This window comes from Streptomyces sp. NPDC005820, from assembly GCF_040630255.1.
Classification (GTDB): Bacteria; Actinomycetota; Actinomycetes; order Streptomycetales; family Streptomycetaceae; genus Streptomyces.
In genome coordinates this window covers 114,886-172,556 of record NZ_JBEXXE010000006.1, presented here as the reverse complement: position 1 = coordinate 172,556, position 57,671 = coordinate 114,886, and the positions used below count along the sequence as shown (strand labels likewise).

Below are 57,671 nucleotides of genomic sequence, written 5' to 3'. Positions count from 1 at the left end.
ACCGCCGCGGTACGGCGTCTGCGACCCGACGCCGATCTCGTGCTCTCCCTCGACCCCGACGGCATGCCCTGGGGCCCGCGCACCCCCCAGGACCTCACCGCCCGCGCGGTGGCCGTCGCCGAGGCCGCCGCGGCCCACCGGCCCGACGCCCTGATCGTCGGCTGCAACACCGCGACCGTGCACGCCCTGCCCGCCCTGCGCGCCCGCCTGGAACCGGGCATCCCGGTCATCGGCACTGTCCCCGCGATCAAGCCGGCCGCGGCCGGCGGCGGACCCGTCGCGATCTGGGCCACCCCCGCCACCACCGGCAGCCCCTACCAGCGCGGTCTGATCGAGGACTTCGCGGGCGGGGTCACCGTCGCCGAGGTCCCCTGCTGGGGTCTCGCCGAGGCCGTCGAACACGCGGACGAGACGGCGATCGCCTCCGCCGTCGCCGCGGCGGCCGCCCTCACTCCCGAGGAGGTGACGACCGTCGTCCTGGGCTGCACCCATTACGAACTGGTCGCCGACCGCATCCGCGCCGCCGTGCAGCGCCCCGACCGGCCGCCCCTCGTCCTGCACGGCTCGGCCGGTGCCGTCGCCGCACAGGCCCTGCGCCGCATCGGCGCCCGGCCCGAGCCCGAGGCGACCGGCCTCGGCTCCGTGACCGTCCTGCTCAGCGGCCGCGAGGGCGGCATCCCGCAGCCCGCCCTCGCCTATGCGGAAGGCCGGCTGCTCCAGACCGTCAGCCCCGCCCCGTGACCACCGGTCACCGGCGGTAGCCCCCCGGCCCGGTGCAGCGCCCACTCGGCCCAGTCACCCTGTGCGACGCCCTACCCGCGCAGCGAAACCTGAGTAACCTCATGTATATGAGGGACCACTCCCACGTTCACCCCCCGGGCGAGGACACCCCGCATCCCGACGTCTGGACCGGCCGCGCCACCAACCGGTTCCAGTGGCTGCTCGCGCTGGTCGGCGCCGCCTGCATGGCCCTCGGCATCGAGCTGGCCGTCGACTCCGCCTGGACGTCCGGCACCCTTCCCCTCGTCATGTCCGTCGTCGGCTGCATCGCCGCCGGACTGCTGGTTCTCTTCGGCACCCTCGCCTTCGTCCACGTCGACCTCAAGCTCGACCAGGACGTGCTGGAAGTGCGCTGCGGCCACATCGGCGTGCCGCGCCGCCGGATCCCGCTCGCGCATGTCGCCGGCGCCGAGTTCGACCCCTGCGTCACCCCGCGCCACTGGGGCGGCTGGGGCTACCGCTGGCGTCCGGAGAAGGGCACCGCCGTCGTCGTACGCCGTGGTGAGGGCGTGGTGCTGCGGCTGTGGGACGGCCATACGTTCACGATCACCGTGGACGAGGCCGAGTCCGCCGTGGCGGCGATCAGGGCCCGTCTGCGGTCGCGGACGCCCGGCCCGGCGCTCTGAACATCGGACGCGCTGCCGCGTTTCTCTTTTGGCGGGTGGGGCTGGTGAGGTGCGTGGGATGCCGCGGACCTCAGACGGCCGGCCGGTCGTGCTCCCTGCTCGATCCCGTGGGCAGCCCGGACACCGGCTCGTCGGTGAGCGGGCGGGCCGTCGCCAGGCCGGCCAGGAGGCCCGCGCCGACCGACACCGTCGTGAAGCTCAGCGCGTTGCCGAGGGCGGCGAGGGCCGCGAGGGCCGTGAGCGCGGCGCCCGCCGTGAGAACGACCGGCGTGGGACGGGGCGCCCGCCACAGGGCGAACAGCACCCAGCAGTACGCCGCCGCGAGAAGCAGCATCCCCACGACACCCTGTTCCGCCGCCAGCTGCAGCGGCGCCGAGTGCGGCTTGCCGTCGGAGAACGTCGACTGCGCCGCCGTGGCGCTCAGCTCCCCGAAGCGGCCGGGCCCCACGCCGAGCCCCGCGTTGCCGTGGGCCAGGTGCAGGGCGTCCCGCCAGAGCGCGACCCGGCGCGGTGTGAGCTGGTCCTCCAGCGACGCGGCGAGGTCGCCGGGCAGCGCGTTCCCGGCGACCGCCCAGGTCAGACCGGTCACCGCGGCCGTGGCGAGGGCCAGGCCGGCGAGGGCCGGACCACGGTGGTGCATCCGCCCCGCCGCCAGTGAGCACAGCAGCACCGCGCAGCACGTCACGACCGCCGCGACCGAGCCCAGGGCGGCCCCCGCCACCACGACACCGCAGGCCAGCAACCGCAGGGCGAGCCGCAGCAGCGGCACGGACGTCGCCCAGGCGGCGCAGCACGCGGCTCCGGCCGACAGCGAGAGCACGGCCGCGGTGGCCCCCGCGTGCCCCAGTGGCGCGGCGATCTCCGGACCCGGCGCGAGGCGCGGCAGTGCCACGGTCAGGGTGAGCCCGGTCAGCGCCGCGGCACACGGCGCGGCCACCGGCAGCAGCACTCCGCAGATCCGCCCCGTGGCGTAGCCGGCCGCGACGGCCAGCACCGCGAGCAGGACGCCCTCGGGCCGTCCGCCGTGCACGGCCGCGCTGACCAGCGACCACGCGGCGCAGGCCCCCAGCACGGCCACTCCGGCCGCGTCGGAGACGTTGCGTCTGTCCCCGTCGGCGTCCCCGGCCGTCGCCGACGTCATCCCCGTGGAACCCACCAGACCCCCCGAACCCGGTCGCCCCCCGGCCAATGCCGCCCCGGACGTCTGTGCGAACGGGGCTCTGGCACACCGTAACGGCTGATGGGCGGTTTGTGGATGAGCCGTGCCGGGGTTGAGCGCGACAGCGGTCCACAGGGTGCCCCCGCGGACCGCGCTGTCGGCCAAAAGGTGACCCGCCGTACACTCCCGGAGTGACCGTCACCGCAACTTCCGTGGGCCAGCCCGACCGGCTCGAGCCCCAGGCCACGCCGGTTTCCCGCCGCGCGCGTCTGCTGCGCCTCCTGCCCGCCGCCGCGGCGGCACTCGCCGGAGTGCTGCTCTACGTCAGCTTCCCGCCCCGGACCGTGTGGTGGCTGGCCCTGCCGGCCTTCGCGGTCTTCGGCTGGGTGCTGCGCGGCCGCACCTGGAAGGCGGCGCTCGGCCTCGGCTACCTGTTCGGCCTGGGCTTCCTGCTGCCGCTCCTGGTGTGGACGGGGGTCGAGGTCGGCCCCGGTCCCTGGCTCGCCCTGGTCGCCATCGAGGCGGTCTTCATCGCCCTGGTCGGTGTCGGCGTCGCCAAGGTCTCGAAGCTGCCGGCCTGGCCGGTGTGGGCGGCGGCGCTCTGGACGGCGGGCGAGGCCGCACGCGCGCGTGCGCCCTTCCACGGCTTCCCCTGGGGCAAGGTCGCCTTCGGACAGGCGGACGGCGTCTTCCTGCCGCTCGCCGCGCTGGGCGGCACCCCGGTCCTCGGTTTCGCCGTCGTCCTGTGCGGTTTCGGTCTCTACGAGACGGTCCGGCTGATCCTGGACCGCCGGCGTACGGGTGAGGTGCGCAAGTCGGCCGCCGCCGTGGCCCTGCTCAGCCTGGCCGTCCCCGTCGGCGCCGCCCTGGCCTCACGCTCCCTGGTGAGCGACAAGGCGGAGGACGGCACCGCCACGGTCGCCGTCATCCAGGGCAACGTCCCCCGCCTCGGTCTGGACTTCAACTCCCAGCGTCGGGCCGTTCTCGACTACCACGCGCGCGAGACGGAACGGCTGGCCGCCGAGGTCAAGGCGGGCAAGAAGCCGCAGCCCGACTTCGTGCTGTGGCCCGAGAACTCCTCCGACATCGACCCGTTCGCCTACGCGGACGCGGCCGCCGTCATCGACAAGGCCGCCAAGGCCGTCGGTGTGCCCATCTCGGTCGGCGGAGTCGTCGAGCGCGACGGCAAGCTCTACAACGAGCAGATCCTCTGGGACCCGGAGAAGGGACCCACCCAGACCTACGACAAGCGACAGATCCAGCCGTTCGGCGAGTACCTCCCGCTGCGCTCGCTGATCGGCGCGATCAACAGCGACTGGACGTCGATGGTCCGCCAGGACTTCAGCCGGGGCACCAAGCCGGGCGTGTTCAGCATGGACGGCGCGAAGGTGGGCCTGGTCACCTGCTACGAGGCCGCCTTCGACTGGGCGGTGCGCTCCGAGGTCACGGACGGCGCCCAGCTGATCTCCGTGCCCAGCAACAACGCCACCTTCGACCGCAGCGAGATGACCTACCAGCAGCTCGCCATGTCCCGTGTCCGTGCCGTCGAGCACAGCCGCACCGTGACCGTGCCCGTCACCAGCGGGGTCAGCGCGATCATCATGCCGGACGGCAGGATCACCCAGAAGACCGGCATGTTCGTCGCGGACAACCTGGTGCAGAAGGTGCCGCTGCGGTCCTCCGAGACGCCCGCGACCCGGCTCGGGATCCTCCCGGAGATCGCCCTGGTGCTCGTCGCCGCAGGCGGTCTGGGCTGGGCGGTCGCCGCGGGCGTACGCGCCCGGCGCGGTACGGCTGCCTGAGGCGTCGTCGAGGCGGGGGGCCGGTCCGGTTAGGGTCGGTCCCATGCCGACTCCTGAGTTCATCACCGAGATCCGGGCCTCCGCGGGCCACCAGCTCCTGTGGCTCCCCGGCGTCAGCGCCGTCGTCTTCGACGACCGGGGACGCGTCCTGCTGGGACAGCGTGCGGACAACGGCCAGTGGACCGTGATCACCGGCATCCCGGACCCGGGCGAGCAGCCCGCGGACTGCGCCGTGCGGGAGGTGGAGGAGGAGACGGGCGTGCACTGCGTACCCGAACGCATCGTCCTGATCCGTTCCGGTCGGGAGGTCGAGTACCCCAACGGCGACCGGTGCCGGTTCATGGACGTCACCTTCCGCTGCCGGGCGGTCGGCGGCGAGGCGCGGGTCAACGACGACGAGTCCCTCCAGGTGGGCTGGTTCGAGGTGGACGCCCTGCCGCCGATGCACGAGAAGCAGGTGTTCCGCATCAAGCAGGCGCTCTCCGACGAACCGACGTGGTTCGAGACCACCCCGTCCGAGTGAGGCGCGGGAGCTGACCCCATGGGGTACGGGCCCGCGCGGTGTCGCGGGCACCGGCGTCGCGCCGGGCGCCGGGGTTCAGCCGACCCCGGCCCCCCGCGCCGTGACCACACCGTCGGCCTTCGCGCGCGGCGCCCCGCCCGAGCGCGCCTGCTTCTCGGCCACCACCTCGGCGGTGAGGTCCTGGATCTGCGCGCCCGTCTCGACGGCTGCCCGCCTGACTTCGAGGGCCAGGCCGACCGACGTCATGACGACGCCTCGTACCAGCGGTTTCACCACTCGCTTGAGCACAGGGGCGGTGATCAGGCCGATCAGGAAGGGAGGAACTACAGGGGGCATCCGTGAACCCTCTCGTGTGTGCACGGCACGGCTGCCGCCGCCGCACGGGCCGACACCGCCCGGCCGACCGTGCCGAGCAGGACTTCACCCCCACCGAAACACACCGTAAGCGGGCCTCGGCCGATGCGCCCGTGGACGCCGACGCCTTTCATTCGTTCGGGTCCGGCGCGCCCTGTTCGCCCTCGTCCAGCAGCGAGCACACCACCTCCACGACGAACTCGGGCACGCGGTCCGGGAAGTCGTGGCCGGTTCCCTCCGGGGTGTACACCCTCCGGCCCCTGCTGGAGGCCGCGAGGGACCGTTCTCTCACGGTGAGGAAGAAGTGCCGTACCCGGGCCCTCTCCTCCGGATCGCCCACCGCGTCGAAGATCGCTTGACCGCCCGTCAGATCGCGTGGGGCCACGAGGAGGAGGGGGAGCGAGCCGAGCTCGCCGTCGTGTACGACGGTCTGCCACCCGACTCTGGTGATGCCGGCGGGCGACAGCTCTCGCAGGATCGATGCCGCGGCGCAGTTCGCCCTGGTCCTGGTCTCGATCATGGTGAGGACCAGCGCCGGGTCCTCCGGGGAACGTGTCCCGTTCCTGCGCAGGAGGGCGTGGAGGCCGAAGAGGCGGCGCAGCGCGAGGGCGGTCTGGTCCCTGGTGGCATACCGCAGGGCCGGGAGCGACGGGCCGAATGCGACGACCTCGGGCGGGGTCGGATCGAGCAGCACCAGACCGGCCACCAGGTCGGGGCGGCGCCTGGCGGCGTTGGCCATGAGCAGTCCCCCGAAAGAGTGCCCCACGAGGACGTAGGGCCCCTGTTCACCCGCCCGCTCCAGCGCCGTGAGCAGTTCGACGGCCTCGGCTGCAGTCGTCCGCGGAAAGGGGCCCGCGTCGCTCCAGCCGGTACCCGGACGGTCGACCAGGACCGAACGCGCCCGTTCCCGCGCCAGCGCGTGCAGCCGGTACAGGGCGTACCCCCCGGTGTGGCCGCCCGGCATCCAGACCACGGTGGGCCTCGCACCGGAGTCCCCCTCGGCGAGGACGTGCATGCGGTGGCCGCCCACGTCGACCATGCGTCCGGGCGGCGGATACCTCACCCGTACCCGGGCCACATGCACCAGATGGCGGAGGGACCCGAGCGCGAGGGCGAGGGCCACGGCGCAGAGCACGCCGCCGAGAACGCGCCGGCCGGATCCCAGGGCGAGGCACCACGCGCCCACGGCCGCCGGCACCAGGGCGAGGGCCAGCCCGGCCCAGTCCCGGCCGAGCAGCCGGAGCAGCGCGTCGGCGACACGTGCACCCGGTCGCATGCTTCCCTCCCGTCCGAGCCGTCGTGGCCGCTGTCAGGGACACACCGCGCGCGCCCCCGCGCCCGGCACCAGCATGGTCCCCTGGGAACCCCACGGCCGCCACGCGCGGTGTCGGGCCGGGATCAGCCGCCTTCCTCGGGGGACCACGAGTGCCTCCGCGGTCGCCCGTGCACCCCGTGCCGTTCTCTCGCCACCCGTCGGCGCAGGGCGCAGAACGGCAGCTCACCGCCGGCCAGCACGGCCTCGTGAAAGACCCGCACGTCGAACGCGGCGCCGGCGTCGCGTTCCCACGCCGCCCGCAGGGCCGTGAACTCCACATACCCCGCCCGGTACGTCAGCGCCTGCCCGGGCATGTCGGTCGCGTAGCGCAGCAGCTCGGTCGTGATCTGTCCCTCGGACTCGGCCGCCGCGTGGCCGCGCATGAAGGCGCGCGCCTGCTCCAGGGTCATCGTCCCGAGGTTGAGGCCGGTGTCGACGACGAGGCGCTGCGCGGTGAACCGTTCATGGGCGAGGCGTCCGTACGCGTCCCACGGGTCGTCGTACAGCCCCATCTCCCAGCCGAGCCCCGCCGCGTACTCCGCCCAGCCCTCCTGGAAGCCGCTGAAGGCCGCGAGTTCGCGGCGCAGGTCGGGCAGCGCGGTGTTCTCGGCCTGACGGGCGAGGTGGAAGTGATGTCCGGGCGCCAGTTCGTGGTAGATCAGCGCGGCCGCGCCGAGCAGGGACCGATGAGCCAGGTCCGAGGCGTTGTAGCGGTAGCGCCCCACCGGTTGTGCGGCGGTCGGCGGTTCGTAGTAGCCGAACGTCATCGACGCCTCCAGCGCCGGGTCGAGGCGGGCCACGTCGTACGGAGCGCGGGGCAGCACCGCGAACCAGCGCGGCAGCAGCGGCACCAGGCGGTCGAGGTGTCCGCGGTAGCGGGCCTCGACCTCCTCCGGGGCGCCGGCGTACAGGCGCGGCTCCCTCGTGAGCCGTTCATGGAACTCCGCCTCCGTCCCCGTGAAGCCGAGCGTGCCGCGCATCTCCCGCATCCGCTCGCCGAGTTCCCGGCACTGCTCCCGGCCCAGATCGTGGAGGCGCTCCGGCGGGGTGTCGCCGGAGGTGTACGTCCTGACGAAGGACCGGTACGCCGCATCGCCGTCCGGACAGTGGGCCCATCCGACGGCCTGCGGCGCCCGCCCGAGGTAGTCCGGGTCGTTCACCAGGGCGAGGAGGCGGTCGAACGCCGGCTCCAGCTCGGCGGCCACGAGCCCCGCCACCGTGTCGCGCACACGCCCCCGGGCTGCCGCGTCGAGCCGCGCGAGCCGCTCGGCGTCCGCCCGGACGAACCCTGCCGCCGACGCCCGCAGCCGGGTGAGGGTGGTGCGGACCCCGGCCAGCGCCGGGGCCGGAATGCACAAGCCCCGGGCCGCCTGCCCGGTGGCCTTGTCGCCGATCGTCGCGACGCAGCGGGCCAGATCCCGTACGAGGGACACGTACCGGTTCGCGTCGGCCCGGCCCTCGAAGCGGAACTGACGGAAGACCGTGTCGCCGTACTGCTGGAGGCGGAAGAGCTGGTACGGCGTGGCGGTGGGGGTGAGCCAGTGGAACCGTCCCGACTCCGTCTCCTGTTCGGCCAGCGCCCGGAGGAAGCCCGCGGTGTCGGCGGCGGGACCGGACAGCTCCGCGGCCCGCAGCGCACCCAGCCGGTCCAGCATCCCGGTCGCGAACCGGGCGCGCTCGTCGGCCTCCGCGGCGGACACCCCCGGCAGCGACTCGACGGGCAGCCCGCGGCGTGTCCGCAGCAAGGGCTCACGGGCGAGCAGGAAGTCCCAGTACAGGGCCGCGAGTCGGTCGACCTCGCGCGTCGCCGAGCCGGCCGGGGAGTCCGAGGGGTGGTGCGCCATGGTGCCAGTGTCCGCCGAGATGGCGCCACGTCAGGAAACGACGTCAACCGCGAGTCGGGCTGCCTCACACGGACGGGGGAATCGTCCGGCCCGTTCGTGTCCGGCCCGGGAGAGCCGGTCCGGCACCCGCTGACCCGGTGGCACGATTCCCCCATGCACCGCCGAACCGTGTCGTTTCCCGGGTCCCGGTCGGTCGCGGTGGTGTCCGCCGCTGTCGTGTCGGCCGTGCTGGCCGGTTGTGGCGGCGGCGACGTGTCGTCGACACGCACCCCTGTCGTCGTGGGCGGCACCGTGACGATCGCCAGCGCAGCCGAGACCCCGAGTTTCCATCCGTACCAGCAGTTCGGCTCCGCCCTGGCTCCTTATGCCTACGACTCGTTGGTCAGTGTGGCGCCGGACGGGCGTGTCGTGTCGGGCCTGGCCGAGAAGTGGCGGGCCGGGGCCACGACGGCGCGTTTCACCCTGCGCCGGGGAGTGACCTGCTCCGACGGAACGCTCCTCACGGCCTCCGCAGTGGCCCGGTCACTGAGCCATGCGAGCGATCCCCGCAACCGGCTCATCGGCGCCAGAGCGGCACTGCCCGGGGTGCCGTTCACGGTGTCGGCCGACGACGCGACACGGACCGTGTCGGTGCGGATGGCGTCGCCGTACAGCTTCGTCGTGCGGACGATCGGGCTGCTGCCCGTCGTCTGCCCCGCCGGGCTGGCGGATCCCGGCGCGCTGGACAGGACCACGCAGGGCACCGGGCCGTACGTGCTGAGCCGCTACACCTCGGGCGGTCCGTACGTCTTCACCCGGCGCAAGGGGTACGCGTGGGGGCCGGGCGGAGCGACCAACGCGGCTGCGGGCCAGCCCCGGCGGATCGTGGTGTCGGTGCTGCCGCAGGAGTCGACGGCGGCGAATCTGCTGCTCACGGGCGGCGTGAACATCGCGGCGGTGACCGGCCCGGACCGCGCCCGGCTGACCGGTCACGGCCTGGCCACCGTCGAGGTGCCGACCGTGGTGGGGCTGACCTTCTTCAACGAACGGTCCGGCCGCCCCTTGAGCGATCCCGTGCTGCGGCGGGCACTGGTGGGCGCCCTGGACCGCGAGGGCCTCGCCAACGTGGCGATCGGCGGCGACGGAACACCCGCGAGCCATCTGACCGCCGCCGACTCCGTCTGCCACGCCGACCTGACCACCGCGAACCTGCCCTCGCGCAGCGCCGTTCGGGCCCTGCGCGCCGCGGGCTGGACGAAGGACGCACGCGGCAGGCTGGCCCGGCAGGGCCGGCCGCTGCGTCTGCGTCTGCTCAGCAGCGCCGACTTCGGCTCCACCCTTCCGTCGGTCGCCGAACTCATGGCCGTGACATGGCAGGCGCTGGGCGTGGACGTCGATCTCGTCAGCGAGAGCCGCAACGCGGTGGTCCAGGCCATGTACGGAAGCGGCGACTTCGACGTGGTGGTCGGCAGCTCCCCGGGCCCGCCGCTGCCCGCGCAACTCGTCCCGTACTTCTCCGGCCCGCCGCCCTCCGGGGGACTGAACTTCGCGTACGTCGTCAACCCCGCCTACGACCGCTTCGTCGCCCGCGCCCTGCGCGCACCGGGCACGGCCGGCTGCGCGGACTGGAACAGGGCCGCCGCGGCGCTGCTCCGCTCGGCCGACGCGCTGCCCGTCGCCGACGGCACGAGCACGGTGTACGGCTACCGGACGACGTTCGCCGTCGCGCCCGGCGGCCGGATCGTACCGACCAGCATCCGCCTGCACCGCTAGCGGCGGCACTCGCCCACCACCAGTCGAGGAGGTCTCCCGTGACGACCGTGTCCGCGCGGCCCGGTGTCCTGGCCCGGCGCCACCCGTGGGTGGTGTTCTGCTGCCGGCGTGCGGTGCGGCTGCTGGTGTCCCTCTTCCTGGTCGTCACCGCTTCCTTCGCGATGATCCGGCTGGTCCCCGGCGACCCCGTCCGGGCCGCGCTGGGCGTGGACGCCCCGCCGGACCTCGTGGCGGCGAAACGCCACGAACTCGGCCTGGACCAAGGCCTGTCGGCACAGTATCGGCAGTATCTGCGGCAGCTGGCCCACGGGGACCTGGGGGTGTCGCTGGTGACCGGCGAGCCGGTGGCCGACCTGATCAGGGCACGTCTGCCGGCCACCTTGCTGCTGGCCGTCCTGGCGTTCGGCTGCGTACTCGTCGTCGCCCTGCCCGGGGGGCTGCTGGCCGCGGTGTGGACCCGTGGCGGGCGGCGGCCCCGGGCGGAGCTGGCGTTCACCGCCACCACCGCCGTCGTGGCGGGCGTGCCGGACTTCGTGCTGGCGGCCGGTCTCACCGCGGGACTGGCGGTCGCCCTGCGCCTCTTTCCGGTGGCCGGGGACGTCGGACCCCAGTCCTATGTCCTGCCCGTGCTCGCGCTGGCGCTCGCTCCGACCGCCGTTCTCCTGCGGATCGTACGGGTGGAGACGCTCGACGTTCTCGCCGCGGACCATGTGCGGGCCGCCCGGGCGAAACGGCTGCCCTCCCTCCCGCTCTATCTGCGCCACGTGGTGCCGAACACGCTGACCGCGTCGCTGACGCTCGCCGGGAACCTCCTGCCGGCGCTGATCGCGGGGACCGTACTGGTCGAGAAGGTGTTCGCCTGGCCGGGCATCGGCTCGGCGATGGCCCAGTCCGTGGCCGCGCAGGACTACGCGGTCGTCGAGGCGTCGGTTCTGGTGCTGGGCTCGGCCGTCCTCGTGGTGAACTTCCTGGTCGATCTGGCCCTCGCGCTGCTCGACCCCCGATCGGTCATCCGGAAGACGTGATCCGATGGTGCTGTCGTCCCCTTCCCCTTCCCCTTCCCCTTCCCTGTCTCCTTCCCGGTCTCGTGCGTTCCGGGCGGCCTGGCGCTCGCCCCTGGGCGTGATCACCCTGGCGATGCTCGGCTCACTCGCCGTACTGGCCGCCGTAGGGGCCGTGCTGTACGGGCCGGCGGCCGGCGGTCCGGACCCGTCGGCGGTCCTGCTCGGGCCCACGGCGGATCACCCGCTCGGCACGGACCGGCTGGGGCGCGACCTGCTCGCCCGGCTGCTCGCGGCGACCTGGCCCTCCCTGCTGTCGGCCGTCGTGGCCACACTCCTCGGGGCGGCGGCCGGGATCACCCTCGGCGCGCTCACCGCCGTCGTGGGCGAGCGGGCCCGCCGACTGCTGGGAGCCCTGATCAACCTCCTGCTGGCCTTTCCCGCACTGCTCGTCGCGATGTTCCTCGCCGCCCTCCTCGGCGCGGGTGCGGGCGCTGCGGTGTTCGCCATGGCCGTCGCCTCCGCACCGGGCTTCGCACGGCTCACCCAGACCCTCGCGGCCAAAGTCGCCGGGACCGACTTCATGGCGGCGGCGCGCGTGCTGGGACTGCGCCGCCATCGGCTCCTCCTGCGCCATGTCCTGCCCCACATCGCCGAACCGCTGCTGCTCAACACCACGGTCGCCGCGGGCTCGGCACTCGTGGCCCTGTCGGGACTCAGCTTCCTGGGACTGGGGGTGCAGCCCCCCTCGTACGACTGGGGACTCCTGCTGAGCCAGGGGCTGGACCGCATCTACACCGAACCACTGCCCGCCGTGGCACCCGGCATCGCCATCGTCTACGCCGCCGTGGCCTTCCAACTGCTCGGCGAGGTGCTGGCCGGAGCCGCCGCGCGACGGCCCCGCCCCCGCCGGAGGGAAGAGCCCGCGGCGCACCCGGCGCACCCGGCGCAGCCGGCACACGCCGATCGCCCGGGAGCGGCGGCCCCCGTGCTGGAGGTGGAGGATCTGCGGGTCGCCCTTCCCACGGCGGACCGGGTGGTCCGGCCCGTCCGCGGTGTCACGCTCGCCCTGCGGCGCGGCGAGATGGTCGGGCTGGTCGGCGAGTCCGGCTCCGGCAAGTCACTGACGGCGCTCGCCCTCGCCGACCTGCTGCCGGACGGCGCCGACGCGACCTGGCGCACCCACCGGTTCCTCGGCAGGGACGCCGCGTCGTCGACCCGCACGGAGCGACGCAGGCTGCTGGCGACGGGAATGGCGATGATCTTCCAGAACCCGGCCTCGGCCTTCAACCCGTCCCTGCGCATCGGAACGCAGCTGACGGAGGCCGTGCGTGCGCACCACGGCGTCTCTCGCGCCGAGGCCGTCGAGCGGGCGCTGGCCCAGCTGCAACGGGTCGCGCTGCCCGGCGGGCGTCGGCTGCTGCGCTCCCGCCCCTTCCAGCTTTCCGGCGGTCAGCGCCAGCGCGTGGCGATCGCCGCCGCGTCGATGATGCGGCCCGCCCTCATCGTCGCGGACGAGCCGACGACAGCCCTGGACGTCACCGTGCAGCGGCAGATCATGGACCTGCTCCGCCGGGTCCGGCGCGAGGACGCCACCGCGATCCTCCTCATCAGCCACGACCTCGCCCTGGTGGCCGACACCTGCGACCGGGTCCTGGTCATGTACGGAGGAACGATCGTGGAGAACCTCCCCGCCCGCGAGCTGGCGACCGGCGCACGGCATCCCTACACCCGGATGCTCGTCGCCTCGGTCCCGGACCTGGCCGCGGAGCCGGACCGGCCCCTGCGCACGATCGAGGGGGGACCGCCCGATCTGTACGGCGCGATCCCGGGCTGCGCGTTCCACGACCGCTGCGCTCATCGAGTGGACCGGTGCGCCGAGGAGAGCCCCGTGCCGGCCTCGCTCGGCCCCCGGCACGAGGTCGCCTGCTGGCGACCGCTGCCCCCGGCCGTGTTCAGCGGACCGCGTGAGACCGAGGAGGCGGAGCAGTGACGGACAGGGGAGGGCTGACGCTGTACGACGTCACGGTTCGCCACCAGGGGCCGTTCGGGCCGGTCACGGCGGTGGACGGAGTGTCACTGGAGGTTCCCCCGGGCACGACGGTCGGCCTCGTCGGCGAGTCGGGTTCGGGAAAGTCCACGCTGGCCCGTGCGGTCGTCGGGCTGGACAGCCCGTACGCCGGGCGGATCACGGTCGGTGGGCGGGAGTACCGCGGGCGTCGCGCGGCCGAGCGGCGTCGGCTGGGGCGGCAGGTCCAACTGGTGTTCCAGGACCCGGACACGGCACTGGACCCTCGTATGACGGTCCGTCAGTCGATCGCGGAATCGGCGGGCGCCTTCGTCCCGCTGGACCGCCGGAGCCGCGAACAGCGCATCCGCCAACTGCTGGAACTGGTCGGCCTCGACGCCGCCTGCGCCGACCGGGTGCCGGGGGAGCTCTCGGGCGGCCAGCGTCAACGGGTGGCCGTCGCCCGCGCGCTGGCCGTCGATCCGACGGTTCTCCTCGCGGACGAGGTCACCTCGGCGCTCGACGTGTCGGTCCGGGCGGCGCTGCTCACCATGATCCGGGATCTGCAGCGACGCATGGGTTTCGCCATGCTGTTCATCAGCCATGACCTCGCCGCCGTCCGCCATGTGTCGGACGTCGTCGCCGTGATGTACCTCGGCCGGATCGTCGAGACCGCCCCCACCGAGGACCTGCTGCGTGGCCCCCGGCACCCCTACACCCGGTCGCTGCTGTCCGCCGTGCCGAGCCTGCACCCCGGACGGCGACAGGCCGTGGAGCCGCTCCTCTCCGGTGAGGTGCCCGACCCCGCGGCGCCGCCGACCGGATGCCGCTTCCATCCGCGGTGCCCCGTCGGGCCGGCCCGGCATCCCGGACGGGAGGTCTGCGCCGCACGGGACCCCCAGCAGGACGCGGCGGGACAGCCGCACCGTGCCGCATGCCACTTCCCGTACCGCGCCGACGGGGTGCACCCGGCGTGAACGGCCCACGGCCGAGAGTGCCGCCCGTCGAGACGTCATGCGCCGACGGACGCCCGTGCACGAGGCCGGTGCCGGACCGCACCGGCCTCGTGCACGTCGGGACAGGGCTACCGGCGGCCGCGGGCCGGTGCCGGGTCGAGCTTGGAACTCAGCACCGACAGGAAGGTCGGGAGCCTGTCCACCGCGGATTTGGGGACGGGGGTGACCTGGACCGTGTCCCGCACCACGTCCTGCACGACGAGTTTGTAGGCGCCGTCCTCCTGGACGAGTTCGGCGGCGTAGAGCAGCTTTTCCACCAGAGGTCCTCGGGTTGTGTCGTGCGACGGGTCAGGCGCCGTTGAGCCAGGCGTTCCAGACCTTGGTGGCCTGCTGTTCGTCCGCGTCCTCGGCGAACAGGTGGTGACCCAGCCAGATCGGCCAGTTCCAGGTGGAACCGTTGAAGAACCGGTACAGCGCGTCCGGCCCGCGCAGGCCGACGAAGTCGGGGCTCAGCCAGTCCACGACCACCTCCTGCGGGCCGCCGTCCGCACCCGGGACGTCCAGCGGCAGCCGGTCGCCGACGGCCGTGTCGTCGGTGAGGCCGAGGCGACGGCGCAGGGCGGCGAAGTCGGCGGGGTCGTCGGTGCGCTCGGCGCGGCCCGCCTTGACGTAGACGGCGGGCCGGCCGGCGAAGTGCCTCAGATACTCGGCGAGGGCGTGCTGGTAGAAGTCGACGTGCTTCTCGGCCGCGTCCGCCTTGGTGTCCCAGTAGTCGTCGACGACTCCCGTGTGCACCCAGTGGATTCCCATCCGCAGGTGGCTGGTTTTGTCGTCGAGCCGCTCGATCCGGTAGGTGAGCGTGTTGGAGAACCCGTCGTCCAGGGCCACGCGCACGGCGAAGTGGTGCGGCGGTTCCCACGCCACGACGTCTCCGTCGGCGCGGGTGACCTTTCCGCCGACGCGCGGCTCGACCTCCATCGGGTACAGCCAGCCGAGGTTGCCGGCGCCGGTGGCGACCGCATCCCAGACCTGCTCGGGCCGGGCGGGCAGGTCCTGCTCCCGGCGGACCTCGAACTCTCGGGCCATGGTCAGTTCTCCTTCGTCCTCGTTCAGGGGGTCAGTAGGTGAGCGGGAGGGCGCTCAGCCGCCGTTGCAGGGGGTTGGGCCGCCATTCGAGGGCCGCCCCCTCGGCCTGCCGCAGGTGCGGGAGCCGGCGGACCAGCGTGCCGACGGCCACTTCGGACTGGAGCCTGGCCAGCGGACCGCCGAGGCAGAAGTGCGGGCCGTTGCCGAAGCTCAGATGCCGGTTGCCGGGGCGGGACAGATCGAGCCGGTCGGGGTCGTCGAACCGCTCGGGATCACGGTTGGCCGCGGCGAGGAACAGGTACACCAGCTCGCCCTCGCGCAGCGTCCGCCCGCCGATCTCGACGTCCTCGGCCACCACCCGGACGATCGCCTGGGTCGGTGTGTCGTAGCGGACCAGTTCGTCGACGGCCGAGCGGATCAGCGCGGGGTCCTCGCGCAGCCGGGCCAGCTGCTCGGGGTGGCGCAGCAGCGCGAGCATGCCGTTGCCGACCAGATGGGTGGTGGTCTCGTCGCCCGCGGTGATCAGGACGAAGCAGGTGGACAGCAGTTCGGAGTCGGTGAGCCGGTCGTCCTGCGCCTGCGTCGTGACCAGGGCGCTGATCAGGTCGTCGCCCGGGTCGGCCCGGCGTCGGGCGACGAGTCCGGCGAGGTAGTCCTCGTACTGCTCGATCGCCGCCTCGGACTTGGCGATGTCCTCGGTGAGCCGGCCGAGGCGCCGGAACCAGGCCTTGACCTGCGGGCGGTCCCCGGGCGGGATGCCGAACAGCTCGCAGACGACGGACAGCGGCAGCGGGGAGGCGACCGCCTCGATCAGGTCCATGGACGGTCCCGCCGCGACCGCCTCGTCGACGAGCCGGTCGACGATCCGCCCGATGCCGTCGCGCAGGGCCTCGACCCGCCGGGCGGTGAAGGCGCGGTTGGCCAGCTTGCGCAGCCGGGCGTGGTCCGGCGGGTCGGTGTTGGTCATCACCCGGCCCAGCCGGTCGGTGATCCGGCTGAAGGCCTTCAGGTCGCCGCCGAGCGCCCCGTAGGCCCGGGTCATCCGGTCCCGGTCGTTGGACAGACGCAGATCGCCCAGGGCGGCCTCGACGTCGGCGTACCGGGTGAGGTACCAGATGCCCTGGTCGCTGCGGTGGACCGGGCTCTCGCGCCGCATACGGGCGTAGAACGGGTACGGGTCCCGGCGGGCCTCGGGCGTCCGCAGCGCCGCGGCGAGGTCGCCGGGCCGGACGGGGCCCGCGTCGCCGCGAGCCCCGTCCAGGGTGTCGGTGGAGGTCACGTCGGCCGCGCTACCGCTGGGCGTCCATGGCGTCGACGAGGCTCTTGGGCCGCATGTCGGTCCAGGTCCGCTCGACGTACTCCAGGCAGGCGGGTTGGGTGTCGGGGCCGTGGGCGACGGTCCACCCGGCGGGGACGTCCGCGAACTCCGGCCACAGCGAGTGCTGGTTCTCCTGGTTGACGAGCACGAGGAAGGTGCCGTCCTGGTCCTCGAACGGGTTGGTCATGGGAATCAGTCCTCCGGATTGAGGGATGGCTGGTCGAGGGTTGACTGGTCGAGGGTCGGCTGGTCGAGGGTTGGGGTGTCACCGGTGGCCTCGGCGAGCGCGGCGGCCAGGATCGGTCCGATCTGGGCCAGCGAGCCGGCTTGGGTCATCCGGTCGTGCCGGGTGGTGATCTGGTGCGACGCGATACGGCCGGCGATGTACGGGCGCCAGATCCCGGGCCCGGCGTTGTCCTCGCCCCGCGCGATCGTGGAGTTGAACAGCAGCAGGTCACCGTCGAACCTGCCGGGGACGAAGTCGACCGCGAGCCGCGCGTTGTTGATCATGATCTCGACGACGAGCTCGATCTGCCGCCCGGTCAGGCCGGCCAGCGCGCTGCCCCGCTCCCGCAGGATCTCGGCGACATCGCCGTAGGTGAGCGGCCGGTCGCCCAGTTCGTCCGGGTCGCAGTCGAGCACGCCGACGAGCACGTCCCGCTCGGTGGGCACGGGCATCTCCTCGAACCGCACGTCCTTCACCGGGTAGGCGTCGAGGATCGCCAGCAGCGCGGTCCGTTCGCCCTGCGCCTGCAGCTCGCAGGCGATCGCGTGGGCGATCAGCCCGCCGGCGGACCAGCCGAGCAGCAGATACGGGCCCTCGGGCTGGATCTTGCGGATCTGGCCGGCGTAGTCGGCCGCCATCTCCTCGTAGGACGTCGGCCGGGGTTCGGGGCGGGCGAGGCCGCGCGCCTGGATCGCGTAGACCGGGTACTCGGCACCGATGTGGTTGAGGAGCCCGCTGTACGACCAGCTGATGCCGCCGCCGGGGTGGATGCAGAACAGCGGTGTCCGGCTCCCGGTCGTACGCAGCGGCAGCACCACGTCCAGCGCGTCGTCGGGATCGTTCATCACCAGGCGTTCCGTCAGCCCGGCCACGGTCGGCGCTTCGAACAGCGTGCGCAGGCCCACCTCGATGCCGAGCGTCTCGCGGACGCGGGACACCAGGCGGGCGGCCAGCAGCGAGTGGCCGCCGAGATCGAAGAAGTTGTCGTCGATGCGCACCTGTTCCCGGCCGAGGACCTTGGCGAACAGGTCGCACAGCAGCTGCTCCTGCGGCGTGCGGGGGCCGCGCCCGGCGCCCGGCGCGCCGTAGTCGGGGGCCGGCAGGGCGGCCCGGTCCAGCTTGCCGTTGGCGGTCAACGGCAGCACGTCCACGGTGACGAACGCCGACGGCACCATGTACTCCGGCAGTTCGCGGCGCAGCCGCTCGGACAGCTCGCCCGCCTCGGGCGCACCCTCGCCGGCGGACACCAGGTAGGCGACGAGCCGCTTGTCGCCCGGCCGGTCCTCGCGGGCGACGACGGCCGCCTGGGCGACGCCCGGGCAACTCGCGAGCACCGCCTCGATCTCGCCGGGCTCGATCCTGAGGCCACGCAGTTTGACCTGGTGATCGGTCCGTCCGGCGAACTCCAGGGTGCCGTCGGCCAGCCACCACGCCAGGTCGCCCGTGCGGTACATCCGGCTCCCGGCCGGACCGTACGGGTCGGCGGTGAACCGCTGCACCGTCAGGCCGGGCCGGCCGACGTAACCCCGGGCCACACCCGCCCCCGCGAGGTACAGCTCGCCGACCACGCCCGGCGGCACCGGCCGCAGCCCGGCGTCGAGCACATAGGCGCGCATGTTCGCCATCGGCCGGCCGATCGGCACGGTCGCGGCGTGCTCGGGCAGGGGGCGCACCGGGTGGCAGGTGGCCAGGGTCGTGGCCTCGGTGGGCCCGTAGCCGTTGACCACCTCGATACCGGGGCAGGCCGCCTGCACCCGGGCGACGGCGGCCGGGGACACCACGTCACCGCCGGTCCACACCTCGCGGACCCCGGCGAGCAGGCCGGGCCGCTCCTCCGCGACCAGGCGGAACAGGCCGGCCGTCAGCCACAGTCCGGTCACCCGATGCTCGGCGACCGCCTGCTGCAGCAGATCGAGATCGAGCCGTCCGGGCGGTGCGACCACGACCCGGCCGCCGCCGAGCAGCGGCACCCACTGCTCGTACGTCGAGAGGTCGAACGCGGTGGGGGAGTGCATCAGCACCCGCTCGTGCCCGCCGTCGTGCCAGCAGGGAGTCAGGGCGAGGGCCACCACGTCGCGGTGGGTGACCGCCACGCCCTTCGGCCGGCCGGTCGAACCGGAGGTGTACATCACGTACGCCAACTGACCCGGTTCGCAAGGTACTTCGGGATCGGACGCGTCGGGCTCGGCCTCGATCAGCGCGGTCAGCACGTCCTCGGTGAGCACCAGCGCGGCCCCGGACTCCTGGAGGATCAGATCGATGCGGGACTGCGGGAACCGTGCGTCGAGGGGCACATAGGCGCCGCCCGCCTTGACGACCGCCAGCATCGCCACCACCAGCTCCGCCGAACGCTCCAGCAGCACCGCGACCGGCGCCTCCGGCACCACGCCCTGGCGGATCAGCGCCCGTGCGAGGCGGTTGGCCCGCAGGTCGAGTTCCCGGTACGTCAGCTCGGTGCCGCCCGACACGACGGCCACCGCGTCCGGGGTGGCGCGCACCTGACGGGCGAACAGCTCCGGCAACGCCGCCTCGGGCAGCTCGGTGACGGTGTCGTTGAACGCGTACAGCAGCCGGTGGCGTTCCTCGCCGGACAGGATGTCGATCCGGCTGATCGGCAGGTCGGGGTCGGCGACCACCGCGCGCAGCAACCGCGCCCAGCGGGCGAACAGCAGCTCCACGGTGGCCGGGTCGAACAGATCGGTGGCGTACTCCACCGCACCGACCATGCCGTCGAGGCCGCCGTCCGGGCGGTACTGCTCGGCCAGACTGAACGTCAGATCGACCCGCGCGGTGCCGGTCGGCGCCTCCAGATGGCCGGTCGACAGCCCCGGCAGCGTGAACTCGCCCAACGGCGCGTTCTGCAGGGCCAGCATGATCTGGAACAGCGGGTGGTGCGACAGCGAGCGGGCCGGGTTGACCACCTCGACCAGGTACTCGAACGGCACGTCCTGGTGGGCGTATGCCGACAGCGCCTTCTGCCGTACCCGGCCGAGCAGTTCGGCGAAGCCGGGGTCGCCGCTCGAGTCGGTGCGCAGCACCAGGGTGTTGACCATGAACCCGACGAGGTCGTCCAGGGCCTGGTCGGTGCGCCCGGCGATGGGGCTGCCGATCGGGATGTCGGTGCCGGCGCCGAGCCGGGTGAGCAGGGCGGCGAGGCCCGCCTGGAGCACCATGAACATACTGGCGCCCCGCGCGGTGGCCAGGTCCCGCAGTGCCTGGTGGAGTTCGGCGTCCAGCCGGACCGCGTGCCGGCCGCCCAGCTGGGAGGCCACGGCCGGCCGGGGCCGGTCCGCGGGGAGTTGCAGCTGCTGCGGCAGCCCGGTCAGCTCCTCGCTCCAGTAGGCGAGTTGCCGGGCGAACAGGCTGTCCGGATCGCCGGCGTCGCCCAGCAGATCGCGTTGCCACCGGGTGTAGTCGGCGTACTGCACCGGCAGCGGGGCCCACGGCGGTTCCTCGCCCCGGCAGCGGGCCGCGTAGGCGGTCGCCAGGTCGTGGGAGAGCGGGCCCATCGACCACCCGTCGGCCGCGATGTGGTGCACCACCAGCAGCAGCACATGCCGGTCGGCGGCGAGCGTGAGGAGCTCCGCGCGGAGCGGCGGCTCGGCGGCCAGGTCGAAACCGCGCCGGGCCCCCTCGGCCAGCCGGCCGGGCAGCCGCTCGTCGTCCAGCTCGACGACCGGCAGCCCGGGGCGGGCCTCGTCGGCGCTCAGCACGAGCTGGTACGGCACGCCGTCCGCCTCGCGCAGGACCGTCCGCAGGCTCTCGTGCCGGGCGACCACGTCGGCGAGCGCGGCGTGCAGCGCCGCCCGGTCCAGGTCGCCGTCCAGCCGCAGCGCGAGCGGCATGTTGTAGGTGGCGCTCGGCCCGTCCATGCGGTGCAGGAACCACAGGCGTTGCTGGGCGAAGGACAGCGGGACCCGCTCGGGGCGCGGACGGGCGGTCAGCGCGGGCCGCTCCGTGACCGAGCCGTCGAGCCGGGCCGCCAGGGCGGCCACGGTCGGGTGCTCGAAGAGCGTGCGCACTTCGAGCTCCGCGCCGAAGGCCGCCCGGACCCGGGCCGCCAGACGGGTCGCCAGCAGGGAGTGCCCGCCGAGGTCGAAGAAGCTGTCGTCGACGCCGACTCCGGGCAGCCCCAGCACATCGGCGAAGAGATCGGCGAGCAGTTGTTCCTGCGGGGTGCGCGGCGCCCGCCCACCCACGGCCGTCCCGAGATCGGGGGCGGGCAGAGCGCGGCGGTCGACCTTGCCGCCGGCGGTCAGCGGCAGTGCGTCCAGCACGACGAAGGCCGACGGTACGAGGTGGTCGGGCAGCCGGTCGCGCAGCCGGTCGCGGAGTTCGGCGACGAGGGCGCCCGAGGTGCGCCCTCCGGTCGGGCGGTTGGTGAGCGAGGACAATGCGGTGCCGGACCGCCGCGACGGCCGGTAGACCTCGACCGGGGCGTCCCCCGGTGCGCCGCCGACGACGACGTCCAGGGCGTCCGGCGCGACGGCCGACCAGGTGATGTCCACCCGGCGGCCGAGTTCGTCGCCGAGCTCACGCAGGTCCTCCGGGTCGGGCAGGTCGCCGCCGTCCGGGGCGTGCAGCCGGTCCAGCAGGTCGGGGAGCGTGCCCTCCCCGTCGCGCACCGCCCGGGCCAGGGCCGCCTCGCGGGCGACGCGCCGGTTCGGCACGCCGGTGACGCGCACCGGGTCCGCGCCGTGCCGGGCGAGCAGCTCGCGCAGTTCCGTGAGGTCGGCGACCTCACGGCCCCACGTCACCTCCCGCGGCGTGGGCGGTGACGTCGGGACGGCCGGCTGCGGGCGCAGGGTGACGTCGTAGCGGTAGCGGGTGAGCTCGTTGTGGTGCCGGCCGCGCTTGACCTCCACGGCCACGGCGCCGACGGTGCCGCGGTCGCGCAGGACGGTGAAGAAGTCCGGGTCGACCAGGAGTTCCTTCTCCACCAGGACGGCTTGCTCCACGGCCCGCCGCACCGAGGGCAGGTCGGCGCCGTCGGCGGCCCGGTGCAGCTGGACGGCCGTGGCCAGCGGCCGCAGCAGCCGCAGGTTGCGGACGTCGCCGACGAAGAGCGCACCGCCGGGGGCGAGCAGCCGCATCAGCCGGTCGATCACCTCCGCGAGATAGTCCGCGGACGGGAAGTACTGCACCACCGAGTTCAGCACGATGGTGTCGAACCGCCCGGCCGGCAGCCCGTCGGTGTCGTGCGCCGGGCGGGTCTGCACCACCACCCGCCCGGCCAGGCGGTCCTCCCGCGCCACTTGGGCGGCCAGCGATTCGACCGCGGTGGCGGAGAAGTCCGTCGCCCAGTAGGCCTCGCAGTGCGGTGCGATCTGCGAGAGGAGCAGGCCGGTGCCGACGCCGACCTCCAGCACCCGGCGCGGGCGCAGGGCCAGGATGCGCGCCACGGTGGCGTCCCGCCACTCCCGCATCTGCTCCACCGGGATCGGGCTCGTGTCGTAACTGCTGTTCCAGCCGACGAAGTTCTGGCCGAAGGCGGCTTCCCCGGGAACGATGGGCAGGGCGTCGTAGATGTCCCGCCACTCACCCACGTGATCCGCTTCGAGACCGCTGTCCCGGACCGTCTCCCGTTGGGGGACGACATAGCCGACGAGCCGGTCGTCCTGTGCGAGGACGGCGGCCTGCGCGACGGCGGGGTGCTCGGCGAGGGCCGATTCGATCTCGCCGAGTTCGATGCGGAAGCCGCGCACCTTGACCTGCTGGTCGGCGCGGCCGACGTACTCCAGCTCGCCGTCGGCGCGCCATCGCACCAGGTCGCCGGTGCGGTACATGCGCTCGCCGTCGGTTGCGAACGGGCAGGCGACGAACCGCCCGGCCGTGAGCCCCGGCCGGTTCAGGTACCCGCGTGCCAGCCCGGGACCCGCGACGTACAACTCCCCGACCACACCGGGCGGCACCAGCCGCATCCGCTCGTCCAGGACGTACACCCGGGCGTTGGCGATCGGTCGCCCGATCGGCGGCACGCCGGATCCCGGGGACAGCGGGTCGCTCATCGTCGCGCACACCGTGGTCTCCGTCGGACCGTACGCGTTGATCAGCCGGCGTCCGGCAGCCCACCGGGCCACCAGCTCCGGCGAGCACGCCTCACCCGCCACCACCAGCGTCGACACGGTCACCGTGTCCTCCGGCAGGGCGGCCAGGACGGACGGGGGCACGGTCACATGGGTGACCGCAAGCTCGGGGTCGGTCAGCGCGGCGACCGGCTCGGCCACGGGGGGAAGCACCAGGGTCGCGCCGCGCAGCAGGGCGGTGAAGACCTCCGACACCGAGGCGTCGAAGCTGGGCGAGGCGAACTGGAGCACCCGGCTGTCGGGTTCGATCCCGAACCGCTCGATCTGGGCGGCGACCAGACTCGCCACGCCGGTGTGGCTCACCACGACGCCCTTGGGCCGGCCGGTGGAGCCCGAGGTGTAGATCACGTAGGCGGGGTGGCGTACGTCGAGGGCGATCTTGGGATCGGTGTCCGGCAGCTGGTCGCCCTCGTCCACCGTCGCCGGGTCGTCGATGACCACCGTGGGCCGGGCGTCGTCCAGCATGTACGCGATCCGTGACGTGGGGTACGACGGATCGACGGGCAGGTACGCGGCCCCGGCTTTGAGTACGCCGAGGACGGCGACCACGGACTCCACCGAGCGCGGCAGGGCCACCGCCACGACCTGCTCCGGACCCACGCCCCGCGCGATCAGTGCGTGCGCGAACCTGTTCGCCCGGGCGTTCAACTGCCCGTACGTCAGCTCGACATCGCCGTAGACGAGCGCGACCGCATCCGGTGTCGCCGCCACCTGCGCCGCGAACGCCTGCGGCACGGGTACGGCGTCCACCTCACGGGCGGTCGCGTCGCCGCACTCCAGGAGCCGGCGCCGCTCCTCGCCGTCGAGGAGTTCGATCCCCCCGATCGGCTGCTCCGGGTCGGCGGTGACCGCCTCCAGCAGGAGCGTCCAGCGCCGGGCGAGAGTGGCGACCGTGTCCCGGTCGAACAGGTCGGTGGCGTACTCCACCGCGCCGACGATCCCGGCCGGGCTTCCGTCCGCCCCGAACTGTTCGGCGAGGTTCACCCCCAGGTCGAACTTGGCGGTTCCGGTCGCCACCGCGTAGGTGGCGACGTCCAGGCCGGGCAGGGAGAAGCGGCCCATCGGAGCGTTCTGCACGGCCAGGACGGTCTGGAACAGCGGGTGGTGGGAGAGCGACCGGGAGGGGTTGAGCGCCTCCACCAGGTGCTCGAAGGGCACATCCTGGTGGGCGTAGGCCGACAGTGCGGTCTCGCGGACGCGGGCGAGCAGTTCGGCGAAGCTCGGGTCACCGCTCGTGTCCGTGCGCAGGACCAGGGTGTTCACGAAGAACCCGACGAGGTCGTCGAGTGCCTCGTCCGTGCGTCCCGCGATCGGGCTGCCGATCGGGATGTCCGTCCCCGCGCCCAACCGCGTGTACAGCGCGGCCAGCGCCGCCTGGAGGACCATGAACAGACTGGTGCCGGTGCGCCGCGCCAACTCCACCAGGGCGGCGTGCAGTTCGGCGTTCAACTCCAGGCCGACGTGGTCTCCGTGCCAGCGGGCGACGGCCGGCCGCGACCGGTCGGCGGGCAGCTGGAGCAGCTCCGGCATGCCGGACAACTGCTGCTCCCAGTAGCCGAGTTGCTCGGCGAACCGGCTCTCCGGGTCGGTGGCGTCCCCGAGCAGATCGCGCTGCCACAGCGTGTAGTCGGCGTACTGCACCGGCAGGACCGGCCAGTTCGGCGGGCGACCCTCGCACCGGGCGGCATACGCCTCGGCCAGATCGCGGGCCAGCGGACCGGTGGACCAGCCGTCGCCGGCGATGTGGTGCATCACCATCAGCAGCACGTGCTCCTGCGGCCCGACCTCGAACAGCTCCGCCCGCAACGGCGGTTCCGCCGCAAGATCGAAGGGCAGTCGGGCGAACTCGGCGAGCAGCTGCGGCAGTTCGGCCCCCGACACCTCGGTCGACCGCACCCGGGGACGGGCCGCGCCAGGGGCCAGGACACGCTGGCACGGCACCCCGTCGACCTCCGGGAACACCGTCCGCAGGCTCTCGTGCCGGGCCACCACGTCGGCGAGCGCCTCGTCCAGAGCCGTGCCGTCGAGCGTCCCGGTCAGCCGGAGCGCCAGCGGGATGTGGTACGTCGCGGCGGAGCCGTCCATGCGGTGCAGGAACCAGAGCCGGCGCTGGGCGAAGGACAGCGGTACCGCTTCCGGCCGGGTGTGCGCCATGAGCGCCGGGCGGGCGCGGCCTGCCTCGGCCAACGCCTCGGCCAGGCCCGCCGCGGTGGGCGCCTGGAAGAGCGCCCGCAGCCCCAGCTCCACGCCCAGCACCGAGCGGATCCGTGCGACCAGCCGGGTGGCGAGCAGGGAGTGCCCGCCCAGGTCGAAGAAGCCGTCGTCGACCCCGACCCGGGCCACGCCCAGCACCTCGGCGAACAGCTCGCACAGGATCTGCTCCTGCGGCGTGCGCGGTGCCCGGCCCGTCGATTCCGCGGCCACCGACTCGGGCGAGGGCAGCGCCGCCCGGTCCAGCTTCCCGTTCGGCGTCAGCGGCAACGCGTCCAGCAGCACGAACGCCGACGGCACCAGGTAGTCCGGCAGGCGGTCGCGCAGATATGCCGTCAGCTCCGCCGGACGGACGACCGAGTCCGGACGCGCCGCCACAAAGCCGACGAGCCGGTCGTCCTGTGCGAGGACGGCGGCCTGTGCGACGGCGGGGTGTTCGGCGAGGGCCGCTTCGATCTCGCCGAGTTCGATGCGGAAGCCGCGCACCTTGACCTGCTGGTCGGCGCGGCCGACGTACTCCAGCCCGCCGTCGGCGCGCCGGCGCACCAGGTCGCCGGTGCGGTACATGCGCTCGCCGTCGGTTGCGAACGGGCAGGCGACGAACCGCCCGGCCGTCAGTGCCGGCCGGTTCAGGTACCCGCGTGCCAGCCCGGGACCCGCGACGTACAACTCCCCGACCACACCGGGCGGCACGATCCGCAGCCGCTCGTCCAGCACGTAGGCCCGGAAACCCGCCACCGGTCGGCCGATCGGCGGCACGCCGGATCCCGGGGACAGCGGGTCGCTCATCGTCGCGCACACCGTGGTCTCCGTCGGACCGTACGCGTTGATCAGCCGGCGTCCGGCAGCCCACCGGGCCACCAGCTCCGGCGAGCACGCCTCACCCGCCACCACCAGGGTGGCGGCCGTGACGTCGGCGCCGTCGAGTGCGGCCAGGGCCGAGGGCGGCAGCGTCACATGGGTGACGTCCAGCCGGCGGTCCGTCAGGGCCTCCAACGGGGCCTCGGAAGGGGCCAGGACGAGGGCGGCACCGGTGAGCAGGGCACTGCACAGGTCCCAGAACGACGCGTCGAAGCTGGGCGAGGCGCACTGCAGCACCCGGCTGCCCGCCGCCACGTCGAGCCGCTCCACCTGCGCCGCCACCAGGCCGGACACGCCGGTGTGGCTCACGACGACGCCCTTGGGCCGGCCGGTGGAGCCCGAGGTGTAGATCACGTAGGCGGGGTGCCGGACGTCGAGGGCGATCTTCGGATCGGTGTCCGGCAGCTGGTCGCCCTCGTCCACCGTCGCCGGGTCGTCGATGACCACCGTGGGCCGGGCGTCGTCCAGCATGTACGCGATCCGTGACGTGGGGTACGACGGATCGACCGGCAGGTACGCGGCCCCGGCTTTGAGCACGCCCAGGACGGCGACCACGGACTCCACCGAGCGCGGCAGGGCCACCGCCACGACCTGCTCCGGACCCACGCCCCGCGCGATCAGTGCGTGCGCGAACCTGTTCGCCCGGGCGTTCAACTGCCCGTACGTCAGCTCGCGATCGCCGCAGACGAGCGCGACCGCATCCGGCGTCGCCGACACCTGCGCCGCGAACATCTCCGGCAGGCTCGCGGTGGCGGCCCCGCTGTCGGGAGCGGGCAGCAGCGCGCGGCGCTCCTCGTCGGACAGCAGGTCGATACCGCCGATCGGCCGGTCCGGAGCGGCCGTGACCGCGGCCAGCAGCCTGGTCCAGCGGGCGAACAGGGCCTCCACCGTCGAGCGGTCGAACAGGTCGGCGCTGTACTCGACGGCACCGCTCAGACCGGCCGGCGCACCGTCCGACCCGTGCTGCTCCGCCAGGCCGAACGTGAGGTCGAGCCGGGAGGTCCCGGTGGCCACGGCCATCCCGGTGGCCCTTAGGCCGGGCAGCTCGAAGTCGCCGCCCGGCGCGTTCTGCACGACCAGTCCGGTCTGGAACAGCGGGTGGTGGGAGAGCGACCGGGAGGGGTTGAGCACCTCCACCAGGTGCTCGAACGGCACGTCCTGGTGGGCGTAGGCGGACAGTGCGGTCTCGCGGACGCGGGCGAGCAGTTCGGCGAAGCTCGGGTCACCGCTCGTGTCCGTGCGCAGCACCAGGGTGTTCACGAAGAACCCGACGAGGTCGTCCAGTGCCTCGTCCGTGCGTCCCGCGATCGGGCTGCCGATCGGGATGTCCGTCCCCGCGCCCAACCGCGTGTACAGCGCGGCCAGCGCCGCCTGGAGCACCATGAACAGACTGGTGCCGGTACGCCGCGCCAACTCCACCAGGGCGGCGTGCAGTTCGGCGTCGATCCGGACGTCCAGCAGGTCGCCGCGGTACGACATGACGGCCGGACGCGGCCGGTCGACGGGCAGGTGCAGCTGGTCGGGCAACCCGGCCAGCGCCTCGGTCCAGTGGGCGACCTGGCGCGCGAACGCGCTGTTCGCGTCGTGCTCGTCGCCGAGGATCTCGTGCTGCCACAGCGTGTAGTCGCCGTACGACACCGGAAGCGGCGGCCATTGCGGCGCCCCGCCGCTTCGCCGGACGGCGTAGGCCGCGGCGAGGTCGCGGGCCAGCGGGCCCATCGACCAGCCGTCGCCGGCGATGTGGTGCATCACCATCAGCAGCACGTGCTCCTGCCGCCCGACCTCGAACAGCTCGGCCCGCAGGGGCAGTTCCGAGGTCAGGTCGAAGGCCCGTACCGCCGTCTCGCGCAGCAGCGCCGGAAGCTCCGCCTCGCCGGCCGCGCGCACGGCCAGCGGTACCGCGACCTCGGCGGCCTCCAGTACCCGCTGGTGCGGAACGCCGCCGGTGTGCGGGAAGACCGTGCGCAGGGTCTCGTGCCGGGCCACCACGTCGGTGAGCGCGGCATGCAGCGCTGCCCGGTCCAGATCGCCGGACAGGCGCAGGGCGAGCGGCATGTGGTAGGTGGCGCTCGGCGTCCCGAACTCCTGGAGGAACCAGAGCCGGCGCTGCGCGAACGACAGCGGCATGGGCTCGCGGCGCGCCCGGGGAACCAGGGCCGGCCGCGCGGCGCCGGCGTGGTTCAGCCCGGCCGCGAGCCCGGCGGGCGTCGGCGTACGGAACAGACCGCGCAGCTCCAGCTCCACGCCGAGGGACGCCCGGACCCGCGAGACCAGCCGGGTGGCGAGCAGGGAGTGCCCGCCCAGGTCGAAGAAGTCGTCGTCCACCCCGACCCGCGGCGCGCCCAGCACCTCGGCGAACAGCTCGCACAGGATGTCCTCCTGCGGCGTGCGCGGCGCACGGCCGCTCCCGGCCGCGCCCGGCCCGGGCGCGGGCAGCGCCGTCCGGTCCAGCTTCCCGTTCGGCGTCAGCGGCAGCGCGTCCAGCAGCACGAACGCCGACGGCACCAGGTAGTCGGGCAGGCGGTCGCGCAGATACGCCGTCAGCCCTGCGGCCGTCGCCCCGGTCCCGGCCGTCGGCACCACGTACGCGACGATCCGGGTCTCGCCCGCACGGTGCGCCAGGTCCGGCCGGTCCGTCCGGTCCGCCCGTTCGGTCCGGGCGAGCACCGCGACCTGGGCGACGCCCGGGTGCGCGGTCAGCTCGGCCTCGATCTCACCCGGCTCGATCCGGAACCCGCGGACCTTCACCTGGTGGTCCACCCGGCCCCCGAACTCCAGCTCGCCGTCGGCGCGCCAGCGGACCAGGTCACCGGTGCGGTACATCCGCGCGCCGACCGGACCGTACGGGTTGGCGACGAACCGCGAGGCGGTGAGCCCGGGCCGGTTCAGGTACCCGCGGGCGAGTCCCGTCCCGGCGAGGTACAGCTCACCCGTCACACCCGGGGCGACCGGCCGCAGGGCCGCGTCCAGCACGTACACCTGACAGTTGGCGATCGGCCGGCCGATCGGCACCGGCAGCGGGCAGTCCGCGGGGTCGCCCGGCAGCGGGTAGGCGGTGATCACATGGGTCTCGGCGGGGCCGTAGTGGTTGTGCAGCGCCCTCCCCGGCCGCCGGGTCTGGAAGCGGCGTACGGCACCGCCCAGCCGCATCGCCTCGCCGGCCTGCGCGACCAGCCGCAGGGCCGGCAGCTCGAGGCCCGCCTCCTCGGCGGCCTCGGCCAGCGCCTCGACCACCAGATTGGGCGCGAACAGCTCCTGGACCCCGTGCCGGTCCAGCCAGTGGGCGAACAGCTCGGCGCTGCGGCGCTGCTCCTCGGTCGGCACCACGAGGGTCTTGCCGTACAGCAGCGCGGAGAGCGTCTCCTGCACCGAGACGTCGAAGCCGATCGCGGTGAACTGCGCGGTCCGCGTGCCGGGTTCGCCACCGACGGCCCGGTGGTGCCAGGCCAGCAGGTTCAGCAGCCCGGCGGCGGGCATCACCACGGCCTTGGGCCGGCCGGTGGAGCCCGAGGTGTAGATGACGTAGGCCGGGTGCCGCGGGTCCACGGCGACGGCCGGATCGTGCTCCGGCCGCTCCTCGGCCGGGGTGACGGCCGCGAGGTCGTCGAGCACCACCGCCGGCCGCGCGTCCTGAAGCATGTACGCGATCCGGGCGGCCGGGTAGTCCGGGTCGACCGGCAGGTAGGCCGCACCCGTCTTGAGGACCGCGAGGACGGCGACCACCAGCTCGGCGGAGCGCGGCAGGCGCAGGGCGACGACCTGCTCCGGCCCCACCCCGCGCGCGATCAGCGCGTGCGCCAGGCGGTTGGCCCTGCGGTTCAGCTCGCCGTAGGTCAGCGCGGTGTCCTCGAACACCACCGCCGGGGCCTCGGGGGTCGCCCGGACCCGGGCCTCGAACAGGGACGGCAGTCCGGCGACCGGAGCCGGGCACTCGGTGGCGTTGCGTACGACCAGCAGGTCGTGCCGCTCCTCGGCGGTGAGGACGTCGATCCGGCTCAGCGGCCGCTCCGGCTCGGCGACCACCGACGCGAGCAGGCGCAGCCACCGGGCGACCAGCGCCTCCACCGTGGCACGGTCGAACAGGTCGGTGCTGTACTCGACCCGCCCGACGATGCCCTCGGCCGGCCCGCCGGTGCCGCCGCGCTCCAGCAGATGGATGGAGAGGTCGAACATCGCCGTGGGCGTCCGCACCAGCACGATCTCGGTGCGCAGGCCGGGCAGGGCGAACTCGGTGCGGGGCACGTTCTGCAGCGCGAGCAGGACCTGGAACAGGGGCTGGCGCGCGAGCGACCGGGCCGGGTTGAGGGCCTCGACGAGGTGCTCGAACGGCAGGTCCTGGTGCGCGTACGCGGCCAGCGCGTTCTCCCGGACCCGGGCCAGCAACTCGGCGAAGGTCGGGTCGCCCGAGGTGTCGGTGCGCAGCACCAGGGTGTTGACGAAGAACCCGACGAGGTCGTCCAGGGCCTGGTCGGTCCGGCCGGCGATCAGACTGCCGACCGGGATGTCAGTCCCGGCGCCGAGGCTGTCCAGCAGCGCCGCCAGAGCGGCCTGCAGCACCATGTAGGCGCTGGCCCCGTGTTCCCGGCCCAGGCGGATCAGCCCGGCGTGCAGCTCGGGGTCCAGCTCGACCGCGAGATGGCCGCCGGCGTAGGAGGGAGCCGAGGGGCGGTGCCGGTCGGCGGGCAGCCGGATCTGCTCCGGCAGGTCCGCCAACGTCCGCTTCCAGTACGCCGCCTGGCGGGCGGACAGACTCTCCGGGTCGGCCGCGTCACCGAGCAGTCGGTGCTGCCACAGGGCGTAGTCGGCGTACTGCACGGGCAGCGGCGCCCACTGCGGTTCCTCGCCCCGGCGGCGCGCCGCGTAGGCGGTGGCCAGGTCGGTCGACAGCGGGCCCAGCGACCAGCCGTCACCGGCGATGTGATGGACCACCACCAGCAGCACGTGCTCGTCCGGCGCCGCCTCGAACAGCTCGGCACGCAGCGGCGGTTCGGCCGCGAGATCGAATCCGTGCGCCGCGGCCGCCCCCAGCAGCTCCGGCAGGTCCTTCTCGTCGGCAGGGGTGGTCCGCAGCTTCGGCCGTACCGCCCCGGGGGCCAGCACCCGCTGGTACGGCACGCCATCCGCCGCCGGGAAGACCGTGCGCAGGCTCTCGTGCCGGTCGACGACGTCCGCGAGCGCCTGCTCCAGGGCCACCCGATCCAGCGGCCCGCAGAGCCGCCACGCCAGCGGCATGTTGTAGACCGGTCCGGCGCCCTCCAACTGGTGCAGGAACCACAGCCGCCGCTGCGCGGACGAGAGCGGTACCGTTCCGGGCCGCTCCGCCCGCTCCAGGGCGAGCCTGGCCCGGTCGGCGCCGCCCAGGGCGGCGGCCAGCCCGGCCACCGTCGGCGTCCGGAACAGGGTGTGCAGCGGCAGCTCCACGTCCAGGGTCGCCCGGACCCGGGCGACCAGCCGGGTGGCCAGCAGGGAGTGTCCGCCCAGGTCGAAGAAGCTGTCGTCGACGCCGACCCGCGTCAGGCCCAGCACCTCGGCGAACAGCCCGGCCAGCACCTGCTCCTGCGGGGTGTGCGGCGCCCTGCCGCCCCGCGCTCCGGTGAACTCGGGCTCGGGCAGGGCGTGCCGGTCGAGCTTGCCGTTGGCGGTCAACGGCAGGGCGTCGAGGACGACGAACGCGGCGGGCACCATGTAGTCGGGGAGCCATGCGCGCAGATGGGCGCGCAGGTCCTCGGGCCGCGGCCCGGCGCCGGGGGCGGGCACCAGGTAGGCGACCAGGCGGGTGTCCTCCGCCTGGTCCCTGCGGGCGATCACGGCGACCTGACCGACCTGCGGGTGTCCGGCCAGCGCCGTCTCGATCTCGCCGAGTTCGATCCGGAAGCCGCGCACCTTCACCTGGTCGTCGGCCCGGCCGAGGTACTCCAACTGGCCGTCGGCGCGTCGGTGCACCAGGTCCCCGGTGCGGTACATCCGTTCACCCGCCGCGCCGTACGGACAGGCGACGAACCGCCCGGCGGAGAGTCCCGGCCGGTTCAGGTAGCCGCGCGCGAGCCCCGGTCCGGCGAGGTACAGCTCCCCGGTCACACCCGGCGGCACCAGGCCCAGCCGCCGGTCCAGCACATACGCCCGGAGGCCGGCGACGGCACGGCCGATCGGCGGTACGCCCGACCCCGGCGACAGCGGCCCGCTCATCGTGGCGCACACCGTCGTCTCCGTCGGACCGTACGCGTTGATCATCCGCCGCCCCGGCGCCCAGCGCGTCACCAGTTCCGGCGGGCACGCCTCACCCGCGACCGCCAGGGTCGGCACGGTCACCACGTCCGGCGACAGCGCCGCCAGCACGGACGGCGGCACCGTCGCATGGGTCAGGGCGAGGCTCGGGTCGGTGAGCGCGGAGACCGGCTCGGACGCGGGCGCCGGCACCAGGGCGGCACCGGTGAGCAGGGCGCCGCACAGGTCCCACAGTGAGACGTCGAAGCTGGTCGAGACGAACTGGAGCACACGGCTCGCACCGTCGATGCCGAGCCGTTCGACCTGCTCGGCCACCATGGCCCGCAGGCCCGCGTGGCTCACCACCACGCCCTTGGGCCGCCCGGTCGAGCCGGACGTGTAGATCACGTACGCCGGGTGCCGCGTGTCCACGGGGACGGCGGGATCGGTGTCCGGCAGCCCGGACACGTCGGCCACCATCGCCGGGTCGTCGACCACCACGGTCGGCCGCGCGTCCTCCAGCATGAAAGCGATCCGCGACGCCGGATACGCCGGATCCACCGGCAGATAGGCGGCCCCCGTCTTCAGGACGCCCAGGACGGCCACCACGAACTCCACCGACCGCGGCAGGGTCACCGCCACGATCCGCTCCGGACCCACGCCCCGGGCGATCAGCGCATGCGCGAACCTGTTCGCCCGTGCGTCCAGTTGGCGGTACGTCAACTCCATGCCGTCGAAGGCCAGAGCGAGGTTCCCGGGCGTCGCCGCCACCTGCGCCGCGAACATCTCCGGCAGGCTCGCGGCGCCCGCGCCGCCCTCGACGGCGGGCAGCAGCGCGCGGCGCTCCTCGACGGAGAGCAGATCGACGCGGCCGAGCCGCTGCCGCGGGTCGGCGACGGCCGCCCGCAGCAGCCGCAGCCAGCGCGCGACCATCGTGTCGACGGTGGCCGGATCGTACAGATCGCCCGCGAACTGGACGAACGCGTCGATCCCGTCCGGGGAACCGTCCCCGGCATGCCGCTCGGACAGCGAGAAGACCAGGTCGAACTTGGACGTGGTCGTGGCCGGCTCCACCTCGCCGACGCGCAGCCCGGGCGGGGCGAACTCGGCCCGCGGAACGTTCTGCAGCACCAGCATGACCTGGAACAGCGGGTGGTGCGCCAGCGACCGCACCGGGTTGAGGGCTTCGACCAGGTACTCGAACGGCAGGTCCTGGTGGGCGTATCCGGCGAGCGCGGTGTCCCGCACCCGGCCCAGCAGTTCGGCGAACGTCGGATCGCCCGAGGTGTCCGTACGGAACACCAGGGTGTTGACGAAGTGGCCGACCTGCTCGTCGAGCGCCTGGTCGGTGCGGCCGGCGACCGGGCTGCCGACCGGGATGTCGTCGCCCGCGCCGAGCCTGCTCAACAGCGCGGCCAGCCCGGCCTGAAGCACCATGAACAGACTGGTCCCGTGCACCCGGCCGAGCTCGCGCAGACCGCGGTGCAGTTCGGCGTCCAGCCGGGCGTGCACGAAGCCGCCCCGGTGCGAGGCGACGGCCGGGCGGGGCCGGTCGGCGGGCAGCCGGATCTGCTCCGGCAGACCGGCCAGCTGCCCGGTCCAGTAGGCCCCCTGGCGGGCGAACAGGCTCTCCCGGTCGGCGGCGTCGCCGAGCAGCTCGTGCTGCCACAGGGTGTAGTCCGCGTACTGGACCGGCAGCTTCGCCCACCGCGGTTCCTCGCCGCGGCGGCGCGCGGCGTAGGCGGCGGTCAGGTCCTGCGCGAGCGGGCCCAGCGACCAGCCGTCCCCCGCGATGTGGTGGAGCACCACCTGGAGCACATGCTCGTCCGGCGACAGCGCGAACAGCCCGACGCGCAGCGGCACCTCGACCGCCAGGTCGAACGGCCGGGCCTGCGCCCTCGCCAGCACATCCGGCAGCCCGGCCTCGGAGGTCCGGCCCACGTCCAGCCGCGGGCGGGCGGCCACGACGTCCAGCACCTGCTGGTACGGCACGCCGTCCACCGCGGGGAACACGGTCCGCAGGGTCTCGTGCCGGGCCACCACGTCCGCCAGGGCGCCCTCCAGGGCCCGCCGGTCCAGATCCCCGGACAACCGCCACGCCAGGGAGATGTGGTAGTTCGCGCCGGTCCCCTCCAACTGGTGCAGGAACCAGAGCCGCCGCTGCGCGAACGACAGCGGGATCCGCTCGGGACGCGGCCGGGGCACCAGCGCCGACTGCGCCCGGCGGGCGCCCGTCAGGGCGGAGGCCACCCCGGCCGGGGTCGGGGTCTCGAACAGGGTGCGCAGCTCCAGCTCCACCCCCAGGGTCGCGCGGACCCGGGCGGCCAGACGGGTGGCGAGCAGGGAGTGCCCGCCCAGGTCGAAGAAGCTGTCCTCGACGCCCGCCTCCGCCACGCCGAGGACCTCGGCGAACAGCTCGCACAGGACCTGCTCCTGCGGAGTACGCGGCGCGCGGCCGGTGCCCGTCGCAGCGAGGTCGGGCGCGGGCAGCGCACGGCGGTCCAGCTTGCCGTTGGCGGTCAGCGGCAGGCTCTCCAGGGTGACGAACGCGGCCGGCACCATGTGCTCGGGCAGTCGCTCCCTCAGGTACGCGCGCAGGTCGGCCGGGCGCGGTACGGCCCCGGAGACGGACGGCTGCGCGGCCGCGCCCGACGCGGGCACCACGTACGCGACCAGCCGGGTGTCGTCGGCCCGGTCCTGCCGTGCCAGGACGGCGACCTGGGCCACGCCGGGGTGCGCGGCGAGCGCCGCCTCGATCTCACCCAGCTCGATCCGGAAACCGCGCACCTTCACCTGGTCGTCGGCCCGGCCCACGAACCGCAGACTGCCGTCCGTACACCGGTGTACGACGTCGCCGCTGCGGTACATGCGGGTACCCGCCGGCCCGAACGGGTCGGCCACGAAGCGCCCGGCGGTCAGCGCCGCCCGGTTCAGGTAACCGCGCGCCAACCCGGCGCCCGCGACGTACAGCTCGCCGGGCACGCCCGGGGGCACCGGCCGCAGATGGGCGTCCAGCACATACGTGCGCAGGTCCGGGAGGGCCGTGCCGATCACGCCGGTGGCGGTGCCGGACCGGTCGAGCGCGGCATGGGTCACATGCACGGTCGTCTCGGTGATGCCGTACATGTTGACCAGCCGCGGCGCGTCGTCCGGGTGCCGTTCGTACCAGCTCGCCAGCCGGGCGTGGTCCAGCGCCTCGCCGCCGAAGACGACCGTGCGCAATGCGGACAGCTCGTGCCCGGCGGCGTCCCGGTCGGCCTGCATCAGCTGGTAGAAGGCGGACGGCGTCTGGTTGAGCACCGTCACCCGCTCACGGGCGAGCAACTCCAGGAACCGCCGGGGCGAGCGGCTGGTCTCGTGGTCCACGACCACCAGACGGCCGCCGTGCAGCAGGGGACCCCACAGCTCCCACACCGAGAAGTCGAAGGCGTAGGAGTGGAAGAGGGTCCAGACGTCGTCGGCGGAGAAGTCGAACAGTTCCCGGGTGGCGTCGAACAGCCGCACCACGTTCCGGTGCGGGACCACGACGCCCTTGGGGGCGCCGGTCGACCCGGAGGTGTGGATGACATAGGCGGGGTGGCCGGGATCGAGGGGGAGGTCCGGGTCGGTGTCCGGCAGTCCGTCCAGCTCGACGGCGTCCCACAGGAGCCGGTCCACCGACTGCGCACCCGGCAGTTCGCCGATCCCGCCCGTCGTCACGAGCAGCGACGGCCGGGCGTCCTGGAGCAGGTAGGCGATCCGGGCGGCGGGGTACTGCGGGTCCACCGGTACGTAGGCGGCACCCGTCTTGAGGACCGCGAGGACCGCCACCACAAGCTCGGCCGAGCGCGGCAGCGCCAGCGCCACCAGCTGCTCGGGCCCCATGCCCCGGGCGATCAGGGCGTGCGCGAGCCGGTTGGCGCGAGCGTTCAACTCGCCGTACGTCAGCGTGTCGTCGCCGCTCACCACGGCGACCGCCGCCGGGTTCGCCCGTACCCGCCGCTCGAAGAGAGCGGTGAGGGTGGTCTGCGGCGACTCCACGCTCCGGCCGGACACGGCCGGGAGCAGCGCGCGGAGCTCCTCGGCGGAGAGCACGTCCACCTGCCCGAGGCGCCGGCCGGGGGCGGCCACCACGGCGCGCAGGAGCCGCAGCCAGCGGTCGACGATCCCCGCCACGGTGGCCGCGTCGAACAGGTCGGTGCTGTACTCCACCAGGCCCGACAGCCCGTGCGCGCCGGGCTGTTCGGTCAGCAGGAAGGTCAGGTCGCACTTGGCCGTCCCGGTGGGGACCAGCTCGGTCGCCACGCGCAGCCGCGGCAGGTCGAACGTGCCGAGCGGCCCGTTCTGCAGCGCGAGCATGGTCTGGAAGAGGGGGTGGTGTGCCAGCGACCGGGCCGGGTTCAGGGCCTCCACGAGGTGTTCGAACGGCACGTCCTGATGGGCGTACGCGGCCAGCGCGTCGGCGCGCACCCGGCCCAGCAGTTCGGTGAACGACGGGTCGCCGGACAGGTCGGTCCGCAGCACCAGCGTGTTCACGAAGAAGCCGACCAGGTCGTCCGCGGCCTCGTCGGTGCGTCCGGCGATCGGCGTGCCGATCGGGACGTCGGTGCCCGCGCCGAGCTTGCCCAGCAGGGCGGCCAGTCCGGCCTGGAGCACCATGAAGAGGCTGGCCCCGCCGTCCCGGGCGAGCGAGCGCAGGCCCTGGTGGAGCTCCGCGTCGATGCGCACCGGCAGATGGGCGCCCCGGTAGGACATCGCCGCCGGACGGGGCCGGTCGAACGGCAGCTCGACCTGTCCGGGCAGGTCGGCCAACTTCTCTCTCCAGTAGGCCAGTTGACCGCTCAGCAGGCTGTCCGGGTCGGAGCCGTCACCGAGCAGCTCCCGCTGCCAGAGGGCGTAGTCGGCGTACTGGACCGGCAGCGGCGACCACTCCGGCTTCGCCCCTTCGCAGCGCGCCGCGTAGGCGGCCGTGAGGTCCCGTGCGAGCGGCCCCGTCGACCAGCCGTCGCCGGCGATGTGATGCACCACCAGCAGCAGGACGTGCTCGTCGGCTCCCAGCCGGAACAACTCGGCGTGCAGCGGCGGCTCCTCGGAGAGCTCGAAGCCGTGCCGGGCCGCCGCCGCCAGCCGATCGGCCAGGTCGCCCGGGCCGGCCTCGGTCACCCGCAGCCGCGGCCGTGCCGCGTCGAGGTCCAGCACCCGCTGGCACGGCACGCCCTCGACCGTCGGGAAGACGGTGCGCAGGCTCTCGTGCCGCTCGACCACGTCCGCCAGGGCGGCTCCCAGGGCCTGCTGGTCCAGCTCTCCGGACAGCCGCAGCGCCAGCGGGATGTTGTACGTGGCGCTCGGGCCCTCCATGCGGTGCAGGAACCACAGTCGGCGCTGAGCGAAGGACAGGGGGACCGTCTCGGGCCGCTCGCGCCGCCCCAGCGCGGGCCGCGCCCGGCCCGCGACGTCCACCGCCGCCGCCAGTTCCGCCACCGTCGGCGCGTCGAACAGGTCGCCGAGGCTCAGTTCCACGCCCAGCACCGACCGGGCGCGGGCGACCAGCCGGGTGGCGAGCAGCGAATGCCCGCCGAGATCGAAGAAGCTGTCGTCCGGCCCGACCTCGGCCACCCCGAGCACCTCGGCGAACAACCCGGCGAGCAGGTGTTCGGTCGCGGTGCGCGGCGCGCGGCCCGGGGCAGCCGCGGTCTGCTCCGGGGCCGGGAGGGCCCGTCGGTCGAGCTTGCGGTTCGGCGTCAGCGGCAGCGCGTCCAGCGTCATGAACGCCGCCGGCACCATGTACTCGGGCAGCCGCTCGCGCAGGTGTTCGCGCAGCGCGGGCACGGCCACCGTGGCACCGGGCACCGGCACGACGTAGGCGACCAGCCGGGCGTCCTCGTCGGTACGCACCACGGCGTCGGTACGCACCACAGCGGCGGCCTGCGCGACCTGCGGGTGCTCGACGAGTACGGCCTCGATCTCGCCGAGTTCGATGCGGAAGCCCCGGACCTTGACCTGGTCGTCGGTGCGGCCGAGGAACTCCAGATTCCCGTCCGATCCCCACCGCGCCAGGTCACCGGTCCGGTACATCCGCGAGCCGGCCGGCCCGAACGGGTCGGCCACGAAACGCTCGGCGGTCGCCCCCGGGCGGTGCAGATAGCCCCGTGCCACACCCGCGCCCGCGATGTACAGCTCACCCGCCGCACCCGCGGGCATCGGCCGCAGCGCGCAGTCCAGCACGTACGACCGGGTGTTGCCGACCGGCCTGCCGATCACCGGGCGCGGGCTTGTCCCCAGCGGCGCGACGACCGAGTTCACCGTGCACTCGGACGGCCCGTAGAAGTTCAGACAGGACACCCCGTCGGCCGCCCGCAGCCGCTCCCACAGCTGCTCCGGGACGGCCTCCCCGCCCGCCGCGACCATCGCCGGACGCCACCGCGGATCGTCCAGCAGGCCCCGCTCGACCAGGATCTGCAGGTACGACGGGGTGGCCTCGAGGAAGTCGAGGCGACGGCGCCTGGCGCAGTCGACGAAGGCGTCCGGGGCGGCCCAGGTCGCGTGGTCCAGGACGTGCAGCTCGTGGCCCGACAGCAGGCAGAGCAGCTGGTTCCAGGAGGCGTCGAACGAGACCGACGTGGTGAGGGCGACCCGGAGCGGGCGCCGTTCCACGGGCAGGGGCGCGAACAGTGCCTGCCGCTGGTCGGCGAACAGGTTGAGCAGCCCGCGGTGCGTCGCCACCACGCCCTTGGGCCGCCCGGTGGAGCCGGAGGTGTAGATGACGTAGGCCGGGTGCTCCGGCCCGACGGCCACCTCCGGATCCGCTGTCGGGCAGTGCGCCGCCGTCTCCGCCGTCTCCGGGGCGTCGACGACCAGATACGCGACGGGACCGGCCTCGGGAAGCCGGGCCCGGGTGCGGGCGTCGGTCACCACCAGGACCGGCCGGACGTCGTCGAGCATGAATCCGATGCGGGCGGCGGGGTACTCCGGATCGACCGGCACGTAGACGGCACCGGCCTTCAGCACCGCGAGGATCGCCACCACCAGCTCCACCGAGCGCGGCAAAGCCACGGCCACCGGCCGCTCCGGCCGTGCCCCGTGGGCGATCAGGGCGTGCGCCAGCCGGTTGGCCCGCGCGTCCAGCTCCGCATACGTCAGGGACGCGTCCGGCCCCACCACGGCGAGCGCGTCCGGCGTCGCCCGCACCTGCGCCCGGAACACCTCCGGCAGGCTCTCGGCACAGGCCTCGGCCACCGGGCCGGTGCCCAGCGCCAGCAGCTCACGCTCCTCGTCCGCGGCGAGCAGACCGATCCGGCCGACCGGCTCCTGCGGGGCGCAGTGCGCGACGGTGTCGAGCAGCGCGACCAGGCGCCTTTGGTGGACGGCGAGTTCGTCGGCGCTCCAGGTCCGGGACGCGCCCTTGAGCACGACCCGGAGTTCGTCGTCGCCCCGCCTGCCCGTCACCCAGAGGGCGAGCCCGCTGATCGGTTCCGGCAGCAGATAGTGCAGCGTGGCGGGATGCCCGGCGAAACGGGGCGCGGAGTCGAAGACCATGATGTTGACGACGAGCGGGAACGCCGCCCCGTCGGCACCGGGAGTTCCCTGGTCCCGGAACAGCTCCTCGCTGCGGTGGCGCTGGTGCGCGAGGGCCGCGTCGGCCTCGCCCGCCACCTCCGCGACCAGGTCCTGCCATCGTGTGTCCGGTCGCACCGACAGACGCAGGGGCACCACGTTGGCCACCGTGCCGGGGCAGGACAGCAGGGCGCGTTCGGCCCCCTCGCGCCCGGTGACGGGAAGACCGAGCAGCATGTCCCGGTCTCCGGTGAGCCGGTGCGTGTAGAGAGCCGCCGCCGCCATCAGGGTCCGGGACCAGTGGGCGTCGGTCCCCGCCGCCGCCGCTCGCAGCGCGTCCACGCGGAGCTCCGCCGGTTCCCCCGCGGCGCGCGGGCCGCTCCCGCCGCGCGGGGCGCGGGCGGTGAGGTGGGTCGGTTCCGGCCGGCCGGCGAGCCGCTCCGTCCAGTACGACCGGTCGGCGGCGTACTGTCCCGACGCGCGGTAGTCGGCGTCGCTGCGCAGCAGGTCGTCCAACGAACCGAGCGGCGACGGCGGGACCGGGGTGCCCGCGGCGAGCGCGGTGTACATCCGTGTGATCCGCCGCCGGACGAGGGAGAGACCGAACCCGTCCATCACCAGGTGGTGGTGGTTCTGGTACAGGAGGTGGTGCTCCGGCGAGAGGCTGATCAGCGCGAAGCTGAAGAGCGGATCGCGGGCGAGGTCCAGCGGACGCATCCGGTCCCGGGCCATCCACGCCAGGGCCGCCGCCCGGGGGGCGGACTCCGCGCTCAGGTCGAGCAGGGTCGGTTCCCAGTCCCATGCCGCACGGACGACCTGGCGCGGCTCCTGCCCGTCGTGGACGAAGGTCACGTGCAGCGCGTCGATCTCGTCGACGACCCGGCGCAGCGCGGTCGCGACGAGAGCGGGGTCGAGCGGGCCGTGGATCTCGAGGTATTCGCCGATGCGGTAGGCGTCGAGCGCCGTCCGCGCGCGCTGCTCGGCGAGCCAGATCTCACGCTGGGCCGCCGTCAGGGGAAGGGAGTCGCCGTCGCGACGGGACATGGGGGTACCTCCAGGAGTATGGGCAGGCGTGTGCGCAGGGCGCGCCGAGCCGCGCCGACCGCGGTGACGTCACGCGGTGGGCGGTCGGGTGGCGGGGCCGGTGCGGTCAGGCGGCGAGTTCGCCGGCCTGGAGCTGCCAGAGGGATGCGTAGAGTCCGTGCCGGGCGAGGAGTTCGTCGTGGGTGCCCTGCTCGGCCACGACGCCGCCCTTGTCCATGACGTAGATCCGGTCGGCGTGGCGGACCGTGGAGAGCCGGTGGGCGATGACGACCATGGTCCGGTCGGCCGCGAAGACGCGGAGCGTGCGCTGGATGGCGGCCTCGGTCTCGTTGTCCACGGCGGAGGTGGCCTCGTCGAGGATCACCACGGGAGCGTCCTTGAGGATCGCGCGCGCCAGGGCGATCCGCTGCCGCTGACCGCCGGAGAGGGCGGCGCCGCGTTCGCCGATCACCGTGTCGTAGCCGTCCGGCAGCGCCGCGACGAAGGGGTGGGCCTCGGCCTTGGTGGCCGCCTCGACCACGGCCTCGTCCGAGGCGCCGAAGCTGCCGTAGCGGATGTTGTCGGCGATGGTGCCGTCGAAGAGGAAGGGGTCCTGCGCGACGAACCCGATGGCGTGGCGCAGATCGTGCCGCCGCAGGTCGCGCACATCCCGCCCGTCGAGCAGCACGCTGCCGAACTCGGCGTCCTGGAAGCGCATCAGCAGCTTGGCGACGGTCGTCTTGCCCGAGCCGGTGGCGCCGACGAGGGCGGTGACCTGCCCGGCGGGGATGGTCAGCGAGAGGTCCTCGAGCACCGGCGGCCGGCCGGGGTAGGAGAAGGTCACGTCGTCGAGGACGATCTCACCGCGCACCTTCTCGACGTCGAGCGGTCCGCCGTCGCCGTCGGTCTCCACGGGGAGGGCCCGCAGCCGCTGGACCCGGTCGTGGGCGGCGAGCGTGCGCTGGTACTGGTCGACGATGCCGCCGAGCCGGTTCATCCGCAGCAGCACCATCTGGGGCAGCCCGATCAGCGGGCTGAACACCTCGAACGGCAGACTGCCGTCGAGCACCGCCCGGCCGCCGATCAGCAGGGTGGCCGCCATCGAGCTGGTCGTGCAGACCCGGACGATCTCGGCGTGCCCGATCGTGGTCCGGTCGGTCTGCCTGCTGCTCTCCTGGGCTTCCCCGCTCAGCCGGTCGATGCGTTCGGCCTCGTAGTCCTCGGTGCAGAAGCTCTTGACGGTGGCGCCGGCCTCCAGGGTGTTCACCAGCTGGCTGTGCAGCCTGGCCCGGTGCTCTCCGGAGACGGCGTAGTCGGCCGCGACCTTGTCCTGATAGTGGAACGACAGCCAGGCGATGACCGGGATGGGCAGGAACGCGATCCAGGCGATCTGCGGTGCCAGCAGCAGGAACAGCGGCACCAGGAGGGCCAGGCTGGTCCCCAGTTGGATCAGGTCGCCCGCCGAGGTGGCGAAGAAGGCGCCCAGCTGACGGACGTCGTCGGTGAGCGCGCCGGCGATCCGGGTGGTCCGCTCGCCTTCGAGGTGGCGCAGTTCGAGGTGCTGCACATGGGCGTACGTCCGGTTGCGCCAGTCGTGCTCGATGTCCTGGCCGAGGCGGCGCCACTGGAGGTTCGAGGAGTACGACAGGCCCGCCACGGCGGCACAGGCGGCGGCCACCAGCCCTGCCAGGCACCAGAGTTGAGCGGACGCGGTGGTCAGGCCGAGGCCGACCAGCGGTGCGGCCTCCCCCTTGATGAGCACCAGCGCGGTCCAGCCGAGGAAGGTGCCGAGCGCCATCTCCGAGACCTGGCAGGCGACCGACAGCGCGGAGGCCCGGTACAGGCGCCGGCGGTGCGGTCCGACGATCTCCAGCAGGGGGTGGCGGTCGGCTCCGGTTCCGGGCAGGTCCCGGGTCGCGTCGACCGCTCGGCGCCAGGCCTTGCGGACGACGGCCGTGGTCGCCGCCGCCACTCCGCCCAGCGCCACCAGCTGCTTGCTCAGCGCCGACCCGCGGATCAGGGCGATGCCGGCGACCACCCCACCCCCGACGGCGAGCACGGGGCCCACGAGGCGGCGGTCCGCAGGCGGGGCCGGTGCGGCGGCGGCCCGGGCCGGGGCCGGACGCCCCGCTCCGGCCGGGCCCTCCACGACCAGGGCGACGGCCCTGCGGACGAGCCGGCCGACGTCGGCGGCGGTCACCCGCGCGTCGTGCCGGACGAGCACCCCGCCGGTGACCGGGCTGGCCTGCGCCTCGGTGATCCCGGGAAGGCGGCGCAGGGCCGCGGCGAGGACCTCGGCCGTGCGAGGCCGTCCGAGGACCGGCTTGACGTCCCAGCGCTGGCGGCCCGGAATGACCGAACGCGGGCGCACGTCCACATCCACGGAGCGATATCCGGCTGCGGCACCCGGCAGAGATGACATGTGTACGATCACCTGTTTGTGGAGGTCGCAAAAACCGTCACGAGCACGACGAATTCATGCGGCGGAGTGGAAATTCCGAGAAAAGAAAAGCGGTCGGCAGGTTGGTTGTTCTACGGTCAACCACACAGGGTCGACCGCCGCTCGGGCGCATTTCCTCGAGCCGATCGGAATACGCGCCCGGGGGCGGGACGAAACCGTCAGTGCGTCTTGCCTGCGCCCGTGGTCGCGCGGATCTTCGGGGCCCTCGCCTCGCCCTCGGTCCGGGCGGGGGCCGCATCCTTCTCGCTGTTCGGGGTGGCGCTCTTGGCGGCCTCCTGGCCGTTGCCCGAACGGGTGTCGGTGTCACCGGCGGCGAGCTGCGCCGCCATCACCTCGGCGGCGACCTCGGCCGCGAGGTCGTGGATGTTCTCCCCGGCCTCGTGGGTCGCCTTCTTCACCTCGAGGGCGAGACCGACGGACGTCTTCACGACACCGCGCATCAGCGGCTTGAGGAGACGCTTGGCCAGTGGTGCGACGATAAGGCCGATCAGGAAGGGCGGTACTACGGGGGGCATGATGCTCCATCCTCACTACGCATTCGTATGACAGGAACCCCGGGAATTCGCGATTTCCCTGCTGGGTCTCATTCCGTGTCGATGGGTCCAGCAGCCGCTCTTCTCTCACCGTAGTCGAGCCGTTACCGTCGAGAGCAAATCGGCCCGGCCTCTTTCACTCATGTGAGTGCTCTTGATCTTCCAGGCCGACGTTTTCCCGGCATTGCTTAAGTTAGGCAAGTATCTGTTAGGGTGAGGTCATGTCCGTCATGTCCAAGCCGTCGCCGCTTCGTCGAGGAGGGCGTGACGTGCTGATCGTCGCGGGCGATCCCGGGGAGACCGATCTGCTCACCACGACGCTCCAGCTCGCCGGCTACCGGGTCGCCGCCACGGCGGTCACCGGTGCCGAGGGGCTCGCCCGGATCTCGCAGCACCGGTTCGACCTGGTGGTCTGGGACGCCACGCTGCCCGATTTGAGGGACCTGGTCCGGCACCGCGGAGCCGCGCCGGCCGAGGTGCCGCCGTTGCTCTTTCTGATCACCTGCGACTATCTGCACACCCTCCTTCCCGAGTTCGGCAGGCGCAAGGAGGACTACGTCACCAGGCCGGTCCGGGCCGCGGAGGTCCTGGCCCGCGCCGAGGTCCTGCTGCGGGACCGGCGTCCCGAGCCCGGCGCGGGGACGTCCGGCTACGCCGACCTGGTCCTGGACGACGCCACCCGCCAGGCGCGGCGTGGCTCCAGGCCCCTCGGCCTCACCCCCGCCGAGTACCGGCTGCTGCGCCACCTGCTGGCCAACGTGGAGTGCGTGGTGTCCAAGGAGCAGATCAGCTGGTACGTCTGGGGCGACTTCCGCGCGAGTGAGGCCATCGAGAAGCTCGTCTCCCGGCTGCGGCAGAAGGTGAACCGGGAGCAACCCCCCTTGATCCACACGAGCCGGGGGTTCGGCTACTGGCTCGGGAGCTCCCGCGCCTGAGGCGCCCGTCGGACCGCCCGGGCATGCGGACGTGACGCCCGTCACGTCCGGAAATAGTCGGGAAGCCGTCCGAGAAGCGTCAACCCGCCTCGCTTTCCTGTGCGACACGCACTGACCCCAGGGGTCGGCAGCCCAGCGCCCGGAGCCCACGAAGCGAGGAGACACCATGATCGGCACCCTGCGGCCCTCGGACCAGTCGCCCCGCCGGGCAGTGACGCCGTCATCGACTTCCGGTGCCCCTAGCCACTGGTCCGACGATGTCGCGGCCGACGTCACCGCACTCGAACGCCACGGCCATGTCACCGAGGCGACCCGCAAGGGGCCCGAGGGCGCGCTCGGCCCGCACTGACCCAGAGCTGGGGGCGGTAGCCCGGCGGCACGTATCAGGCGCCCCGCCGCGCGTGGCCGCTCGTACCGGGCCCGGTCCGGGCGGGTTCAACCGCCTGCAGGGGACCCCTTTCACTGTTCATCGTTCGACCAAGGAGTACGTATGACGACCGTAGGCATAGCGACCGGCGCCGGACGCGGGATGGGAAAGGCGTGCGCGCGGCGGCTCGCCGGGACCGTGGACGTGCTGCTGCTCGTCGACCGCGACGAGGACAGCGCGGCGGCGGTCGCGAAGGACCTCAACGACACGGGATGCCGGGCCGTCGCCGAGCCGTTCGGCCTCGACGTCACCGACCGCGCGGGCCTGGCCCGGCTCGCCGACCGGGTCGACCGGGCCGGCACGCTGCGGGCCGTCGCCCACGCGGCCGGCATCTCGCCCACCATGGCCGACTGGCGGCGCATCTTCGAGGTCGACCTCATCGGCACCGCGCTGCTGGCGGAGGCGCTGCGCCCGCTGGCCACCGAGGGGACCGCGCACGTGTACTTCTCCTCCATGTCGCCCCTGCTCGCGCGGGTCGAGCCCGACCCGGCCGTCGGTGCGATCCTGGACGACCCGCTGCACGAGGACTTCCTCGACCGGATCCGCGAGGCCGTCGGGCCCGACCTTGAGCAGTCCACGCTGGCCTACCCGTGGGCCAAGCACGGCGTCGCCCGGCTCGCGCGCAAGGAGGCCGTGCGGCTGGGGCCGGTCGGGGCCCGGGTCTGCTCGCTCGCACCGGGGATCATCGACACCCCGCAGGGCCGGCAGGAGGCCGCCGAGCAGGCCTCGATGCAACGGCTCGTCGACGCGACGCCGCTCGGCCGGACCGGGCGCTCGGAGGAGGTCGCGGCGGTCGTCGCGTTCATGCTCTCGGACGAGGCGAGCTTCCTGAACGGCATCGACGTCCTCGTCGACGGCGGTGTGTTCGCCGCCGTCCGCGACAGGTGAGATGACGGACCGTGCGACGCCCCGGACGGCCACCGCGGTGACTGTCCGGGCCGCATCGGCCACTTTCCGCCGTCCTCGTCCACGGGCCGTCGTTCTCCTGGCGCGATAAACTGTGACTCCTCCGCAGGTCCGTTCCCCGTAGGTCGGCTTCATGGACCTCAACACCATCACCGAAGTGATCCGGCGGCCGTCCGAGCGGCCGGGCGGGGACTGGCGCGAGGGCGACGCCTGGCTGGCGGGCGGGACCTGGCTCTACTCCACGGAGCAGTCGGACCTGCGGCGGCTGATCGACCTGACGGCGTTGCGCTGGGAGCCGCTCGTCCCGACGGCCGAGGGCCTGGAGATCGGCGCCACGTGCACCATCCGCGATCTGTACGCCTTCCCGTGGCCGGAGGGCTGGACCGTCGGGCCCCTCTTCCGCGCGAGCTGTGAGGCCTTCCTGTCCTCGTTCAAGGTCTGGAACGCGGCGACCGTCGGCGGCAACATCTGCATGTCCCTGCCCGCCGGCCCGATGATCACGTCGACGGTCGCGCTGGAGGCGCGGTACGAACTCTGGGCTCCCGACGGCTCCGTGCGCTTCGTCGACGCCCTCGACTTCGTCACGGGCGACCACCGCAACCTCCTCGCCCCCGGAGAGATCCTGCGGCGCATCACCCTTCCGGAGCACGCGCTGCGCAAACGCACCGCGCACCGTCGCTTCACGCTGACCCGGCTGGGCCGTTCGACCGTGTTCCTCGTCGGCACCCAACGGCCCGGAGCGAGCGACCTGTTGCTCACCGTCACCGCCGGGACCACACGGCCGGTCCGCATGGCCTTCGACGCCCTGCCCGATGCCCGCACACTGCGGCAGAGCATCGACGCCGTACCGGCCGGTCTCTGGTTCGCCGATCCCAACGGAACCCCTGACCACCGGCGTCATCTGACCCGGCACTTCGCCGAGGAGATCCGCCGCGAACTCATGGACGGGCACCTGCCATGAGCTACCTCGTGAACGGCACGGAATACGACCGGGAACCGGCCCCCGGCCAGTGCCTGCGTACCTTCCTGCGCGAACTCGGCCACTTCGGCGTCAAGAAGGGGTGCGACGCGGGCGACTGCGGCGCCTGCACGGTGTGGCTGGACGGCGCACCCGTCCACAGCTGCATCACCCCCGCCTTCCGCGCGGACGGCCGCCAGGTGACCACGATCGAGGGCCTCGGCCGGCCCGGCGCCCCGCATCCCCTGCAGCGCCAGTTCCAGAACGCCCCCGGGTTCCAGTGCGGCTTCTGCACCGCGGGGATGATCATGACGTCGGCGACCTTCAGCGAGGAGCAGAAGGCGGACCTCCCCAGGGCGTTGAAGGGCAACCTCTGCCGCTGCACCGGATACCGGGCGATCGAGGACGCCGTGAAGGGCGTCGGCGCGGTGGAGACCGCGGCACCGGGCAAGGCCGTCGGGACGAGCGTCGGCGCGCCCGCGGGCCACGACGTGGTGACGGGGCACGCCGAGTTCACCATGGACACCCGGATCGACGGCATGGTGCACCTCAAGGTGCTGCACTCACCGCACGCACACGCCCGGATCCTCGCGATCGACAAGAGCGCCGCCCTCGCGGTGCCCGGCGTCCACCGGGTCTACACCTGGCAGGACGTGCCCCGCAGACGCTTCACCACGGCGATCCACACCGACCACCTCGTCGACCCGGACGACACCCGCATCCTCGACGACACCGTCCGCTTCGCCGGCCAGCGCGTCGCCGCGGTCCTCGCCGACACGGTCGCGGCGGCCGAGGAGGGCTGCCGGCGGCTCGCGGTCGAGTACGAGGTGCTGCCCGCGGTGTTCGACCCCGAGGCGGCGATGGCCGACGGCGCCCCCCAACTGCACGGCTCCGACGACCCCTTCGTCCACGACCCCGTCCACAACATCCTGCTCGAACTCCACTCCCACATCGGCGACGTCGACGCGGGGTTCGCCGCGGCCGACGTGATCCACGAAGGCACGTACTCCTCACCACGGGTGCAGCACGCGCATCTGGAGACCCACGGCGCGATCGCCTGGATGCAGGACGGCCGGCTGAACGTCCGCACCAGCTCGCAGTCGCCGTCGATCGCGAAGGTCAAACTGGCGTACCTGTTCGCGCTGCGTCCGGACCGGCTGAGGGTGTTCTGCAAGCGCGTCGGCGGCGGATTCGGCGGCAAGCAGGAGGTGATCGCGGAGGACCTGGTAGCGCTCGCCACCCTGGACACCGGCCGCCCCACCTGCCTCGAATACACCCGCGAGGAGGAGTTCACCACCGCCTCCCCACGGCATCCGATGACCCTGACGGTCCGACTCGGCGCGAAGGCCGACGGAACACTCACCGCCCTCCAGGTGCGGAACGTCTCGAACACGGGCGCCTACGGCAACCACGGCGGCGAGACGGTGTACGCGGGCGGCTCCGCCGTCATGATCTACCGCTGCCCCAACAAGAAGTACGACGCGTACTCCGTCTACACGAACACCGTGCCGAGCGGCGCGCTGCGCGGGTACGGGATGACGCAGCCGGCGTTCGCCGTGGAGTCGGCGATGGACGAACTGGCCCGCGCCCTGCACCTCGACCCGCTGGAACTGCGCCGACGCAACATCGTGCGGCCGGGGGAGCCCCTGGTCGCCCTGCACGACGGCCCCGACGACGTGATCTTCACCGAGGACGGACTCACCGAGTGCATCGACCTCGTCGAGCGTGCCCTGGCCCGTACGGCCGACCGGCCGCCCCCCGGCCCCGAGTGGCTCGTCGGGGCCGGCGCGGCGAGCTCCCTGCACGAGACCGCGCCCCCGACGGAACACCTCTCCGAGGCCTGGGTCACGCTGGGCGACGACCTCCTCTACGAACTGGCCGTCGGGACCGTCGAGTTCGGGGAGGGCACCTCCACGGCCCATGTCCAGATCGCGGCCGACCAGCTGGGCACGACGCCGTCGCGGATCCGTCTGGTGCAGTCCGACACCGACCGCACGGGATTCGACACCGGCGCCTTCGCGAGCGCGGGTCTCTTCGTGGCGGGCAACGCGGTCCTCAGGGCGGCCAACGCCGTGCGCGACCGCATCCTGCAGTTCGCCGCGGCGCACACGGGCGTCCATGTCGTGATGTGCACGCTGGACGACGACGGTGTCGTGTGCGGGGACCGGCGGGTGTCGCTCGCCGAACTGGTCGCGCTGGCCCGGGAGCGCGGGATCCGGTTCACCGCCGCACGCAAGGCATACGGCTCGCCCCGCAGCGTCACCTCCAACACCCACGGGTTCCGGGTCGCCGTGCACGGCGTGACGGGCGAGATACGGATCCTGTACAGCGTGCACGCGGCGGACGCCGGAGTGATCATCAACCCGGCGCAGGTCCGGGGACAGGTGGAGGGCGGTGTCGCCCAGGGCATCGGCTTCGTGCTGACCGAGAACTTCCACGTCGACGACAACGGAGTCATGGCCAACCCGAACCTCCGCAACTACCGCATCCCCACCTACGCCGACATCCCCCGTACCGAGGTCCTCCTGGTGGGCTCGACGGATTCGGTGGGACCCGTGCGGGCGAAGGGGATGGCGGAGTGCTGCATCAACCCGGTCGCCCCCGCGCTCGCCAACGCGGTGCACGACGCCACCGGCATCCGCTACCGCGCGCTGCCCCTGACTCCGGAACGCATCTACGGCCGGCTCCCCGCGGAGCAGTCGGTGTCGACAGGTTGAGCCGCCATGAACACCGGGAGGACCGAGAAGAACGCAGCCGCCGCGGCGACGGCGATCATCGGCCAGAAGGTCCTGCCCGGGATGGAGCGCGCGTACGAGTCCTGGCAGGAGGACCTCAACGCGGCGGCCGCCCACTACCCCGGTTTCCTCGGCGCCGAGATCTCGCCGCCGACCCCGCTGCAACCCGACTGGGTCGTCGTCTACCGGTTCGACTCGGTGGCGCATCTGCAGGCGTGGACCAACAGCGCGACCCGGCAGACGTATCTCGACACCGGCGCCCGGTACTTCGACGGCCCGGCGACCCAGCAGGTGGTCAGCAGCGGCACCAGGTCACTGGATCCGCTGGTCACCGTGGTGGTCACCCACCGTGTCCACCCCGACCAGGTCGACGACTTCCTCGACTGGCAGCACCACATGGTCCAGGAGGAGAGCAAGTTCGAGGGGTTTCGCGGGACCGAGCTCTTCCGTCCCGTCGCGGGGCTCCAGGAGGAGTGGACCACGCTGTACCGCTACGACAGCGCCGAGCACCTCGACGCCTGGCTGACGTCGCCCCAGCGGCAGGAGATCCTGGCCGAGGGCGAGAGGTTCAGCGACTTCAGCCTCCGTACGATCGACAACTCGTTCGGCAGCTGGTTCGCCTTCGAGGGCAACGGCAAGGAGGCACCGCCGCCGCCCTCCGAGACCCGGACCTCCCTCGCCGTCTGGGTCGGCCTGTACCCGACCGTCGTGCTGCTGACGCTCGCTCTGATCCCGCTGCACATGCCGCTCTGGATCGGTCTGCTCGTCGGCAACCTGCTGTCGAGTTTCCTCATGAGCTTCCTGACCATGCCCTACTACGTGAACCCGCTGCTCGGGCGATGGCTGCGGCCGCCGCCGGAGGAACCGGCGGCGAGGAACAACCTCCGTGGCCTCGGCGTCGTCGCGGTGGCGATGACCTTCTGGGCCGCCGTCTTCTACCTCGTCACGGTCCGGTTCTGGACCCTGCCCTGAGCGTCCCTCACCGGCCGGGCGCTACCTGCTCCCCGGCCCCTCGTCTCCCGCCGGGCGCGGGGATCCCCGGTGCACGCGGATCGCCACGTACCCCTCTCCGTTCCGGGGTGGTCGTGTCCAGGAGCGGGTGGTGAACGTGTGCAGCCGCCCGCGCACGATGGCGTGTCGCGGCAGCTGGGCACCGAACTCCCCGGCCACCGCGTCCAGGAGCGACCGTTCCGCCCCGGTGCCGTCCGCCCCGGCACCGAAGAAGCGGTCCGGGTCCAGCGCCGGTGGTATCTCCCCGCTCCGCCGGACCTCGCCGTCGGCGTAGGTGAAGGCGTACTCCTCGGCGCCGTCCTGCGCCACCGAGAGGTGGAAGAACGGCTTCCCGTGCCAGGTCCTCAGGCCGCTCCACACCACCACCGAGCGGGTGCCCGCGCCGGCGGCCGCGGCAGGGGAGACGAAGCGCTGCCGGACGAACGGGGCGGGTTCGCCGTCGAACGCGAAGCTCCAGCCGGCGCCGGCCCGGCCGACCGCCATCAGCGCCCTGTCGTCGTAGGACGAGGACTCCCTCTGCTCGTGCGTCGATCTGCGGCGCGCCTCCCAGAGGGTCATGGGCGCGTTCAGCACGGTGCCGTCCCCGTCCGCGAGACGGCCGGGCAGTTCCTCCGGCTCCACCCCCTCCACCAGGACGAACCGGTAGGACGTGCGGTTGTTGCCCGGGTCCGGCTCCGCGAGCCACGCCAGGTCGCCCGGGTCCAGCCCGGCCGTCGGCCCCGGTGCCTCACCCACCTGCCCGCCCCTCGGCGTGGACAGCAGCTCGCGGCCCCGCTCCGGGGTCAGCAGCGGCCCGAGCACGGGGTCGGCCACCCACCCCAGCGGCGCCAGATGGTCCGGTCCCAGCGGCTCCCACAGGGGTACGGCGTCCCGCAGCGTCCGCCATGCCCCGTCGCCGTCACCCCACCGGGCCAGCTCCCGCGCCCGCTCGACCGCCTCCCCGAACGGTCCGGCCGCCGTGTACCGGTACGTGCCGCTCCGCACCAGCTCCAGCGTCGCGTAGGCCAGTGACACCAGGTCGTCGTCGGCGCCCCGCAGCGAGAACGTCAGGGTGGAGTCGTCCCGGTAGGAGTGCGCCGCGTGCTCGGCGACCAGCGGTGGCAGCAGTTCGGGCGCGTACCGCGGGTCCGTCACCAGGCCGTCGAAGGACACCGTGTGGGTCTGCCCGAGCAGACGGCGTATCTGGTCGCCCAGTCCCGCGGCCCGCGGTCTGCCGTAGTCCTTGGCCTCGTCCAGCGCCTTCGCGGCCCGCTCCCAGTCGCCGCGCAGCGCCTCCAGCCGGGCCTCGTCCACCTGGGCGTCCAGGGTCCGCGTCGTGTCGTTGACGAACTCCGGCTCCCCGTCGCTCCGGTGCGCCCGCAGGCTGTGGAACTCCCGGTACATCTCCCGCATGAACGCGCGGAAGCTCGCGTGCCGCTCGGGTGGCGCGGCCCGCCAGCTCGCCCAGGTGTACACGGCCCACTCACCGTCCTCGTCCACGTCCTCGGGATCCATCAGGACGTGGGTGATGTCGGACTCCACGTCGAGCTGCAGCCCGCGCCGCCAGATGTCCGCCTCCCGGCGCTCCTCGGGTCCGGCGTCCTCGTCCAGGTACTCCTCGAACACGTCTGCGAGTCCCGACGCGTCGTCGTGCCAGCGGGCGTCCTCGGTCCCGGCCAGCAGCCACACGAATCCGCCCGCGTGCCGCCATCCGTCGGTGACCCCGAGGAACTCCCGGTACGACGGGGGCATCCGCCGGCCGAGGCGCTCCTCCATGGCGGCGATCCGCTCCTCGGAGGCGGGCGGGAACCCCAGCCACCGCGCCTGCCGGGCGGCCTCGTCGTCCTCGGCCCGAGTCTCGTCCTCCGGCAGGGAATCCGCCCACTCCCCGCTCCACCTGAGCAGGAAGGACCGCCAATACGCTGTGGTGTCCGTCATGCCCCCGATGCTGCCACCCGCCACTGACAGCGCCCCGTCCGTCGCCCGCCGTGACTCAGGACGACCGGGTCAGTCGGGCCGGTGCCCCCGCCGTCTGGCTGCCCTCGTCCTCCAGGGTGAGGGCGTCGGCGCCGGTCTTCGTCAGGGTGTAGACGTTGCCGGGTGCGCACAGGACGCGGGCAGGGCATCCGACGCCGTGGATGCGGAGGCGGACGCGGAGGGGGAAGGGGACGGAGACGCGCCCTTGGTGTCGTCCGGCCAGGTGATCGCCGCGACCACGGCCGCAGCCGCCAGCACGCCCGCCAGGACGGCGGCCGTACGGACGTATATCGATCGCCGACCCGGCACGGGGCCCGGCACGGCGCCCGGCACGGGGCCCGCCACGGCGCCGGGTGGCAGGGCCGGAGCGGGGAGGTAGGCCGGGGGCGGTCCAAATCCCGCCGACGGGGGTGGATAGGGGAACGGGACCGGCGAGGCGACGGGGGACGGGACGGGGGAGGGCGCGGGCGAGGCGATGGGGGAGGGCGCGGGCGAGGCGACGGGGGAGGGCGCGGGGGGCGGCGGGACGCGCGAGGGGAGGGTCGGGCGGGCCAGTGCCGACCGCAGCTCGGCCTCCTTCGCGGCGATCTCCCGCTCCAGGCCCGGCGGCAGCGCCCCGGCCCAGGCGTCCTGGTCGCCGCCGAGCCGCTCCAGCAGCTCGTCCGTCGTGGGCCGGGCCCGCGGGGACTTGTCCAGGCACGCGGTCGCCAGCGGCAGCAGCCCGGCTGGTACGCCGTCCAGCACCGGCTCCTCGTGCACGATCCGGTAGAGGAGCTGCGCCGCCGACGGATTCTCACCGGGGTGCAGGAAAGGGCTCTTTCCGGTGGCCGCGTACACCAGTACGGCGCCCAGGGCGAAGAGGTCACCGGGCTCCGCCGAGGTCCCGCCGGTCACCTGCTCCGGCGCCATGTATCCGGGTGAGCCGATGACACCGCCGGTCCGGGTGTGCCGGGTGTCGTCGGCGGCACGGGCGATGCCGAAGTCGATGAGCAGGGGGTGACGGCGGGCCAGCAGCACGTTGGACGGCTTCAGGTCGCGATGCGAGAGGCCCGCCCGGTGCACCGCCCGCAGCCCCTCCGCGAGTTCCGCCACGAGGGCGCGGACGGCGGGTTCGGGCAGCGGACCGTGCCGCTCCACCCACTCCGCGAGGGAGGGGGCGGGAACGTACTCCGTGGCCAGCCACTGCGGCCGGTGTCCCGCGGGGCTGTAGTCGACGACGGCCACCGTCCACGCGGAGCGCACCCGCTCACTGCTGGCGATCTCGCGGGCGAACCGCTCCTCGAACCCCGGATCGGCGCCGAACTCGCTCCGCACGGTCTTCAGCGCCAGCGGCCTGCCGGACGCCGTACGGGAGAGGAACACCTGCCCCATGCCGCCGGCGCCGAGCTGTGCCAGCAGGGGATAGCCGCCGAGGGCCGCTGGATCCGTGGGCTCCGGACTCCTCATGAACCTCTCCCGCGTGATCAATTCGTGTCAGCTTACTTCGTCGTACTTCATCGTCCGAAGTTGCAGGTGCGGGAGCCGTCAACTTCGTAGCATGTGTCTGCACTTGGCCGACCGGCCCTTCCGGTGCGCAGGCGGACCCTCTGGAGGCGCGATGTCGTCAGCAGGCTCGACCATGGTGTCCGTTTGAACGGCACGGACGCCGTCCTGGACGAACTCACCGGGATCCTGCTGCGTCTCGACGGCTTCCGCGACGCGCGGACGCGTGGGGTGCTCCTGGAGGAACTCTCCGCGGAGACCGGTGAGCGGATCGAGGTCACGGACGACCACCCCGCGTGGCAGGCACGCTCCCTGATCCGCCAGTGCGCCTGGCGCCCCGGGACGCTGCCGGTCCTGGCGGACCTGCTGCGCGACTTCCACGGAGACACCGCCGACACGCTCCGTTTCGAGGAACTCGCGCCCCGGGCCACGATCCCGTCCGTGCTCACCGGTGACGAACGCGACGTCCTGCTGCGCATGCTGCGGTCCCGCGAGGACGACGGCTGGCGCGGCGCCTACGACAAGGTGGCCGCGCTGGCGCCGGAGCGCCCCCGGGACCTGCCGCACGCCCTGGAGATCCTGGAGGACCTCGTCCGGCCGTCCGGCGAGGCCCCGCCTCTCCTCCGCTTCGTCCTCACCCTCGCCGAGCGCTCGTCCGCCCACGACCGCCGGCGTCTGCGGGACTGGTACGTCGAGGTCGCCGACCGCCTCGGCATCCCGGTCTCCCGACGCGAGGACCCCGCCGCCCACGACCCGTCGAGCCGGCCCCCCGAGACCCTCACCCTGGTCCTGCGGCTGCAGGCCTTCCTGCCGGGCCGGCCGGAGTACCTGCTGTCGGTGTGGCTCGGCCACGGGGACCGGCAGTGGACGCCCCTCGTCCACGACGACACGCCCCGGCGCGTCGACCAGATCTCCGCACGTCTCACGGACTTCCTGTCCACGGCACGCGAGTACGACCGTGCCGGGCCGAGCCGCGTCGAGTTCATGCTGCCGCGGGACCTGCTGAACCTGCCCGTGGACCAATGGCTCGTACGGACGTCCGCGGACGACCCCGAGAGGCCGCTGGGATGTCTGTATCCCGTCGTCGTACGCGATCTGGAGCGCCAGGCCGACCCCAACCGTCGCGAGGCGTGGGAGCGGAAGTGGCGGCGGCTGCGGTCCGGGCACGTCGACCGCTCGTCGTCCCTGCTGCTCGACGCGTGGGACGCGTCCGCGGCCGAGGCCGACCTCGCGCCGCGGATGGAGCAGGCCCTCACCGTCCTGGCGGGCGGGACGCCGCTCCGGGAGCAGCGCGACGCCTCCCTGCCCCGGTATCTGACCGGCGCCCTGGAGTGCGGCGTCCCCGTCATGCTGTGGCACCGCGGCGGGGACCCGGAGGCGTCCTGGCCCTTCCTCCGGGACCAGCTGGCCCCCCGGCTGGCGGACGCGGGGGAGCTCACCAGGCTCCCGCACACCCTGCTGACCTGGCGGAGGCGGTACGAGGCGCGGGACGACGCATACCGTCCCGTCGGCCACGTCGCCCTGCTCTGGGACGACCCGGAGCATTCCCCGGTGCGGGCGGAGAAGTTCCGGGCGCCTCTGTGAGGCCACGAGTACGAAGGACAGGCGACGAAAAGTGACGACGACACCGGGTTCGCACGCATGGGGCGTCTACCGGGGCTCGGGCGTGCCGCACGACGGCATCGAGATGCTCCCGGAGCCGCCGCCCTGGCGCGCCCCGTCCACGCCCGAGGCGTACGACCACACGGGCCCGGACACCTGGCGGCGCGGAGCCGCCTACCAGGTCACGTCCGAGACCGTGGACATCGTCAACGCCGCGCTCTATCTACGGCGTCCGCTGCTGGTCACCGGCCCGCCCGGCTCCGGCAAGTCCTCGCTCGCGTACCACGTCGCCCGCGAGCTGAGACTGGGCCGGGTGCTGAGCTGGCCGATCACCAGCCGCTCCACCCTGGGCGACGGTCTGTACACCTACGACGCGCTGGGCCGCCTCCAGGACGCCAACCTGCGCGTCGAGGGGTCCGCGCCCGACGACGAGTTCACGGGCTTCGGGCGGTCCCCGCGTGCCTGGGACATCGGGCGCTATCTGCGGCTCGGCCCGCTCGGCACCGCGCTGCTGCCGAGCCGCGTGCCCCGGGTGCTGCTCATCGACGAGATCGACAAGAGCGATCCCGACCTGCCGAACGACCTGCTCAACATCTTCGAGGAGCGCGAGTTCGAGATTCCCGAACTGGCCCGGCTCGACCAGCCGGAGGCCCGGGTGCAGACGTACGACCCGACCGAGACGGCACGCGTGGTCCACGGCCGGGTGCGCGCCGAGGCCTTTCCCTTCACCGTGCTGACCAGCAACGGCGAGCGGGAGTTCCCGGCCGCGTTCCTGCGCCGCTGTCTACGGCTGGACCTGCCCCAGCCGAGTTTCGAGCAGCTGCTCCGTATCGTCGAGGCGCATCTCGGACGGGAGGCGGTGACGCGCGGCGCCGCACTGATCGAGGACTTCGTACGACGCCGGTCGGCCGAGGCGCTCGCCACCGACCAACTGCTCAACGCCGTGTACCTGCTGATGCGCGAGGGCGCCGGGGAGGGGCTCGACGGGACCGACCGGGGCGCCGGCGTGCTGCAGACCGTGCTCAGGCGTCTGGACTCAGAGTTCTGATGACCGACGACCTGCTCGCGAGACTCCTGCGGCCCGCCGACGATCGGCCGACCTGGCAGGAGCTGGCGGACGCCCTCTGGCTGGCCGGGCACCTGCCACGGCCCGCCCCCGGCCGACACGGCGCCGAGCCCGCCGGCCGGGAGCCGGTACAGGACACCCGGCCGTGGCCCGAGCCCCGGCCGCCGGAGACGGTCCCCCGGGCGACGGGAGCGGACCCGCCGGGGTCCGGGACGCCCCCGACGGTCGTGGAGGACACCGCCGACGTCCCGCCCCTTCCGGCGGGCCTGTACCTGCCCGGAGGGACGGAGTCCGTTCCCGACGGCCTGCGGGTCCGGATGCCCACGACGCCCGCCCTGCCGAGTGCCCTGGCGCTGCGCAGGGCGCTGCGCCCCCTGGGACGCCGGACTCCCCCCGGGCTCCGGACCGCGCTGCAACTGGACGAGGAGGCCACCGTGGACCGCGTCGCCGACACCGGGTTCTGGCTTCCGGTGCTGCGGCCCGCGCCGACGCGGTGGCTCGATGTGGCGCTCGTCGTCGACGACAGCGTGTCGATGGCCGTGTGGGATCGCGCGGTGCACGAGTTCCGGGACCTGCTGCACACGGCCGGCGCCTTCCGGTCGGTGCAGGACTGGACGCTGCCGTCCGAGGAGTCCGGCTCCGGCGGGGTGGTGGTGCGCCGCGGACTGCCCTCCGCGTCCTCGGAGATCGACAGGAGCCCCGGCGAACTCGTCGACCCGAACGGGCGGCGCGTGGTCCTCGTGGTCTCGGACTGCATCAGCGCCCCCTGGTCCGACGGCACCCTCGACCAGCTGCTCCGGCTCTGGGGCCGCACCGGGCCGGTCGCCATCGTCCAGCCGCTGCCCCGCAGGATGTGGGAGCGCTGCCGGCTGAACCTGCACGAGGTGAAGCTGCGTTCGCCCGGCGCGGGTGCGGCCAACGCGCGGCTGGC

General features: G+C 73.5%; 30 protein-coding genes (2 of these 30 only partly in view). 17 read left to right on the top strand and 13 right to left on the bottom strand.

Translation table 11 applies throughout. From position 1 onward, the window contains the following. Together ABZ464_RS09545 and ABZ464_RS09540 are read left to right on the top strand one after the other, a co-directional pair. On the top strand, positions 1 to 741 hold the 3' portion of the coding sequence (locus tag ABZ464_RS09545) for an aspartate/glutamate racemase family protein (RefSeq protein ID WP_359273343.1). The gene continues 45 nt to the left of window position 1, outside the view; only the last 741 of its 786 coding nucleotides appear in the window; the start codon falls outside the window, past its left edge; it ends in the stop codon at positions 739 to 741. Positions 742 to 848: 107 nt separating this feature from the next. Next, positions 849 to 1,406, top strand: a complete 558-nt coding sequence (locus ABZ464_RS09540) for a hypothetical protein (protein ID WP_359273340.1) — start codon at positions 849 to 851, stop codon at positions 1,404 to 1,406. A gap of 70 nt (positions 1,407 to 1,476) precedes the next feature. On the opposite strand, the gene ABZ464_RS09535 is transcribed toward ABZ464_RS09540, so the two are convergent. Continuing rightward, positions 1,477 to 2,547 (bottom strand): O-antigen ligase family protein, encoded by a 1,071-nt coding sequence (locus ABZ464_RS09535; protein ID WP_359273337.1) that lies wholly within the window; start codon positions 2,545 to 2,547, stop codon positions 1,477 to 1,479. Positions 2,548 to 2,756: 209 nt separating this feature from the next. Between ABZ464_RS09535 and lnt the strand changes: the two genes are divergently transcribed. Beyond that, the gene (gene lnt, locus ABZ464_RS09530) at positions 2,757 to 4,367 is read left to right on the top strand and encodes an apolipoprotein N-acyltransferase (RefSeq protein ID WP_359273334.1); all 1,611 of its coding nucleotides are present in this window, start codon (positions 2,757 to 2,759) and stop codon (positions 4,365 to 4,367) included. Positions 4,368 to 4,410: 43 nt separating this feature from the next. Then, entirely contained in the window at positions 4,411 to 4,890 is a 480-nt protein-coding gene (locus ABZ464_RS09525; protein ID WP_359273331.1) for an NUDIX domain-containing protein, read from the top strand. 75 nt (positions 4,891 to 4,965) lie between these two features. Here ABZ464_RS09525 and ABZ464_RS09520 read toward each other — a convergent pair whose 3' ends face one another. The 3 genes from ABZ464_RS09520 to ABZ464_RS09510 all read right to left on the bottom strand — a co-directional run bounded on the left by ABZ464_RS09520 (position 4,966) and on the right by ABZ464_RS09510 (position 8,403). Further along, complete coding sequence (locus tag ABZ464_RS09520; protein ID WP_359273329.1) at positions 4,966 to 5,226, bottom strand: DUF5132 domain-containing protein; 261 nt, start codon at positions 5,224 to 5,226, stop codon at positions 4,966 to 4,968. A gap of 148 nt (positions 5,227 to 5,374) precedes the next feature. Continuing rightward, the gene (locus ABZ464_RS09515) at positions 5,375 to 6,520 is read right to left on the bottom strand and encodes an alpha/beta fold hydrolase (RefSeq protein WP_359273326.1); all 1,146 of its coding nucleotides are present in this window, start codon (positions 6,518 to 6,520) and stop codon (positions 5,375 to 5,377) included. A 122-nt stretch (positions 6,521 to 6,642) separates the two neighbouring features. Beyond that, positions 6,643 to 8,403 (bottom strand): DUF885 domain-containing protein, encoded by a 1,761-nt coding sequence (locus ABZ464_RS09510; protein ID WP_359273324.1) that lies wholly within the window; start codon positions 8,401 to 8,403, stop codon positions 6,643 to 6,645. 153 nt (positions 8,404 to 8,556) lie between these two features. On the opposite strand from ABZ464_RS09510, the gene ABZ464_RS09505 reads away from it, so the two are divergent. The 4 genes from ABZ464_RS09505 to ABZ464_RS09490 all read left to right on the top strand — a co-directional run bounded on the left by ABZ464_RS09505 (position 8,557) and on the right by ABZ464_RS09490 (position 14,141). Beyond that, positions 8,557 to 10,155 (top strand): ABC transporter substrate-binding protein, encoded by a 1,599-nt coding sequence (locus tag ABZ464_RS09505; RefSeq protein ID WP_359273322.1) that lies wholly within the window; start codon positions 8,557 to 8,559, stop codon positions 10,153 to 10,155. 38 nt (positions 10,156 to 10,193) lie between these two features. Further along, complete coding sequence (locus ABZ464_RS09500) at positions 10,194 to 11,180, top strand: ABC transporter permease (RefSeq protein ID WP_359273320.1); 987 nt, start codon at positions 10,194 to 10,196, stop codon at positions 11,178 to 11,180. 97 nt (positions 11,181 to 11,277) lie between these two features. Further along, positions 11,278 to 13,149 carry a dipeptide/oligopeptide/nickel ABC transporter permease/ATP-binding protein gene (locus ABZ464_RS09495; protein WP_359273318.1) on the top strand — a complete coding sequence of 624 codons (1,872 nt, stop codon included), beginning with the start codon at positions 11,278 to 11,280 and terminating at the stop codon, positions 13,147 to 13,149. After that, positions 13,146 to 14,141 carry an ABC transporter ATP-binding protein gene (locus tag ABZ464_RS09490; RefSeq protein ID WP_359273315.1) on the top strand — a complete coding sequence of 332 codons (996 nt, stop codon included), beginning with the start codon at positions 13,146 to 13,148 and terminating at the stop codon, positions 14,139 to 14,141. The genes ABZ464_RS09495 and ABZ464_RS09490 overlap by 4 nt, the downstream gene beginning before the upstream one ends. A 107-nt stretch (positions 14,142 to 14,248) precedes the next feature. On the opposite strand, the gene ABZ464_RS09485 is transcribed toward ABZ464_RS09490, so the two are convergent. The 7 genes from ABZ464_RS09485 to ABZ464_RS09455 all read right to left on the bottom strand — a co-directional run bounded on the left by ABZ464_RS09485 (position 14,249) and on the right by ABZ464_RS09455 (position 43,644). After that, positions 14,249 to 14,437: a hypothetical protein gene (locus ABZ464_RS09485; protein WP_359273313.1), complete on the bottom strand. Its 189-nt coding sequence runs from the start codon at positions 14,435 to 14,437 to the stop codon at positions 14,249 to 14,251. 31 nt (positions 14,438 to 14,468) lie between these two features. Further along, the gene (locus ABZ464_RS09480; RefSeq protein WP_359273311.1) at positions 14,469 to 15,206 is read right to left on the bottom strand and encodes an SRPBCC domain-containing protein; all 738 of its coding nucleotides are present in this window, start codon (positions 15,204 to 15,206) and stop codon (positions 14,469 to 14,471) included. Between the two features lie 31 nt (positions 15,207 to 15,237). Beyond that, entirely contained in the window at positions 15,238 to 16,485 is a 1,248-nt protein-coding gene (locus ABZ464_RS09475) for a cytochrome P450 (RefSeq protein WP_359273308.1), read from the bottom strand. Positions 16,486 to 16,495: 10 nt separating this feature from the next. Next, on the bottom strand, positions 16,496 to 16,711 hold the full coding sequence (locus ABZ464_RS09470; RefSeq protein WP_359273306.1) for an MbtH family protein: 216 nt from the start codon (positions 16,709 to 16,711) through the stop codon (positions 16,496 to 16,498). A 5-nt stretch (positions 16,712 to 16,716) separates the two neighbouring features. Further along, positions 16,717 to 40,689, bottom strand: coding sequence for a non-ribosomal peptide synthase/polyketide synthase (locus ABZ464_RS09465; RefSeq protein WP_359273303.1), 23,973 nt, complete (start codon positions 40,687 to 40,689; stop codon positions 16,717 to 16,719). A gap of 106 nt (positions 40,690 to 40,795) precedes the next feature. After that, positions 40,796 to 43,090, bottom strand: a complete 2,295-nt coding sequence (locus tag ABZ464_RS09460) for an ATP-binding cassette domain-containing protein (RefSeq protein ID WP_359273300.1) — start codon at positions 43,088 to 43,090, stop codon at positions 40,796 to 40,798. 197 nt (positions 43,091 to 43,287) lie between these two features. Beyond that, complete coding sequence (locus ABZ464_RS09455; protein WP_359273297.1) at positions 43,288 to 43,644, bottom strand: DUF5132 domain-containing protein; 357 nt, start codon at positions 43,642 to 43,644, stop codon at positions 43,288 to 43,290. A 287-nt stretch (positions 43,645 to 43,931) separates the two neighbouring features. Between ABZ464_RS09455 and ABZ464_RS09450 the strand changes: the two genes are divergently transcribed. From ABZ464_RS09450 to ABZ464_RS09425, 6 genes are all read left to right on the top strand, one after another. After that, positions 43,932 to 44,597, top strand: coding sequence for a response regulator transcription factor (locus ABZ464_RS09450; protein ID WP_359273295.1), 666 nt, complete (start codon positions 43,932 to 43,934; stop codon positions 44,595 to 44,597). Between the two features lie 166 nt (positions 44,598 to 44,763). Then, complete coding sequence (locus ABZ464_RS09445; RefSeq protein WP_359273292.1) at positions 44,764 to 44,946, top strand: hypothetical protein; 183 nt, start codon at positions 44,764 to 44,766, stop codon at positions 44,944 to 44,946. Between the two features lie 141 nt (positions 44,947 to 45,087). After that, on the top strand, positions 45,088 to 45,912 hold the full coding sequence (locus tag ABZ464_RS09440; protein ID WP_359273289.1) for an SDR family oxidoreductase: 825 nt from the start codon (positions 45,088 to 45,090) through the stop codon (positions 45,910 to 45,912). Positions 45,913 to 46,063: 151 nt separating this feature from the next. Beyond that, positions 46,064 to 46,891, top strand: a complete 828-nt coding sequence (locus tag ABZ464_RS09435) for an FAD binding domain-containing protein (protein ID WP_359273286.1) — start codon at positions 46,064 to 46,066, stop codon at positions 46,889 to 46,891. Further along, positions 46,888 to 49,605, top strand: coding sequence for a molybdopterin cofactor-binding domain-containing protein (locus ABZ464_RS09430; protein WP_359273283.1), 2,718 nt, complete (start codon positions 46,888 to 46,890; stop codon positions 49,603 to 49,605). Before ABZ464_RS09435 ends, ABZ464_RS09430 begins: the two co-directional genes overlap by 4 nt. 6 nt (positions 49,606 to 49,611) lie before the next feature. Beyond that, the gene (locus ABZ464_RS09425) at positions 49,612 to 50,595 is read left to right on the top strand and encodes an antibiotic biosynthesis monooxygenase (RefSeq protein WP_359273280.1); all 984 of its coding nucleotides are present in this window, start codon (positions 49,612 to 49,614) and stop codon (positions 50,593 to 50,595) included. A 21-nt stretch (positions 50,596 to 50,616) separates the two neighbouring features. Here ABZ464_RS09425 and ABZ464_RS09420 read toward each other — a convergent pair whose 3' ends face one another. Together ABZ464_RS09420 and ABZ464_RS09415 are read right to left on the bottom strand one after the other, a co-directional pair. After that, complete coding sequence (locus ABZ464_RS09420; RefSeq protein ID WP_359273278.1) at positions 50,617 to 52,551, bottom strand: SMI1/KNR4 family protein; 1,935 nt, start codon at positions 52,549 to 52,551, stop codon at positions 50,617 to 50,619. A 141-nt stretch (positions 52,552 to 52,692) separates the two neighbouring features. Further along, positions 52,693 to 54,036, bottom strand: coding sequence for a serine/threonine-protein kinase (locus ABZ464_RS09415; protein ID WP_359273276.1), 1,344 nt, complete (start codon positions 54,034 to 54,036; stop codon positions 52,693 to 52,695). A gap of 183 nt (positions 54,037 to 54,219) precedes the next feature. On the opposite strand from ABZ464_RS09415, the gene ABZ464_RS09410 reads away from it, so the two are divergent. The 3 genes from ABZ464_RS09410 to ABZ464_RS09400 form a co-directional block, all read left to right on the top strand. Beyond that, complete coding sequence (locus tag ABZ464_RS09410) at positions 54,220 to 55,656, top strand: hypothetical protein (RefSeq protein WP_359273273.1); 1,437 nt, start codon at positions 54,220 to 54,222, stop codon at positions 55,654 to 55,656. Between the two features lie 103 nt (positions 55,657 to 55,759). After that, positions 55,760 to 56,722 carry a MoxR family ATPase gene (locus ABZ464_RS09405; protein ID WP_359273663.1) on the top strand — a complete coding sequence of 321 codons (963 nt, stop codon included), beginning with the start codon at positions 55,760 to 55,762 and terminating at the stop codon, positions 56,720 to 56,722. Continuing rightward, a protein-coding gene (locus ABZ464_RS09400) for an SAV_2336 N-terminal domain-related protein (RefSeq protein ID WP_359273271.1) crosses the window boundary here: on the top strand, positions 56,722 to 57,671 show its 5' portion. The gene runs 2,020 nt beyond the window's last position; the window shows 950 of its 2,970 coding nt (coding positions 1-950); it begins with the start codon at positions 56,722 to 56,724; the stop codon falls past the right edge of the window. Before ABZ464_RS09405 ends, ABZ464_RS09400 begins: the two co-directional genes overlap by 1 nt.

What these genes read in the sequence shown, in the direction of transcription:
- ABZ464_RS09540 (WP_359273340.1), top strand. Translation starts at nt 849, where the DNA reads ATGAGGGACCACTCCCACGTTCACCCCCCGGGCGAGGACACCCCGCAT.
- ABZ464_RS09535 (WP_359273337.1), bottom strand. Translation starts at nt 2,547, where the DNA reads ATGACGTCGGCGACGGCCGGGGACGCCGACGGGGACAGACGCAACGTC.
- ABZ464_RS09525 (WP_359273331.1), top strand. Translation starts at nt 4,411, where the DNA reads ATGCCGACTCCTGAGTTCATCACCGAGATCCGGGCCTCCGCGGGCCAC.
- ABZ464_RS09520 (WP_359273329.1), bottom strand. Translation starts at nt 5,226, where the DNA reads ATGCCCCCTGTAGTTCCTCCCTTCCTGATCGGCCTGATCACCGCCCCT.
- ABZ464_RS09515 (WP_359273326.1), bottom strand. Translation starts at nt 6,520, where the DNA reads ATGCGACCGGGTGCACGTGTCGCCGACGCGCTGCTCCGGCTGCTCGGC.
- ABZ464_RS09510 (WP_359273324.1), bottom strand. Translation starts at nt 8,403, where the DNA reads ATGGCGCACCACCCCTCGGACTCCCCGGCCGGCTCGGCGACGCGCGAG.
- ABZ464_RS09505 (WP_359273322.1), top strand. Translation starts at nt 8,557, where the DNA reads ATGCACCGCCGAACCGTGTCGTTTCCCGGGTCCCGGTCGGTCGCGGTG.
- ABZ464_RS09480 (WP_359273311.1), bottom strand. Translation starts at nt 15,206, where the DNA reads ATGGCCCGAGAGTTCGAGGTCCGCCGGGAGCAGGACCTGCCCGCCCGG.
- ABZ464_RS09470 (WP_359273306.1), bottom strand. Translation starts at nt 16,711, where the DNA reads ATGACCAACCCGTTCGAGGACCAGGACGGCACCTTCCTCGTGCTCGTC.
- ABZ464_RS09465 (WP_359273303.1), bottom strand. Translation starts at nt 40,689, where the DNA reads ATGTCCCGTCGCGACGGCGACTCCCTTCCCCTGACGGCGGCCCAGCGT.
- ABZ464_RS09460 (WP_359273300.1), bottom strand. Translation starts at nt 43,090, where the DNA reads ATGTCATCTCTGCCGGGTGCCGCAGCCGGATATCGCTCCGTGGATGTG.
- ABZ464_RS09455 (WP_359273297.1), bottom strand. Translation starts at nt 43,644, where the DNA reads ATGCCCCCCGTAGTACCGCCCTTCCTGATCGGCCTTATCGTCGCACCA.
- ABZ464_RS09445 (WP_359273292.1), top strand. Translation starts at nt 44,764, where the DNA reads ATGATCGGCACCCTGCGGCCCTCGGACCAGTCGCCCCGCCGGGCAGTG.
- ABZ464_RS09440 (WP_359273289.1), top strand. Translation starts at nt 45,088, where the DNA reads ATGACGACCGTAGGCATAGCGACCGGCGCCGGACGCGGGATGGGAAAG.
- ABZ464_RS09435 (WP_359273286.1), top strand. Translation starts at nt 46,064, where the DNA reads ATGGACCTCAACACCATCACCGAAGTGATCCGGCGGCCGTCCGAGCGG.
- ABZ464_RS09430 (WP_359273283.1), top strand. Translation starts at nt 46,888, where the DNA reads ATGAGCTACCTCGTGAACGGCACGGAATACGACCGGGAACCGGCCCCC.
- ABZ464_RS09425 (WP_359273280.1), top strand. Translation starts at nt 49,612, where the DNA reads ATGAACACCGGGAGGACCGAGAAGAACGCAGCCGCCGCGGCGACGGCG.
- ABZ464_RS09420 (WP_359273278.1), bottom strand. Translation starts at nt 52,551, where the DNA reads ATGACGGACACCACAGCGTATTGGCGGTCCTTCCTGCTCAGGTGGAGC.
- ABZ464_RS09415 (WP_359273276.1), bottom strand. Translation starts at nt 54,036, where the DNA reads ATGAGGAGTCCGGAGCCCACGGATCCAGCGGCCCTCGGCGGCTATCCC.
- ABZ464_RS09405 (WP_359273663.1), top strand. Translation starts at nt 55,760, where the DNA reads ATGCTCCCGGAGCCGCCGCCCTGGCGCGCCCCGTCCACGCCCGAGGCG.